Source organism: Stenotrophomonas sp. 704A1 (assembly GCF_030549525.1).
Lineage (GTDB): Bacteria > Pseudomonadota > Gammaproteobacteria > Xanthomonadales > Xanthomonadaceae > Stenotrophomonas > Stenotrophomonas tuberculopleuritidis.
This window is the reverse complement of record NZ_CP130831.1, coordinates 2,919,209-2,976,879: the sequence shown is the minus strand read 5'-3', so window position 1 is coordinate 2,976,879 and position 57,671 is coordinate 2,919,209. Positions and strand designations below refer to the sequence as shown.

Here is a 57,671-nt window from a genome sequence, read left to right as displayed (position 1 = left end):
GGCCAGGATTTCCTGGTAGGACATGCCCGACCAGTCGTAGCCGAAGCCGGCCGGCAGGTCGTCGTTGACGATGCTCTCCATGGTCTGCATCGCTTCGCCCGAGCTGGTGCCCGGCGCCTGCGAACCGACGATGTTGATCGCCGAGTAGCCGTTGTAGCGGCTCAGCGACGGCGGCGCCGACACCCACTCGGACTTGACCACCGTGTTGAGCGGGATCATCGCGTTGGTGCCGTCGGCATTCGTGGTCAGGCTGGACGGACTGTAGAAGCTCTTCAGCGATTCCTGGCCGGTGCGGTACGGACCATCGGCCTGCATGGTCACGCGCTTGATGCGGCCTTCGTAGAAGAAGTCGTTGACGTACACCGGGGCCAGCATCAGCTGGATGGTGCTGTACACGTCCGACACCGACATGCCCATCGACTGCGCCTGCACGCGGTCCACGTGCAGCTGCAGCTGCGGGGCATTCTCCAGGCCGTTCGGGCGCACGCCGACCAGGTGGTCCGGCTTCTGCGCGGCCTGGCCGAGCAGGATGTTGCGGGCCTGGGTCAGCTGTTCATAACCGGCGCCGCTACGGTCCTGCAGCCACATGTCGAAGCCACCGAACTGGCCAAGGCCCTGCACGGTGGGCAGGTTGACCACGAAGATCTGCGCTTCCTTGATGCCGTAGAACGCGCCGTTCATGTTCTGGATGAACTCCGGCGCGGTGAACTTGCGTTCCTCCCACGGCTTCAGGCGGATGAAGCCCATGCCCACGTTCTCGCCGGAACCGACGAAGCTGAAACCGGCCACCTGCAGCATGCCTTCATAGCCATCCTGCTTTTCCAGGATGCCCCGCATCTGCGCGAACACCTCGTTGGTCTGGCCCTTGGTCGAGCCCGGCGGCAGCTGCACGATCGCCAGCGCATAGCCCTGGTCTTCTTCCGGCAGGAAGCTGCCGGGCATGCGGGTGAACAGGAAGCCGCACAGCGCGGTCAGCACCACGAACAGGATCATCCAGCGCGGGGCATGGCGCACCGCCGAGGTGATATGGCCGACATAGGTGTGGCTGATCTTGTCGTAGTACTTGTTGAAGGTGCGGTAGACGATGTTCGGGTTGTCGTTGTGCGTCGGCTTCAGGAATGTCGCGCACAGCGCCGGGGTGAAGCCCAGTGCCAGGAACGCCGAGAACGCCATCGAGATGGCGATGGTCAGCGCGAACTGCTTGTAGATCTCACCGGCGGCGCCGCCCTGCAGGGCCGAGGGGATGAACACCGCGGCCAGCACCACGGTGATCGCCACCACCGCGCCGGTGATCTGGGTCATCGCCTTCTGCGTGGCCGGCTTCGGCGCCAGGCCTTCCTCGGTCATGATGCGTTCGACGTTCTCGATCACCACGATCGCGTCATCCACCACGATGCCGATTGCCAGCACCATGGCGAACAGGGTCAGCTGGTTGATCGTGAAGCCGATCATCCACATGCCCAGGAACGTACCGAGCAGGGCCACCGGAATGACCAGGGTCGGGATCAGGGTGGCGCGGAAGTTCTGCAGGAAGATCAGCATCACCAGGAACACCAGCAACACGGCTTCGAACAGGGTCTTGACCACTTCCTGGATCGAGATCTTGACGAAGGTGGTGCTGTCGTACGGCGAGAACCAGGTGACGCCGGACGGGAAGCTGGGCTGCAGCTCATCCATCTTGCCGCGCACCGCATCGGCCACGTTCAGCGCGTTGGCACCCGGCAGCAGCTGGATCGCGAAGGCACCGGTCGGCTTGCCGTTGTACTGGGTGTCGAAGCCGTAGTTGTTGGCACCGAAGGCAACGCGGGCGATGTCCTTCAGCAGCACGCGCGAGCCGTCGGCATTCGCCCGCAGGATGATGTTCTCGAACTCCTGCGGCGAGCTGAAGCGGCCTTCGGCCGACACCGTGGCGGTGAAGTGCTGGCCTTCCGGCGACGGGTCCGAACCCAGTGCACCGGCGGCGAACTGCACGTTCTGTGCGCGCACCGCAGCCAGCACCTGGCTGGCCGACAGGCCATAGCCCTGCATCTTTTCCGGGTTGAGCCAGATGTTCATGGCGTACTCGGAACCGAACTGCTGGGTGCTGCCGACGCCGGGAATACGCGAGACCTGGTCAAGCACGCGCGAGCCGACGATATCGTTCAGGGCGTCACGGTTGATGGTCGGCGTATCGGACTGCAGTGCCACCACCATCAGGAAGCCGGCGTTGGCCTTGGCCACCACCACGCCCTGCTGGGTCACTTCCGAAGGCAGTCGTGGCGTGGCCAGCGACACCTTGTTCTGCACCTGCACCTGGGCGATGTCCGGATCGGTACCGGTCTCGAAGGTCAGGGTGATCTGCGCACGGCCGTTGGACGAGGACGAGGAGCTGAAGTACAGCAGGTGATCGATGCCGGTCAGCTGCTGCTCGATCACCTGGGTGACCGACTTCTCCGTGGTGTCCGCGCTCGCGCCCGGGTAGGTGGCCGAGACGGTCACCTGTGGCGGGGCGATGTTGGGGTAGGACTCCACGCCGAGGTTGAGGATCGCGATCACGCCGCTGAGCGAGATCAGGATCGCCACCACCCAGGCGAAGACTGGATGTTCGATGAAAAATTTAGGCATGACGGAAGGTTCCCGTTACTGCTTGTTCGAATCGGTGGCGGCCGGCTTGGCCGGATCGGCCTGCCCGGTCTTGGCCGCATCGGCCGGTGCCTTGCCCTCGGCCGGTGCTGCACCGGCCGCTGCGGCGCCGCCTGCGGCGGGCTTGGCGGCGGCGTCCTGGCCCGGCGTCCACGGCTTGGCCGTTGCCGGCGCGCCTTCCTTGACCTTCTGCACGCCGGCCACGATCACCTTGTCACCGGCGGCCAGGCCATCGCTGACCAGCCAGTTGCCGCCCTGGGCGCCATCGGTCTTGACGTTCTTGCGCACCACCTTGCCATCGGCGCCGACCACCATGACGTAGCCGCCGGTGGTATCGCGCAGCAGCGCCTGCTGCGGCACCAGATAGGCGTTGTTGCGCTCGCCCAGGTTGGCCTGGAAGCTGACGAAGGCACCCGGCAGCAGGATCTGCTGCGGGTTCGGCAGCACCGCGCGCAGCGATACCGCGCCGGTGGCCGGGTCGACCGTGGTCGAGGAGAAGTCCAGCGTGCCCGGCTCGCTGTAGGTGGTGCCGTCGGCCAGCTTCACCGCCACCGTGGCCTTGCCGTCACCGGACAGGGCCAGCGCGCCCTTGGCCTGCTGCGCGCGCAGCTGGGTCAGTTCGTCCACGCTCAGCGAGAAGTTCACGTACAGCGGATCGAGCTGGTCCACCGTGGTCAGCAGGGTGACATCGCCCTGGCCGACCAGCGCGCCTTCGGTGACCTGCTGCTTGTTGGCCACGCCGCTGATCGGCGCGGTCACTTCGGTGTAGCCCAGGCTGATCCGCGAGGAGGTCACCGCCGCTTCGGCCTGCTTGACCGCGGCCAGCGCGGTGCGCTCGGCCGACTCGGCGTTGTCCAGGTCGGACTTGGAGACGAACTGCTGCGGGGCCAGCGAGCGCGCACGGTCGGCGGCCACCTTGGCATTGGCGTAGCTGGCGCGGGCCGAAGCCAGCTGGGCTTCGGAGGCACTGAGCGAGGCGCGAAGCGGGGCCGGATCGATCAGGAACAGGGTCTGGCCCTGCTTGACCTGGCTGCCTTCCTGGTAGACGCGCTTGAGCAGCACGCCGGGCACGCGGGCGCGCACGTCGGCACTGCGGAACGGCGACAGACGGCCGACCAGCTCGCGCTGCAGCGGCAGGGTCTGCGGCTTGGCGTCGATCACGCCCACCTCCGGCGGCGGGGGCGTCGGCTGTTCCGGCTTCTTGCAGGCAGCCACGGCGACAGCAACGGCGCACGTCAAGGCAAGGGTGCGGAGTGGGGCGGTCATCAGGAGGAACTCCGGGGTTGGTTTGTAGGCGGGGCCGCCGAGGGCTGCGGCGCGAACGCGCGCAGGAAGCCATCGACGGAGAACTCTGCCCAGCGCCGACGCAAGACCGCGTCATCACGATGGGGCGTATGGAAGCGCTGTTTGTCGAAATCCTGGCCGGCGATCATGCTCAACAGCAGTTCGGCCATGAAGTGCGGGTCGTCATGCCGGAGCAGCCCACGGCTGCAAACGGTTTCAATCCATTCAGCAAGATGAAGCGTCAGTGCGCCGGCGCCATGCCGGTACAGCGTACGCGCCTCGTCGGGAAACTGGGACGCATCGGCGGCGATCAGCCGGCAGGCCTGGCCGACGTGCGGTTGGTTGAAATGCTCCAGGAAGTCGGTGGCGAACTGGAGCAGGCTGGCACGCAGGTCGTCACTGCGGAGTGCACGGACCATGGCCCCGGTGGCGTGGCCGACATGGCGCTGCATCACCCGGCGCAGCAGTTCCTGCTTGCTGCCATAGCGCGAGTACAGGGTCTGCTTGGAGCACCCCGCATGCTGGGCGACGGCGTCCATGCTCATCTGCATGCCCTGGCGGGCCAGCAGTTCGCGCACGGCGTCGAACACACGCTCATCGCGCGCGTCGAGGGCAACGGGAAGGTAGGCCGGATTCACGCGGTGGACTATACCGTCCAGTTCAGGATTGTGGAATGACACCGACGTTGCCGGATGTGTCTTCCGGTAACACGTTTTGCCGATCCTGTCGGCAGCGATGCGCGGCTGCGATGCCCATACCGGTGCGAACTGAATAGGGCGTCTAAACCGCAGCAAACCCGAATCTGGTTATTCCGTCCTGCAGCAAGGCCTTTTCGTGCGGTAGGGCTACAATTTCATTTTCCCAACTGAGCAAGCGCCCCGCTCTGCCATGAAACCGCAAAAAACCGCAGCCAAGACCGTGAAAAACAAAAGCAAACCAGTTGAGTCGGAGGTCGCAGTGACCACTGGTTTCTCCCTGGAGCCGGTGTACACGGCCTTGCGCAAGCGTTACCCCGCGGCCGCTCAGGCCGAGGCAGTGGCTTTTGCCTCCAGCTTCTACAAGCGCATGGAGGCCGACGAGTTCCCCCATCACAGCGCTGAGGAATGGGCCGCGCTTGCCGCCGAGACCCTGGAGTTCGCCCGCGCGCGCAAGTCCGGCAAGGCCAATGTCCGGGTCTTCAACCCGACGGCGAAGGCAAATGGCTGGGAATCGCCGCACACCGTGCTGCAGATCATCAACGACGACATGCCGTTCCTGGTCGACACCGTGACCATGTCGCTGGCCGAGCAGGGCATCGGCGTGCACGTGCTGGGCCACCCGGTGCTGCGCTTCAGCCGCGACAAGGCCGGCAAGCTGGTCAAGGTCGGCGAGGGTGACGCCGAGTCGGTGATGCTGCTGGAAATCGACCGCCAGCCGGCCGAAGCCATGGCCGCGATCGAGCAGGCCATCGCCAAGGCGCTGGACGAAGTGCGCGCCATCGTGCGCGACTGGAAGCCGATGCAGGACAAGGCGCTGGCGCTGGCCGACGACCTGGGCAGCCGCCAGCTGCCGGTCGACGATGCGTCGCGCAAGGAAGCACAGGAATTCCTGCGCTGGGCTGCCGACAACCACTTCACCTTCTTCGGCTACCGCGAATACCGCGTCGAGAAGCAGGGCAAGGAAGAGGTGCTGGCGCCGCTGAACGATACCGGCCTGGGCCTGATGCGCGGCAAGGACAAGTCCGCCGCGCGTCCGGTCAAGACCCTGGCCGCGCAGGGCCTGAACACCACGTCCGGGCTGAAGGACGCGCTGATCCTGACCAAGACCAATGCCCGTTCGCGCGTGCACCGCGCCGGCTACATGGACTACATCGGCGTGCTGGAGTTCGACGCCAAGGGCAAGATCATCGGCGAGCAGCGCTTCCTCGGCCTGTTCACCTCCAGCGCCTACAACCGCCGCCCGTGGGAAATCCCGCTGGTGCGCCAGCGCCACGAATACGTGATGACGCAGTCCGGCCTGGCCGCATCCAGCCACAGCGGCAAGGCCCTGCGCCACATCCTGGAAACGCTGCCGCGCGAGGAACTGTTCCAGTCCAGCGAGGATGAACTGTTCCGCACCGCCATGGGCGTGCTGGGCCTGCAGGAGCGCGTGCGCAGCCGCCTGTTCCTGCGCCGCGACAAGTACAGCCGTTTCATTTCCGCGCTGGTCTACCTGCCGCGCGAGCGCTTCAACACCGATGTGCGCCTGCGCATCGAAGCCATGCTGAAGGAAGCGCTGCACGGCGAGTACGTGGACAGCTCGGTGGTGCTGGGCGAATCGCCGCTGGCCCAGGTGCACCTGATCGTGCGCCCGAAGCCGGGCGAAATGCTCGACGTCGACACCGCCGAACTGGAGAAGAAGCTGGCCCAGGTGCTGCGCAACTGGCAGGACGACCTGCGCGAAGCGCTGGTGTCCCGCCATGGCGAGACCGAAGGCCTGCGCATCGCCGCCCGCATCGGCAAGGCGTTGCCGGCCGGCTACATCGAAGACAACAGCACCGCCGTTGCCGCCAACGATGTCAGCCAGCTCGACGCACTGACCGGCCCGGACGATCTGCGCCTGAGCCTGCAGGCAGTGCCGCGCGAAAGCGGCGATGGCCTGCGCCTGAAGCTGTACCGCCAGCTGGATGACATTCCGCTGTCGGACGCGCTGCCGATGATGGAGAACATGGGCCTGCGCGTGATCGCCGAGCGTCCGTACCGCCTGTCGGTCGACAACGCGCCGGTGTACGTGCAGGACTTCGAGGTCGAATCGACCGCCGGCGCCATCGATGCGGCCAGCGTCGATGAAGCCTTCGGCGAGACCTTCGCCCGCGTCTGGCACGGCGATGCCGAGAACGACGGCTTCAACCGCCTGGTGCTGGCCGCCGGCCTGCACTGGCGCCAGGTCGCCATGCTGCGTGGCTACTGCAAGTACCTGCTGCAGACCGGCGTGCCGTTCTCGCAGGCCTATGTGGAAGGCACCTTTGCACGCTACCCGCTGCTGGCCCGTCTGCTGGTGGAACTGTTCGAAGCCCGCTTCGATCCGGCCACCGGCCATGAAAGCAAGGAAGACATCGCTGCCGGCCAGGCGCACCTGAAGGCGCACTTCGATGTCCTCGCCGCCGGTGACGAGGCGACCCTGAAGGTGCTCAAGACTGTGGTCGACGCCCGCAAGGGTGACCGCGATGCGCAGATGCAGGCCGCGCGCGAAGCGCTGCTGAAGCTGATGGACCGCGTGTCGAGCCTGGACGAGGATCGCATCCTGCGCTCGTTCATGGGCGTGATCGATGCGACCCTGCGTACCAGCTATTACCAGACCGACGGCAACGGCCAGCACGGCCATGTCATCAGCTTCAAGTTCGATTCGGCGCTGGTGCCGGACCTGCCCAAGCCGCGCCCGTACCGCGAAATCTTCGTCTACGGCCCGCGCGTGGAAGGTACCCACCTGCGCTTCGGCGCGGTGGCCCGTGGCGGCCTGCGCTGGTCGGACCGCCGCGAAGACTTCCGCACCGAGGTGCTGGGCCTGGTCAAGGCGCAGATGGTCAAGAACACCGTCATCGTGCCGGTCGGCGCGAAGGGCGGCTTCTTCGCCAAGACCCCGCCGGTGAACGGCGACCGCGACGCGATCTTCGCCAACGGCGTGGCGTGCTACAAGCTGTTCATCCAGGGCCTGCTGGACATCACCGACAACATCGTCAACAACAAGATCGTGCCGCCGGTGGATGTCGTGCGCCACGACATGGACGATCCGTACCTGGTGGTGGCCGCCGACAAGGGCACCGCGACCTTCTCCGACATCGCCAACGGCCTGGCCATCGCGCACGGCTTCTGGATGGGCGATGCGTTCGCCTCCGGTGGTTCGGTGGGTTACGACCACAAGGGCATGGGCATCACCGCACGCGGTGCATGGGAGTCGGTCAAGCGCCACTTCCGTGCGCTGGGCCGTGACAGCCAGAGCCAGGACTTCACCGCCGTCGGCGTCGGCGACATGTCCGGCGATGTGTTCGGCAATGGCATGCTGCTGTCGCGTCACATCCGCCTGGTGGCCGCGTTCGATCACCGTCACATCTTCCTGGACCCGAATCCGGATGCAGCAACCACGTTCGTCGAACGTGAGCGCCTGTTCACCGTGCCGCGTTCGAGCTGGGCGGACTACGACGCCAAGCTGATCAGCAAGGGCGGCGGCGTCTACCCGCGCAGCCTGAAGTCGATCGAGATCACCCCGCAGGTGCGCGAAGCGCTGGGCCTGGACGAGAGCGTCAAGGCGCTGTCGCCGAACGATCTGATGAGCGCGATCCTGAAGGCACCGGTGGATCTGCTGTGGAACGGCGGCATCGGTACCTACGTCAAGGCCGCCAGCGAGCAGCACAGCGATGTCGGCGACCGCGCCAACAACGCGCTGCGCGTGAACGGTGGCGAGCTGCGCTGCAAGGTGGTGGGCGAGGGCGGCAACCTGGGCATGACCCAGCTGGGCCGCATCGAGGCTGCCCAGGCCGGCGTGCTGCTCAACACCGACTTCATCGACAACTCGGCCGGTGTGGATACCTCCGACCACGAAGTCAACATCAAGATCCTGCTCAACGATGTGGTGCGGGCCAAGAAGCTGACCGTCGAACAGCGCAACAAGCTGCTGGCGTCGATGACCGACGAGGTCGCCGAGCTGGTGCTCAATGACAACTATCGCCAGAACCAGGCCCTGAGCCTGATGGAGCGGATGGCGGTCAAGCGCCTGGGCTCCAAGCAGCACTTCATCCGCACGCTGGAACAGCAGGGCCTGCTTGATCGCCAGATCGAGTTCCTGCCGTCCGATGCCGAGCTGTCGCAGCGCAAGGCGCGTGGCCAGGGCCTGACCCGTCCGGAACTGTCGGTGCTGCTGTCCTATTCCAAGCTGGTGGCGTTCGCCCAGCTGCTGGATTCGGACATCCCAGAAGATCCGTACCTGTCCAAGGAACTGCAGCGCTACTTCCCGACCCCGCTGCAGAAGAAGTACGCCGACGCGATGGAGCGTCACCGCCTGAAGCGCGAAATCATCGCCACGGCCGTGACCAACCAGACCATCAACCGCATGGGCGCCACCTTCCTGATGCGCATGCAGGAAGACACCGGCCGTTCCATCGCCGAGGTTGCCAAGGCGTACACGATCAGCCGTGAAACGCTGGATGCCCGTGCCCTGTGGGCCCAGATCGACGCCCTCGACGGCACCCTGCCGGAGTCGGTGCAGATCGACGCGCTGGAAGTGATCTGGAAGCTGCAGCGTTCGTTCGTGCGCTGGCTGCTGTCGCGCCCGGGCCCGATGCCGGGCATCACCGAGGCGGTCAACCGCTACCAGGGTCCGTTCAACGACATCCGGGTTGCTTCGGGCGTGCTGCCCGATTCGCAGCGTCCGACCTATGAAGCCCTGGTGGCCGAGTGGAAGGAAAAGGGCCTGCCGTCGGCACTGGCCCAGCAGCTGGCCGAACTGCACTTCCTGGAGCCGGCGTTCGACATCATCGAGCTGGCCCGTACCCGCAAGCTGAAGCCGGTGGATGTCTCCAAGATCCACTTCCGCCTGGGCGACGCGTTGCAGCTGCCGTGGCTGTTCGAGCAGATCGACGCGCTGGAGGTCAATGGCCGTTGGCACGCGGTGGCCCGTGGCGTGCTGCGCGACGAGCTGGCGGCGCACCACCGCAGCCTGGCCGGCCAGGTGCTGGCCACCAAGGGCAGCACCGCCGAGGCCAAGGTGGCCGCGTGGATCGGTCGTGACGACAGCAGCCTGCGCTTCACCCTGGCGATGCTGGCCGAACTGGCCGAACAGAAGACCCTGGACTACCCGACCGTCTCGGTCGCGGTGCAGCGCCTGGGCCAGCTGGCCGCACATGGTGCGTAAGTGAGGTAGTGCCGGGCCATGCCCGGCATGCGTGAAACAGAACGGCCCCGCGCAAGCGGGGCCGTTCTGCGTTGGGGGCGCTGCCGTTCGCCGGGCATGGCCCGGCGCTACCTGCCTGCACGCCGGTAGCGCCGGGCCATGCCCGGCGAGGCAGCGGCGCTCGCAGCTTCCCGGTAGCGCCACGCCATGCCCGGCGGGCGCAGCAGCGCTCGGTTATGCTCTTGACCAGCCTTTCCCCGGATCCACCGATGAGCGACACCCCCCGCATCGCTTTCCTGGCCAGCACCACCGAGCCCGCGCGGATGGCCCGCGCGGCGATGATCTCGCGCTATGGCGACTGCGCGCCCGAGCAGGCCGACGTGCTGTGCCCGCTGGGCGGTGATGGCTTCATGCTGCAGACCCTGCATCGGCACGGGCACCTGGGCAAACCGGTGTTCGGCATGAAGCTGGGCACGGTCGGCTTCCTGATGAACCAGTACCGTGGCGACGACGACGTGCTTGCCCGCATCGCCCGCGCCGAGCCGGCCCATCTGCGACCGCTGGAAATGCTGGCCCTGACCGAGTCGGGCACCAGCACCGGGTCGCTGGCCTACAACGATGTGTCGCTGCTGCGCCAGACCCGCCAGGCCGCGCATATCGGCATCGACCTCAACGGCCAGGAGCGGGTCGGCGAGCTGATCGGCGATGGCGTGCTGGTGGCCACCCCGGCCGGCAGTACCGCCTACAACTATTCCGCGCACGGGCCGGTGCTGCCGCTGGGCTCGCATACCATTGCGCTGACCCCGCTGGCACCGTATCGCCCGCGGCGCTGGCGTGGTGCCATCCTCAAGGCCGATACCGAGGTGCGCTTCCGCATCCTGGACCCCTACAAGCGCCCGGTCAGCGTGACCGCCGATTCGCACGAGACCCGGGACGTGGTGGAAGTGACCATCCGCGAATCGCGCGAGCACCGGGTCACCCTGCTGTTCGACCCGGAGCACAACCTCGAAGACCGGATCCTGAGCGAACAGTTCGTTTTTTGAGGACAATACGCTGCCGGCCCCGGCCGAACGCTTGAAGGATCCCACCGATGGGCGACAACTCCCCCCGTTTGCTGACCGTCGCGGTGACCTCGCGTGCGCTGTTCGATCTTGAAGAGAGCCACGCGCTGTTCGAGAGCGATGGCGTGGCGGCCTATGCCGAGTATCAGCGCCAGCACGAGGATGACATCCTGGGGCCCGGCGTGGCGTTCCCGGTGGTGCGCAAGCTGCTGGCCCTGAACCAGGGGGCCAGCCCGGAGGACCCGCGGGTCGAGGTGATCCTGCTGTCGCGCAACTCGGCCGATACCGGCCTGCGCATCTTCAATTCGATCCAGCATTACGGGCTGGGCATCATCCGCGCGACCTTCACTGCCGGCGAGCCGACCTGGCCCTACGTCAAGCCGTTCGGTACCGATCTGTTCCTGTCGGCCAATCCCGAATCGGTGCGCAGCGCGCTGCGCCACGGCATCGCCGCGGCGACGATCCTGCCCAAGCCGCCCGGCGAAACGGCTGCCGCGGCGGCCGACCAGATCGACATGGGGCGCCCGGCCGGGCAGCTGCGCATCGCCTTCGATGGTGACGCGGTGATCTTCGGTGATGAGAGCGAACGGATCTCGCGCGAGCAGGGGGTGGAAGCCTTCGGTCGGCATGAGCGCGAACGCGCGCGTGAACCGCTGAGCGGCGGCCCGTTCCGTGGCTTCCTGTCAGCGCTGCATACGCTGCAGGAGGTGTTCCCGGCCGGCGACAGCGCACCGATCCGTACCGCACTGGTCACCGCACGCTCGGCGCCGGCGCACGAGCGGGTCATCCGCACCCTGCGCGAGTGGGGCGTGCGCCTGGACGAAGCGCTGTTCCTCGGCGGCCGCCACAAGGGCCCGTTCCTGCAGGCCTTCGGCGCGGACATCTTCTTCGACGATTCGCAGCACAACATCGACAGCGCCCGCGAGCACGTGGCCGCAGGCCATGTGCCGCATGGGGTCGCCAACGAAGGGTAGGGCGGAATCGGCGGGTGGCGGTAGCGCCGGGCCATGCCCGGCGAGCGAAGCGGCGATACCTCACCGCGTATCGGACATTCCCAGCTGCAGATCCACCACTTTCCAGCGCAGACCCTGTGGCTCCAGCACCACCTTCAGCGGTGGCTGGCCGGGGCCACGATCAACATCGACCACGAAACGGTCCAGCGACTCGAAACGGTGCTGGGCGTCCTTCAGTGGACGTGCCGGTTCGGTCGGGCCGAACGCGTCGCCGCCCTGCAGCTCGTTGCGGCCGCGCTTCCACAGCACATGACCCTGCAGCAGGGCGCCGATACCGGTCGGGGTCACCATGGCGTCCACCGCCGCGCCGCCGATCCTGTCACCCAGGCCATACAGCAATGCGCCAAACGGGCTGGCAGCCACTTCAGGGCCGGCCTGGCGCACCATGTAATCGTTGAGCTGGGCACGCAGGCTGCTGCGCACGCGCGGGAAATCGACGTAGCGTTGCAGTCGCGCGGTGTCCCGCTGCTCGATGGCCTTGGACAGGCCATGCACCGTCAGGTACGGACCGCCGAACCACCAGCCGGCAACGGCCAGCAACAGGATGACGAGGAGGGCAAGGGTCTTCTTCATGGCGCCCAGACTGCCGCAACTGGAGCTGCAGCGGGTTAAGCGTCAGTGACTGGGCGAGCCGCTGCCGTCACCGAACACGGCTGCAAGCTGCGCCCGCCCGGCGCTGCCCAACGCGTCCAGGTCGGTGTCCAGCACCTCGTCCAGGTTGCCGGGGCGGGTGGTGCCCAGGATCCCGCTGGCCACGCCGGGATGCTGCAGGACGTAGGCAAACGCGCTCTGCGCCGGGGTCTGGCCCTGCAGGCTGGCCAGGGCCCGACGCATCGCGCTCGCGCTGCGCATCAGCTGCCGGCTGCTCGGCTTCAGCCACGCCCGGGCCAGGTACCAGGCATCGGCCAGGCGCGGCAGCCGCCGCCGCGCCGGCAACAGATGGCCCTGCGCCAGCACCGTGCCGGCGAGGACGCCGATGCCGGCCGCATGCAGCTGATCGATCAGTGGTGCGCGGTCCTGCTGCAGGGCGTTGTAATCCAGCAGCACCACGTCGAACGCATCCGGATGGGCGATCATCCAGCGCAGGGTCGAGGCCGAATGGGTATTGATGCCGGTATGCCGGATCAGGCCGCGATCGCGCAACCGCTGCAGTGCGTCCAGCAGATCGTCGTTGATGTCGTGTTCGCTGGCGCCGTGCAGCTGGTAGATGTCCAGGTACTCGAGGCCGAGATTGCGCAGCGAGGCTTCGCAGCTGGCGACGATCGCCGACGCCGAGAAGTCGCGCTGTTCGGCACCGCTGATCCCGGCCTGGCCGGTCAGGGTGCCGCCCTTGCTGGAAATCACCAGCGATTCGCGCGGGTAGCGCGCCAGCAGCGGGCGCAGGATCCGGCCGAGCCGTGGCTCGGCATGGAAGCCGGAGTAGTTGTGGCCGGTATCGAGCAGGTTCACCCCGCGCGCCAGCGCGTGCGCCACCACCGCAGCGGCGGCGTCCTCGGCGAAGCGCCGATGGCCCCAGAAGCCGGAACAGCCCAGGCCGATCGGCGACACCGCCAATCCGGTGCGACCCAGCACCCGGCGCTGGGTGGCCAGAGACGATGGCATCGGCATCAGAACTCCAGGTCCAGCGCAGCGCACAGGTAGTCCACGAAGGGACCGAGCGTGGCCAGGTCCTTGCCGAGCGTGGACAGCAGGCGCGGACCGGTCATGGTGGCGTCGTCCAGTGTTCGCCACATCACCCAGTTGCGGTGCTTGAGGTCGTCGATGAACTCGAAATCGGCCGGGAAGCCTCGTGGTGGGCGGACCAGTTTCTCGCTCTGTTCGAAGTCGAAGCGCCTGCGCAGCGCGGTCGCGTGTGCGGCGGCCTTCCAGCTGCCCGGATTGTCCAGGATGAAATGGCGGACGCGGCGCTGGGTCTCCGGCTCCGGATGCCACAGCCCGGCGCCGACAAAGCTTTCGCCCGGCTGCAGGTGTACATAGAACGACGGTGCGGCGACCTCGCGGCGGCGCTCATGGAACAGGCGCGCGCCCTGCCAGGTCTTGTACGGGGACTTGTCGTTGGAAAAACGCGCATCACGATGGATGCGGAACAACGAACCCCCGACGCTGCGGGTATCGGCGCGGAAGTGCCCGCTGACCTCGGCCAGCGCCGGCTGCAGGTCGCCCAGCAGGCGCAGGAACGGCTGCCGCACGTGGTCCTCGTACTGCTGCCGATGGTCGTTGAACCAGGCTTTCTCGTTGTGCAGTGCCAGGCTGCGCAGGAACCTGAAACTGGCGTCGGAAAAATAGGTGCTCACAGGTCCTCCTGCAGATGCTGGGCCCAGTCGCGCAGCGATTGCAGCAGGGCCTGGCGCCGCGCATCGTCGGGCGCTTCGGCGGCCAGTGCATCCAGCTGCTGCTGGTACTGGGGCAGGTTGAGTTCGCCCAGACGGTCCTCGCCGAGCAGGCGCTGGCGGCGGTATGCCTGCCAGCGCTGGCGTTCGGCCGGCGCGAGACTGTCGGGATGATTGCGCGCGCGGTAGCGGAACAGCAGCTCCGGCAGGCGTGGGTCGCGGAAGCGGCCTTCCAGTGCTGCCAGCTGGTCTGCCGGCGTGGTACGGGCCAGGGCAAGCAACGGCTTGTCGCCAGCGCCGAGGAAGCCGTCGTAGAGCGAGGCATCGACGTCGGCCACGGTGACCTCGCGCGGCTGGTTGTAGACCTGCCGCGCCTTCTCCGCCAGCTGCGGGGCGATCGCGCGCAGGCGTTCGGCCTTGGCTTCGATCGCGGCCACGTCCAGGCCCAGGCGCTGATGGTCGTCGGCGCGGAGGTGGTTCCAGGCCACCAGCGCCGGCACCTTGTTCAGATGCACTTCCTTCAACGGCACGCGCGCCACGCCTTCGGGCAGTTCGCTGGCACGCAGGTACAGGCGCTGGGCGATCACCTCGGCCGGCAGGGCTAGCAGTTCGTCCACGTCGCCCTCAAGGTCGAACACGATCACCCGGTTGTTGATGGTGGGGTGCACGGCCAACGGCAGCACCGGCGCCGCGCACAGGCGGCTGGCCGGGTAGCGCATGGAAATGTGCAGCACCGGCTTCATCGCCGCCACGTCCAGCAGGCTGCCGACGAAGCGCTTGTCACGCAGCTTCAGCGCGTACTCCCACAGGCGCGGCTGCGCGTGCTTGAACAGGCGCGCCATGCCGATCGTCGCGCGCACGTCGGACAGGGCCTCGTGCGCATCGCCGTCGCGCACGTTGTTCGCTTCGGCCAGGTGTTCGAGCTTGAACGAGGTGGCGCCATCCTCGCGCCGGGGCCAGTGGATGCCGTCCGGCCGCAGCGCATGCATCAGCCGCAGCATGTCCAGCAGGTCCCAGCGCGAATTGCCATTGCGCCACTCGCGTTCGTAGGGATCGTGGAAGTTGCGGAAAAGGCCGTAGCGGATGAACTCATCGTCGAAGCGCAGGGTGTTGTAGCCCAGCGCGCAGGTGCCGGCGCGCGACAGCTGCTCGTTGATCCGATCGAATGCCTCGGCCTCGCTGATGCCCTCGGCCAGCGCCTGCTGCGGGGTGATGCCGGTGACCAGGGTGGCCATCGGCGAGGGCAGCAGGTCATCGGCCGGGCGCACGAAGAAACTGACCGGGGCATCGATCTCGTTGAGGTCGGCGTCGGTGCGGATGGCGGCGTACTGCGATATGCGCGTGCGCCGCGGGTCCTGGCCGAAGGTTTCCAGGTCGTAGAACAGGAAGCTGTCGGCCATCAGTGCGCACCTTCCAGCACCGGCAGGCGCTGCTGGATCTGCGCTTCCAGGGCATCCCAGTCGATGTGGTCCAGCGACGCGTGGCCGGCGGTGGCCGCGACCAGTATGTCGCGCTGGATCTCAGTGCGGCGCAGCGCTTCGGCGTAGGGCGTGTGCAGGAAGGTGACCATCGTGTAATGCGGCACGAATCGGGTCGGCCAACGCCGCTGCAGTTCCTGCTCCAGCTCGCGCTGCAGCAGGAAGGCGGGATCGGCAACGCGGTCGCGCATTTCCAGGTAGTTTTCCAGCGCCATCTGCTGGATCGCGCGCGCATTGGGTTTGCGCTCGGCCTCGAACCCGGCGAAGGCTGCTTCCAGGCCGTCGGCCTCGTTCAGGTGCCGTGCCAGCGCCACGCAGTCTTCGAACGCGCAGTTCATGCCCTGGCCATGGAACGGCACCATCGCGTGCGCCGCGTCGCCGATCAGCACGGCGCGGCCCTGCTGGTGCCAGCGCTGCAGGGTCAGGGTGCCAAGCAGGCCGGGCGGGTGCTGCTCCCAATCGGCGCGCAGGTTGGGAATCAGCGGCAGGGTATCGGCGAACTCGCGCGCGAACAGCGCTTCGGCCTGGGCGCCACTGGTGACCGTGGCAAAGCTGGGGTCGCCGTGGTTGGGCAGGAACAGGGTGACGGTGAAGGTGCCTTCGTGGTTGGGCAGGGCGATGCACATGTAGTGGCCGCGTGGCCAGATGTGCAGCGCATTGCGTTCGATGCGGAAGCCGCCATCGGCGGCCGGCGGGATCTCCAGCTCCTTGTACGAATGATCGAGGAAGGCGATGTCCTCACCCAGCGGCGCGCGGCGGTTCATCGCCGCGCGCAGGGCCGAGCCGGCGCCGTCGGCACCGATCAGGGTATCGAAGCGGATGTCGTGCGGGCTGTCGTCGCGGTCATCGATGAAGCGGGCGTAGCCGGCATCGAAATCGACGGTGTGCAGGCGGCGATGGAAGTGCACGGTGGCGCCGGCCTGTTCGGCCAGCTCCAGCAGCGTGGTGTTCAGGTCGCTGCGGTGGATCGACCAGATCACTTCGCTGTCGTCACGGCCGTAGCGCTGCAGCTGCGGCGCGCCTTCGCGGGGATGCACCATGCGGCCGCGCATCATCACCGCGCGCGCCATCACTTCGTCCTCCACGCCGGCCTCGCGCAGTGCGTTGCGCCCGCGCTCGGCCAGCGCCAGGTTGATCGAACGCCCGCTCTCGTAGTCGGCCACACGCGGATCGCCACGACGTTCGTACAGGGTGATGCGCCAGCCCTGCCGTGACAGCAGGATGGCCAGCAGGGATCCGGCGAGGCCGGCGCCGATAATGCTCAGCGAGCGGGATGCGTGTGCGATCAACGAACTGTCCAGCAGCAAGGGGAGGGCGGCTTACAGGCCAGCCCAGGCTTCCACTTCCTCGACGAAATGGTGCACGTCCAGATAGCGGTTGTAGAGCGGGGTGGGCGAGATGCGGATCACGTCCGGTTCGCGCCAGTCTCCCAGCACGCCGATGGCGCGCAGGTGTTCGAACAGGGCGCGACCGCGCTCGCGTCCGCCGATCACGCGCAACGACAGCTGGCAGCCACGCCGTTCGGGTTCGGCGGGCGTAACGATGTCCAGCACATGCGCCAGGCGCGCACGCACCAGCGCATCGAGCATGCCGGTCAGCGCCAGCGATTTGCCGCGCAGCGAGTCCATGCCGGCGCGCTCGAACAGGTCCAGCGAAGCACGCAGCGGGGCCAGGCCGAGGATCGGCGGGTTGCTCAGCTGCCAGCCTTCGGCACCGACGGCCGGCGTGAACTGTGGCGCCATCTGGAAGCGGGTCGCCTCGTCGTGGCCCCACCAGCCGGCGAAGCGCGGCAGGGTGGTGTCGCGGTGGTGGCGTTCGTGCACGAATGCACCGGCGACCGCGCCGGGGCCGCTGTTGAGGTACTTGTAATGGCACCACACGGCGAAATCCGGGGCCACGTCATGCAGCCGCAACGGCAGGTTGCCGACCGAATGGGCCAGGTCGAAGCCGATGCGCGCGCCCTGCAGCCGGGCGGCGCGGGTGATCGCATCGAGGTCGAAGGCCTGGCCGGTGCGGTACTGCACGCCGGGCCACAGCACCAGCGCCAGGCGCGGGCCGTGTTCGCCGATGGCGCGCTCGATGGCTGCCAGCGAGATCGTGCCGTTGGCTTCGTCCGGCTGCACTTCCACCAGGCAGTCGGCCGGGTCGAAGCCGTGGAAGCGGATCTGTGCTTCCACGGCGTGGCGGTCGGTCGGGAATGCGCCGGCCTCCATCAGGATCACCGGGCGCTGCGTGGTTGGCCGGTAGAAGCTGACCATCATCAGGTGCAGGTTCACGCTCAGCGTGTTCATCGCCACCACTTCGCTGGGCAGCGCGCCGACCACGCGTGCCAGCTGCGCGCTGACCAGGCGGTGGTAGGACAGCCACTGGGTGGGGCCGGTGAAGTGGCCTTCCACGGCCAGCTCGCCCCACTGCTTCATCACCTCCTGCACGGCGGCCTGCGCGGCACGCGGCTGCAGGCCCAGCGAGTTGCCGACGAAGTAGGTCTGTTCGCCGCCGCCATGGCGCGGAATCAGGAATTCGTTACGCAGCGGGCGCAGCGGATCGGCGGCGTCCAGGGCGATGGCGTGGGTGCGGCTGAGCAGGTCGGACATGGTCGGGCAACAGGCTGCAACGGGGTTGCCAGTGTAGCGCCTGGGGCCTGCGTGATGCCGCGCGGCGCGCTCGCCGGGCATGGCCCGGCGCTACCTGGAGACCCCGCGCCCCGTCGGACGCATCCGCCACCGCAATGCCCGGCGAATGCCGGTAGCGCCGGGCCATGCCCGGCGAATCCATCAGCCACCAGAATGCCCGGCGCAGATTCAGCCCGCCGCGGGCGCCGGCAACGGATCCAGGTGCCCGCACTCGCTGCAGGTGCGCAGTTCCAGACTGGCGTGGTAACGCGCGAACACCTTCGGCAGGTCGGTTTCGATGTTCTGCAGCGGGAAATACTCTTCGTGCAGCTTGTGGTTGCAGCGCTCGCAATGCCAGATCACGCCATCCATCTCATGCGGCAGGCGCTTGCGCTCGACCACCAGGCCGATACCACCGGGCGGGCGCCGCGGCGAGTGCGGCACCTTGCCCGGCAGCAGGAAGATCTCGCCGGCGCGGATCGGAATGTCGCGCACCGCGCCGTTCTCCTGCACCTTCAGCACCATCTCGCCCTCGAGCTGGTAGAACCACTCCGGGCCTTCGTCGTAGTGGTAGTCGGTGCGCGAGTTGGGCCCACCCACCACCATCACGATGAAGTCGCCGTTGTCGATCATCTTGTTGCCCACCGGCGGCTTCAGCAGGTGGCGGTTTTCCTCGATCCAGGCGTGCAGGTTGATCGGCGAAGCAAGCATGGTGGTCATCCGTAAGGGATCAGTCGCGCTTGCCCTTGCGCGGGACGTAGGACAGGGCCTTTTCATACGCTGGCTGCAGTTCTTCCTGCGAACCGACGTCGATGCCCATCTCGCGCACGCGTCCGTCCTTCAGGCTGTAGACCCAGCCATGCACCATCAGCTTCTGCCCGCGGGCCCAGGCGTCCTGCACGATGGTCGAGCGGCACAGGTTGGCGACCTGCTCGATCACGTTCAGTTCGCACAGACGGGCGTGCTTGAGCTCGTCGGTCTCGATCGCATCGAGGATGCCGGTGTGCTTCTGCATCACGTCACCGACGTGGCGCAGCCAGTTGTCGGCCAGGCCGACGCGGGTGTTGTGCAGGCAGGCATGCACGCCGCCGCAGCCGTAATGGCCGACGATCAGGATGTGCTTCACCTTCAGCTGGTCCACGGCGTACTGCACCACGCTCAGGCAGTTCAGGTCGGTGTGGGCGACCACGTTGGCCACGTTGCGGTGCACGAACACTTCACCCGGGGCCATGCCGATGATCTGGTTGGCCGGCACGCGCGAGTCGGAGCAGCCGATCCACAGGTACTCCGGGTGCTGCTGCTTGGCCAGCTGATGGAAGAACTCGGGGTCTTCCTTCTCGATGCGGTCGGCCCAGTCGCGGTTGTTCTGCAGCAGCTTGTGGATGTCTTTCATGTTCGGTGGTCCCTGACGTCGGGTGGGGCGCAAGGCGCGGCCGTTCTGGACGCGTCGTCGCGGCAATCAAGGCGTCCAGTCGCCGGCGGCGGTCTGTTCGCGATGCCAGCGCATCCACTGCGCCAGCTCGGTGGAAGAGGCGGTGCCCAGCTGTTCCAGTTCGGCAATCACGGCCTGCTGGTTGGCGTCGGGATGGTTCTGGCTCAGCTTGAGCTTCAGCTGCACCTGCTCGACCTGGAAACGGAAGCCGACGATGGCGCGCAGCTCCGGACCGTGTTCGGCACGCGTGGCATCGAACTGCCAGGCCTGGCCGACACTGGCTTCGAAGCGGTCGCTGATCGCGCCGACGAGGCCGGCCAGTGCATCGGTATCGTTGAAGGTCTGCAGCGTGCCACGCAGCTCGGCGGCGGCGTAGTTCCAGGTAGGCACCCGCGCGGCGGGCTCCTTGTCCGGATACCAGCTGGCCGAGACGTAGCCGTGTGGGCCGTCGACCAGCACCTTGGCCGCGCCGTTGTGGCGCGACTGCGGGTTGGCGCGGGCCCAGTGGCCGCGTAGTTCGATCTGCTCGCCGTCACGCCGGTACAGCACCGGTATCCGGGTCAGCTCCGGCAGGCCGTCGCTGCCGGGGGTGAGCACCGTGACGAACGGATCGCGCGCCAGCAGGCGGTCCAGCCAGAGCAGGTCGGTCTCGGCGAAGGCGCGCGGGGTGAACATGCTGGGGTCAGGCGCGCCCGCCCAGCGACTGGATCATGCGGCCACGCAGGCCCTCGTCGCTGCCGGCCTGCGGCGGCTGCACTTCGTGCAGGCTGAAGCCGCGCACCAGTGCGTCTTCCTCGTCCAGGCCGTCGTACTCGACGAACTCGGCGTCGAACAGCTGCGAGCGGGCGGTGTCCTCGCTGTCATAGCTCAGCGTATTGCCGTCGCTGTCGAGCACTTCGGCGGTGCCGGCCGAGCGCACCCGCAGGCGGGCCCAGATCAGGGTGTTGCCGAGGCTGGCGAGCCACCAGCTGTCGCGGGCGGCGGTATCGTCGTTCATGCAGGTCCTACCAGAGCGAGGCCAGCCAGAGCAGGGCGGCCATGCCCAGTCCGGTCAGCAGGGTAAGCAGCGACACCCAGGCCGGTGTCGCCAGCCCCGACAGCGACCGGTCCGGCTGCTGCCGGTAATCACGGCGCAGCAGCCAGCCCAGCGCGTCGGGCTTGAGGAAGGCGCCGCTGCCGAAGCGCTGCGCAAGCGCCGGATGGCGATCGCGCACGTGCACCAGGGTCAGCGGCCAGAAGATCACGAAGGCACTGAACCCGGCCACTGCGACGCCGACGAAACAGAGGGCGAAGAACAGGGTCATGGGGGGCGTACCTCCGTGCTCGTGTGGGGCTTAGAAGTCCGCGCTGCCCGGGGCGCGCGGGTAGGGAATCGCATCGCGGATATTGGACAGCCCGCAGACGTAGACCACCAGGCGCTCGAAGCCCAGGCCGAAGCCGGCGTGCGGCACCGAACCGTAGCGGCGGAAATCGCGGTACCAGCTGTAGTGTTCGCGATCCAGGCCGAACTGGGCCATGCGCGCGTCCAGCACGTCCAGGCGCTCTTCGCGCTGGCTGCCACCGATGATCTCGCCGATGCCCGGGGCCAGCACGTCCATCGCGGCGACGGTCTTCCCGTCGTCGTTCAGGCGCATGTAGAAGGCCTTGATGTGTTCCGGATAGTTGGTCACCACCACCGGGCGGCCGACGTGTTCCTCGGTCAGCCAGCGCTCGTGTTCGGTCTGCAGGTCCAGGCCCCATTCCACCGGGAAGTCGAACTTCCTGCCGGACTTCTGCAGCAGGCTGACCGCATCGGTGTAGTCGATGCGCTCGAACGGTGCGTTGATGAAGTCTTCCAGCTTGGTGATCGCGTTCTTGTCCACGCGCTCGGCGATGAAGGCCAGGTCGTCACCGCGCTCGTTCAGCACCGCGCGGAACAGGTACTTCAGGAACTCCTCGGCCAGGCGTGCGTCTTCGGCCAGGTCGGCGAAGGCGATTTCCGGCTCGATCATCCAGAATTCCGCCAGGTGGCGGGTGGTGTGGCTGTTCTCGGCGCGGAAGGTCGGGCCGAAGGTGTAGACCTTGCTCAGCGCCAGGCAGTAGGCCTCGACGTTCAGCTGGCCGGACACGGTCAGGAAGGTTTCCTTGCCGAAGAAGTCGCGGCTGAAGTCGATCGCACCGCTGGCGTCGCGCGGCAGGTTCACCATGTCCAGGGTGGACACGCGGAACATCTGCCCGGCGCCCTCGGCATCGGAGGTGGTGATGATCGGGGTGCTGATCCAGTTGAAGCCGTTCTCGTGGAAGAAACGGTGCACGGCCTGGGCCAGGCAGTTGCGGATGCGGGTGACGGCGCCGAACAGGTTGGTGCGCGGGCGCAGGTGTGCCACTTCACGCAGGAACTCCGGGGTCATCGGCTTGGGCTGGATGGGGTAGGTGAGCGGGTCTTCGACCCAGCCGACCACCTCGACCGCGCTGGCCTGGATCTCGAACGACTGGCCCTTGCCCTGCGACTTGACCAGCGTGCCGGTGGCCACCAGCGAGCAGCCGGTGGTCAGGCGCTTGACCTCGTCGAAATTGGCCAGGCCATCGCTGGCCACCACCTGGATCGGGGCGAAGCAGGAGCCGTCGGTCACGTTCACGAAGGCCAGATTCGCTGAACCGCGCACCGTGCGCACCCATCCGCGTACCGTGACTTCGCCGCCTTCCGGGATCTTCCCGGCAAGCGCATGTTCAACGCTGACCACCGTCATGACTTGAATCCTCTGCTGATCGACTCGATCTGTGAACACGGGAGTTTACCGGTTGCAGCGTTCTGCTTGCGAGGCATTTTTCGCGGCATCGGCTCCTTATAATGTCCCCGTACCTCTGGAGTAGCCCCATGGCCGTCAGCCTGACCCCCATTGCCTTCGAGCGCGTACAGCGCTTCGTCGCCCAGACCCCCGGCGCGCTGGGCCTGCGTTTCGGCGTGACCAAGACCGGGTGCTCCGGCTGGGGGCACATCACCGACCTGGCCCGCGACGAGCGCGAGGGCGATACCGTGTTCGACCAGGACGGCGTGAAGATCTATGTCGATGCCAAGAGCCTGGCGCTGGTGGACGGCACCGTGATCGACTTCGGCAAGCACGGCCTGAGCGAGACGTTCACGTTCAGCAACCCGAATGCCACGGCCGAATGTGGCTGCGGCGAAAGCTTCACCACCGACGCCGACAAGGCCTGACGCCCGGCTCCGGCGTCCGCCGGGCGTGGCCCGGCGCTGGCTGGGCGAGGATCCACGGATGGAACGACCGGTTTTCACCTATCACCCCAACGCCTACGCACTGTCCTTCGAGGACGTCGACGGGGTCTGCGACTGCTGCGGCGAGCCGCGGACACTGCGCTACCGGGGGCCGTTCTACACCTGCCTGGCCCCGGATTACCTGTGCCCGTGGTGCATTGCCGATGGCAGGGCCGCAGCCAGTTACGGCGGCGAGTTCACCGGCTGGAGTGATATCGAGGGGGTATCGCCGGACCCGGCCGACCCGCCGCCGACCATTGCCCACCCGCTGCTGCTGGAGATCTGCGAGCGCACGCCCGGGTATGCCTCCTGGCAGCAGTCGGTCTGGCTCAGCCATTGTGAGCGGCCCTGCGCCTTCCTCGGCTACGCCGGCAGCGAGGACCTCCAGCCCATCCTGGCCGAGGTCCGGCCGGACGTGGCCGAGGTCAACCCGGGCGACGCCGACTGGGTGCTGGAACACCTGAGCCGGGACGGGGAGATGATTGGCTGCCTGTTCCAGTGCCTGGAATGCGGCCAGCACCGCCTTCATGTGGATCTGGGGTAGCCCGGTTCAGGTTGCCTGGACCCGCTGGTTGCCCGGCACCCCCATCTGCGCCATAATGCGCGGCTTCCTGCCTCCCTGGCAGGAGCCCTTGCCCCACCGCGGTATCAACGGCGGGGGGCTGTCCGGCCGCAAGGCCACATCCGAAAGGTAGAAAAACATGAGTCGTCATTACGAAATCGTGTTCATGGTCCACCCGGACCAGAGCGAGCAGGTCCCGGCCATGATCGAGCGCTACAAGTCGCTGGTCGAGAACGGCAACGGCACCATCCACCGTCTGGAAGACTGGGGCCGCCGCCAGCTGGCGTACCCGATCCAGAACCTGGTGAAGGCGCACTACGTGCTGCTGAACATCGAAGCCGACCAGGCCGTGCTGAACGAGCTGACCGAAAGCTTCCGCTTCAACGACGCCGTGCTGCGCAACCTGGTCATCAAGCGTGACGAGGCTGACACCGAGCAGTCGCTGATCATGAAGAGCAAGGACGAGAAGGGTGACAAGCCGGAGCGCGGTGAGCGCCGTCGTCGTGACGACGAAGAAGGCGAGTCCACCACCACCGCTGACAACGAAGCCGGCGACGACGCCGCTTCTGCCGCCTAAGGAGCCTTCCCATGTCCAAGTTCTTCCGTCGCCGCAAGTTCTGCAAGTTCACGGCTGAAGGTGTGAAGGAGATCGACTACAAGGATCTCAACACCCTGCGCCAGTACCTGACCGAGAACGGCAAGATCGTGCCGAGCCGCGTCACCGGTACCAAGTCGAAGTACCAGCGTCAGCTGGCGACCGCCGTCAAGCGCGCTCGCTTCCTGGCCCTGATTCCGTACACCGACAACCACGACGTCTGATGCCGGCGGGGCGGCCCGGTGCCGCCCCCGCTGTGCCAGCTATTCGGACAGCCTTTGTTGCGGGGCATCGCCTCGCTAACGAATATCTCATCTGGAGCAATACCATGCAGCTGATCCTCCTGCAGAAAGTCACCAACCTCGGCAACCTCGGCGACCTGGTCGACGTGAAGCCGGGCTACGGCCGCAACTTCCTCGTGCCGCAGGGCAAGGCCGTGCCGGCCACCGAGAGCAACAAGGCCGAGTTCGAAGCCAAGCGCGCCGAGTACGAAGCCAAGGCCCAGGCCATCCACGCCGACGCTGAAGGCCGCAAGGCCAAGCTGGAAGGCGCGAGCGTGACCATCGCCGCCAACGCTTCGACCGAAGGCAAGCTGTACGGCTCGGTCGGCGCCCGCGAAATCGCCGATGCCTTCACCGCTGCCGGCCTGGAGCTGAGCAAGAGCGAAGTCATCCTGGGCGAAGGCGCCTTCCGCAACATCGGTGAGTACGACGTCCTGGTGCACCTGCACGCCGACGTCGAGACCACCGTCAAGGTTGTGGTCGAAGCCGAAAAGGCCTGATCCCACGCCGCAAGGCCTGGTGTCACCAGAACGGGCGCCCGCAAGGGTGCCCGTTTTGTTTTGTGGGCTGCCCGGCCCGCAGCCTCCGGCCGCGCCTCGCGGCGCCCCGGCCGGGGAATGTTCCACGCGCGTTCGTAGAACACGGCCACATCGGTATACTCAGGGCGTCACACCCACCCCGATGTGGTTGATTCCAGTGGAATCAACAACTTGGCGGGTCAGCCGGCCCCGGTCGGCCCCAGTCCGGAACCCCTATGCGTCTTTCCACGATCAAGCTGTCCGGCTTCAAGTCCTTCGTCGATCCGACCACGCTGCACCTGCCGACCAACATGACCGGCGTGGTGGGGCCCAATGGCTGCGGCAAGTCGAACATCATCGACGCCGTGCGCTGGGTCATGGGCGAAAGTTCGGCCAGCCGCCTGCGCGGCGACTCGCTGACCGACGTGATCTTTTCCGGCTCCAATGCCCGCAAGCCGGTCTCGCAGGCCACCGTCGAACTGATCTTCGATAATTCGGACCACACGATTTCCGGCGAGTACGCCTCGTTCAACGAGATCTCGGTCAAGCGCACGGTCAGCCGCGACGGCTCCAGCAACTACTACCTCAACGGCACCAAGTGCCGCCGCCGCGACATCACCGACCTGTTCCTCGGCACCGGCCTGGGCCCGCGCAGCTACTCGATCATCGAGCAGGGCATGATCAGCCAGATCATCGAGGCGCGCCCGGAAGACCTGCGCGTGTACCTGGAGGAGGCCGCCGGCATCTCCAAGTACAAGGAACGCCGCAAGGAAACCGAAACCCGCATCCGCCACACCCGCGAGAACCTGGACCGGCTGGGCGACCTGCGCGAAGAGATCACCAAGCAGCTGGAACACCTGAAACGGCAGGCGCGCCAGGCCGAGCAGTACCAGGCGCTGCAGGAAGAGCGCCGGATCAAGGATGCCGAGTGGAAGGCGCTGGAGTACCGCGGCCTGGATGGGCGCCTGTCCAGGCTGCGCGAGGGCCTGTCGCAGGAAGAGACCCGGCTGCAGCAGCTGATCGCCGACCAGCGTGAGGCCGAGGCACGAATCGAAACCTCGCGCGTGCGCCGTGAAGAGGCCGCCGATGCGCTCAATGCCGCGCAGGCCGAGGTCTACCAGGTGGGCAGCACGCTGGCCCGCATCGAGCAGCAGATCCAGCACCAGCGCGAACTGTCGCAGCGCCTGCACAAGGCGCGTGACGAAACGCAGCAGGCGCTGTCCGAGCTGGGCCAGCACATCAGTGGCGACGAAGCCCGGCTGGCCGTCCTGCGCGAAGCCGTCGATGCGGCCACGCCGCAGCTGGAAGCGCTGCAGGAAGAGAACGAGATCAAGCAGGAAGGGCTGCGCGAGGCCGAAACCCGCCTGGCCGACTGGCAGCACCGCTGGGAACAGCACGCCTCGCAGAGCTCGGAGGCCTCGCGCGCCGGCGATGTCGAACGCACCCGCGTGGACTACCTGGACAAGCAGATCCTCGATGCCGACCGTCGCCGTGAAGCGCTGGCCGCCGAGCGTGCCGGGCTGGACCTGGATGCGCTGGACGAAGCATTCGAGCAGCTGTATCTGCAGCACGAAACGCAGAAGACCGCGCTGGACGAACTGACCGGTCAGGTCGAGCAGCGCAAGCACGGCGTATCGGCAGTGCAGGAACAACAACGCAGCGGCCAGAACGAACTGGCCGAGCTGCGCAGGCAGGTCAACGGCCTGCGCGGCCGCCTGGCTTCGCTGGAAACCCTGCAGCAGGCCGCTCTCGGCCAGGAGCAGGGCGCGGCCGTGGCCTGGCTGAAATCGCGCGGGCTGGACTCGGCAGCGCGGGTAGGCGAGCGCCTGGACGTCGATGCGGGCTGGGAAAACGCGGTGGAAAGCGCGCTCGGCCAGTTGATCGAGGGCGTGCTGGTCGATGATCCTGCCGGCCTGGTCGATGCACTGGGCGAGCTCGGCGACGGGCGCATCGCGCTGGTCGCCGACGATGCCGCCGAGCTGAAGGTCGCGCCGACCTCGCTGGCGGCCCATGTGCGGGGCCCGGCCGCGATCCGCCGCCTGCTGGCCCATCTGCACGGGGCCCGCGACCTGGCCGAGGCGAAGGTGCTGCAGGCCAGCCTGCCCGACGGCGATTCGGTGATCACCCAGTCCGGTGAGCGGCTGGGCCAGGGCTGGGTGCGGGTGTCCCGTACCGGCGCGGCCGAGCAGGGCGCCCTGCTGCGCGAACGGGAGATCAACGAACTGCGTGAGCAGATCGAACAGCTGCAGTCGCGCGAATCCGAACTGGAAGAGCAGCTCGCAGGCTTCCGTGAGCAGCTGCTGGCGGCCGAGCAGCAGCGCGAAGACGCGCAGCGCGCGTTGTACCAGGCACACCGGGCAGTGTCCGAGCTTGCCGGCCAGTTGCAGGGCCAGCAGGGCAAGGTGGAGGCCGCGCGGACGCGCATCGATCGCATCGAAAGCGAACTCGGCCAGCTGCAGGAAACCCTGGAGATCAATCGTGAGCAGGCGCGTGAAGCGCGCTCGCGGCTTGAGAACGCGGTCAACAGCATGGGCGACCTGGAGTCGCACCGGCAGGGCCTGGAGGGCGAGCGCCGGCAGTTGACCGACGCCCGCGACCTGGCCCGCGAAGCCGCACGCAGTGTGCGCGAACGCGCGCACGCGCTGGCGCTGACCCTGGAATCGCAGCGCGCGCAGGTGGCATCGCTGAGCCAGGCGCTGGAGCGCATGAGTACCCAGCGCGGGCAGCTGGATGCGCGGCTGGGCGAGCTGCATTCCCAGCTGGACGACGGTGATTCACCGGTCGAGTCGCTGCAGGCCAGCCACCAGGCCGCGCTGGAAGAGCGCGTGCGCGCCGACCGCGTGCTGACCGAAGCGCGCACCCTGCTGGATGGCATCGACGCCGAGCTGCGCAGTTTCGAGCAGACCCGCCACCAGCGCGACGAACAGGCGCTGACCCAGCGCGAGCGCATTTCGCAGCGCAAGCTGGACCAGCAGGCGCTGGTGCTCAGCGCCGAAACCCTGCAGGGCGCGGTGGAGAAGGCCGGTTTCGTGCTGCAGGAGGTGATGAATGCCCTGCCCGACGATGCGCGCCTGGGCGACTGGGAGCAGGCGGTGCACCAGATCGATGGCCGCATGCGCCGGCTGGAGCCGGTCAACCTGGCGGCGATCCACGAGTACGGCGAGGCATCGCAGCGCTCGGAGTACCTGGATGCCCAGCATGCGGACCTGACCACGGCGCTGGAGACGCTGGAAGACGCCATCCGCAAGATCGACCGCGAGACCCGTGGCCGCTTCAAGGACACCTTCGACCGGGTCAATGCCGGCGTTCAGGCTCTGTACCCGCGCCTGTTCGGGGGGGGGCACGCGTATCTGGAGCTGACCGGTGAAGATCTGCTGGACACCGGCGTGACCATCATGGCGCGCCCGCCCGGCAAGCGCGTATCCAGCATCTCGCTGCTGTCCGGTGGCGAGAAGGCGATGACCGCGGTGGCGCTGGTGTTTGCGATCTTCCAGCTCAACCCCGCGCCGTTCTGCCTGCTGGACGAGGTGGACGCGCCGCTGGACGAAGCCAACGTCGGCCGCCTGGCCAACATGGTCAAGGAAATGAGCGAGAAGGTGCAGTTCCTGTTCGTCAGCCATAACAAGGCCACGATGGAGGCCGCGCACCAGCTGTCGGGCGTGACCATGCGTGAGCCGGGCGTCAGCCGCCTGGTCAGCGTGGACCTGGAAGAAGCCGCGCGATTGGCGGGCGCGGCCTGACGTGCCATCCTAGTTACCTGAATGAACTAGCCGGAGAACCAATCGAATGTCCGACACGGCACTGTTGCGCATCGGCATCCTGGCCGCCGGCCTGCTGTTGATCGCTGCGATCTTCCTGTTTGGCCGTCCGAAGAAGAAGCCCCAAGGCCGTCGCGTCGACAGCCCCGAGCCGGGCAGCGGCGAACGCCGCGAACCGGTGCTGGGCGAGGACGGCGTTGCCCTGGCCGACAGCCGCACCGAACCCGGCATGGGGGATGAAGGCGAGCAGGCCGAACTGGGGCTGCCCGACGTGGACGGAACGGCCAGCGATCTCGGCAAGCGCGCCACCCAGGATTTCGACAAGATCGTCTCGCTGTTCGTGGCCGCGCGGGCCGGCGAACAGCTGCGCGGCGAAGACATCGTTGTGGCCGCCGAGAAGACCGGCCTGGTGTTCGGCCACATGAACGTCTTCCATCGCCTGGTCGAGGGGCATCCGGAGCGAGGGCCGATCTTCTCGATGGCCAGCATCATGAAGCCGGGCAGTTTCGACATGGCCAACATCCGCGCCATGGAAACCCCGGCCATCGCCTTCTTCCTGACGCTGCCGGCGCCGCTGACCGCGCTGGACGCCTGGGAAAAGATGCTGCCGACCGTGCAACGCATGGCCGAACTGCTCGATGGCGTGGTGCTGGACGACAGCCGCAACGCCCTGGGCCGCCAGCGCATCGCCCACATCCGCGATGAACTGCGCGCCTACGACCGCCAGCACCAGGCCCCGCCGCTGACCAAGACCCCGCGCTGGTAAACGCCTGAAGCTAGGGTCGAGCCATGCTCGACTGCTGTCTGTAGAGTCGAGCCATGCTCGACTTGTGGGTTCCCGGGCGCGCCCAAGTCGAGCATGGCTCGACTCTACACAGTCGTCTACGGCGCCCGGTCAAACCATCGGCACCACGCAAACGGATGTTCGCCGAGCTGTGCCGCCAGTCCGGCGCGGACAGGATTCGCCGCGATGTACAGCGCCTGGTTCCTCAAAGATTCATCACGCCGCACCGCATGATCATGATAACCGCGCTGCCACAGTGGCCCGCCAATGCCGCTGAGTCGGCTGCAGCGCGATTTCATCATCTGCACCGATGCGGCAAGGGTTCCTGAGCGCAGTTGCATCAACCAATGCACGTGATCTGGCATCACCGCCCACGCGAGGTTGAGGCATCGCCCCTCCTGCTGGATCCACTGCAGGCCCGCTACAACGACGGCGGCCTGCTGTGGATCATCAAAGTGCCGATGGCGCTGGTGAGTGACCGTGGTGATCGCGTAGACGTTCCGCAGTTGCGAACATCGGCCTTTCAGGAGACGTGGACTGGGCATGCCTCAGCATTGGCTGGCTGAAGTAGCTTGGGTATCGCTTGAATGCGGTCAGGCGTATAGGGAAGGCCCCAGTCGAGCGCCCCAGTCGAGCATGGCTCGACTCTACAAGGGGGCCAGGCCGCTCCCCAGTCGAGCATGGCTCGACGCTACAGAGGTCCGGGTCGCCACCCACCCGGGAGGGTTACGCCGGTACGCTGGCGACCTTCGCAAACGCCTGGCGGAATGCCGCCATTTCCGCTTCGGTACCGACGGTCACCCGCACGCGCTGCGGCCAGATCGGCCAGCTGCGGCCGATCACCACGCCATGGTCTGCCATGGCCCTGGCGAACGCCGCGCCGTCACGTTGCACGTCGACCATGAAGCAGTTGGCTTCCGACGGCACGCAGCTGAAGCCGCGCTTGCCCAGCCATGCGATGGTGGCCTGACGGGCCTGGGCATTCTGCAGGCGGCGCTGTGGAATCAACTGCGGGTCCTGCAGGCTGGCCAGTGCCGCGGCCAGCGCCGGCACCGGCAATGGATTCTCGCCCAGGCTGGCCAGTTCGCGCAGTCGCTGCGGATGGGCTGCAGCCAGGCCCAGGCGCAGCCCGGCCATGCCATACAGCTTGGAGAACGTGCGCAGCACGATGAGATCATCGCGAGCGGTCACTGCGGTGATCAGGCTGGGTTGTTCGCTGTACTGCAGGTAGGCCTCGTCCACCAGCACGCGGGTGGCGGCCGGCTTGTTGGCCAGCAGCCAGGCGAGCTCATCCGGCGGGCTGATCGAGCCGGTGGGATTGTTCGGATTGCACACGTACAGCAGTCCGGTGGGGCGCGCATGCGCGGCGGCGACCATCGCCCGCAGATCATGCGCACCGTCCTCGCGCAGCGGCACCCTCTCTACGTGCGCGCCGCGCGCCGCAGCCATCTCGCCCAGCGTCTCGAAGGTCGGGTCGGCGACCACCAGCCCGGCCTGCGGGCCGGTCCACAGGGTTGCAGCGCGGTTCAACGGTTCGCTCGAGCCCGGGTACAGATGGACGTGGTCGGCGGCAATGCCGGCCTGCGCGATGAAGGCGTCGCGGACGTTGCCGGCCAGGGCGAACCGGTAGCGACCGCAGCTGGCGATGCTGTCACGCGCTGCGTGCTGGGCGGCAGGCGAGGGGCCGTAAGGACATTCGTTGAAATTGAGCAGGACCGGGCCGGGCGCGGTGGGCTGGGCGCGGCCGGGGAGGGGCAGGCCCGTGCTGGCCACGGCCAGGCCGGCACCGGCCAGCTGCAGGAAATGGCGACGGGAGGTGGGCAGGGTCACGGGCGGAATCCGAAGGGTGGCTGCCGCACGCTAACGCTGGTGGGGGCGGGCAGCAAGCGGTCGGCATGTAGAGTCGAGCCATGCTCGACTGGCGCCCTCGACGGCGCCCTCGACGGCGCCCTCGACGGCGCCCTCGAATGGGCCGGTGGAGCAGTCGAGCATGGCTCGACGCTACAAAGGCGCGGGCATGACGAGGCCTGGCACCCCGGCGCGGTAGAATTCCCGGCCATCCCAGAACCACCGGATCCCGATGAGCCCCAGCCCCGCCGAACGCGCCGAAGATCTCCGACGGCAGATCGCCCAGGCCAATCGTGCCTATCACGAGCTGGATGCGCCCGAGATCCCCGACGCCGACTATGACCGCCTGGTGCGTGCGCTGGAGGCGCTGGAGCGCGAGCATCCCGAACTGGCCCGTGCCGACAGTCCGACCCAGCAGGTGGGGGCGCGTCCGTCCGGCCGCTTTGCCGAAGTCGTCCACGCGGTACCGATGCTGTCGCTGTCCAATGCCTTCAGCGACGAGGAAGTGGCCGACTTCGTGCGCCGCATCGATGAGCGCCTGCGACGCGGGACCCTGCGCTTTTCCGCTGAGCCGAAGATGGACGGCCTGGCGATCAGCCTGCGATACGAGGACGGTCATTTCGTGCTGGGTGCCACCCGTGGCGATGGCAGCACCGGCGAGGACGTGACCGCCAACCTGCGCGAGATCGGCGACATTCCCAAGCGCCTGACCGGCAGGAACTGGCCGGACGTGCTGGAAGTCCGCGGCGAGGTCTACATGGCCCGGGCCGACTTCGAGGCCTACAACGAGCGTGCGCGCCTGCACGGCGGCAAAGTACTGGCCAATCCGCGCAATGCCGCAGCCGGTTCGCTCCGGCAGCTGGACCCGAAGCTCAGTGCGCAGCGCCGGCTGAGCTTCTTCACCTATGGCACCGGCGAGGTGCAGGGCGGTGAACTGCCCGATACGCACTCGGCGACGCTGGCGCAGCTGCGCGAGTGGGGGTTCCCGGTCAGTGATCTGTGCCGGGTGGTGGAAGGCAGCGATGGGCTGCTGGCGTACTACCGCGAGATCGGCGAGCGTCGCGACAGCCTGCCGTTCGATATCGATGGGGTGGTCTACAAGCTGGATGACCGCGTGGGCCAGCAGACCATGGGCTTCGTCTCGCGCGCGCCGCGCTGGGCCATCGCACACAAGTTCCCCGCGCAGGAACAGAGCACGACGGTGGAAGCGATCGAGATCCAGATCGGCCGTACCGGTGCTGCGACGCCGGTCGCGCGCCTGGCGCCGGTGGCCGTGGCGGGGGTGATCGTCTCCAATGCCACCCTGCACAACGCCGACCAGATCGCGCGCCTGGACGTGCGGGTGGGCGACAGCGTGATCGTGCGCCGCGCCGGCGACGTGATCCCGGAAGTGGTCAGCGTGATCCTGGACCGACGCCCCGCCGGCACGACGCCCTGGCAGATGCCGACCAGCTGTCCGGTGTGCGGCTCGGAAATCGTCCGCGAGGAAGGCGCTGCGGCGTGGCGCTGCTCGGGCGAACTGTCCTGCCCGGCGCAGCGCAAGGAAGCCATCGCGCACTTCGCATCGCGTCGCGCCATGGATATCGACGGACTGGGCGACAAGTACATCGAAACGCTGGTCGACGCCGGTATCGTCCGCAGCGTGGCCGACCTGTACCGGTTGACCCGCGATCAGCTGCTGCACCTGAAGCTGGTGCTGGATGCCGAAGATCCCTCGGCCCTGGCCGCGGCACTGAAGCTGCACCTGCCCGCCGCGGGCAGTGGTGCGGTGCTCACGGCCGTGCTGAAGCTGGACGGGGCCGATGCGGGCTGGCGCGCGCAGGCGCTGGCACAGCCGGCCGGCTTCGAATGGAACACGAAGAAGATCGCCACCAAGTGGGCCGACAACCTGATCGCGGCCATCGACGCCAGCCGCGACACCACGCTGGAACGGCTGCTGTTTGCACTGGGCATCGAGCATGTGGGCGAAAGCACCGCCAAGGCGCTGGCCCAGTGGTTTGGCGATCTGGCGCTGATCCGTCGCCTGCCGTGGCCGCTGTTCAAGCGCGTGCCGGACATCGGTGGCGAAGTAGCGCGCTCGCTGGGCCACTTCTTCGAACAGGAGGGTAACCAGCAGGCCATCGATGACCTGCTGCAGGTGGGCCAGGTGCGCATCAGCGACGTGCATCCACCGAGCGCGAAGCTGCGCGAGGGGCTGGACCTGGCCCAGCTGCTGGTCGAGGCGGAGATTCCCGGCATCACCCGCCTGCGCGCGGAAAAGCTGGTGGCCGCATTGCCCGGCGCGCAGGCCGTGCTGGATGCCGAGCACGGCCAGTTCGTCAACGCCGGTCTGCCGGAAGACACCGCGCGCGGTCTTGCCGCCTGGCTGGACGCCGACGGCCACGGCGCGATGCTGCTGGAGGCCGAGAAGGCGATGCAGCAGATCCTGGCCGCCGCACCCGCACTGGCCGAGGTGGTGGCCGGGCCGCTGGACGGGCAGACCGTCGTGTTGACCGGTACCCTGGCCCAGCTCACCCGTGACGTGGCCAAGGAACGCCTGGAAGCGCTGGGCGCCAAGGTGTCCGGCAGCGTTTCGAAGAAGACCAGTTTCGTGGTGGCCGGTACCGAGGCCGGCTCCAAGCTGGACAAGGCGCAGTCGCTGGGGGTCCCGGTGTGGGACGAAGAGCGCCTGCTGGCCTACCTGGCCGAACATGCGTGATGACCCGACCGGGTGCTGCATGCACCCGGCCTGATGTACGAGAGGACGACCGATGCAGACCGCACCGCTGGATTTCCGCCTGGCCACCCGCGCCGACGAGGAACGGCTGATTGCATTGATGGCGGATTTCTACGCCGAAGACAGGATCGAGTTCGACGATGCGCGCGTGCGCCGCGGGGTGGATGCGCTGCTGGCCGACCCGCGCAACGGCGAAGTGCTGCTGTGGCTGGACGAGGCCGGTGAGGTGGTGGGCTATGCGGTGATCGCAATGGGTTTCAGTCTGGAACAGGGCGGTCACTTCATGCTGCTCGACGAGCTTTATCTGAGCCATCGCGCACGTGGCCGTGGCCGCGGCAAACAGGCGCTGGCGATCTGCGAGCAGCGCGCGCGCGGCCGGGGCGTCAGCCGCCTGCGGCTGGAAGTGAACCACCACAACGAACTGGCGCGGCGCCTGTACCTGGCCAGCGGCTACATCGATGACACCCGCGACCTGTTGACCCTGCCGCTGGACCACCCGCGTCCGGAGGGCATCCTGTGAGCGGCGCGCTGCTGCGTGGCCTGCAGCAACGGGCCGCCCTCAATGCACTGCTGCGCAACTTCTTCGCCGAGCGCGGCGTGCTGGAAGTGGAAACGCCGATCCTCTCGGTCGGCGGCAACACCGAACCGAACATCGACAGCTTCCATACCGATTTCAGTGGCCACGTCGATGCCGGTGGCCGTCGCCGCTGGCTGCGTACTTCGCCGGAGTATCCGCTGAAGCGGCTGCTTGCGGCCGGTGTCGGCGACTGCTACGAGCTGGGTCGGGTGTTCCGCAATGGCGAAGCCGGCGGCCGCCACAATCCCGAGTTCACCATGCTGGAGTGGTACCGGGTGGGCTGGGACCACCACCGCCTGCTGGAGGAAACCGCTGAACTGGTGCGGCAGGCGCTGGCCATGGTCGGCCGCAGTGCAACGCTGCGCGTACTGAGCTACCGCGCGCTGTTCCAGCAGCATGCCGGTGTGGACCCGTTCGATGCCGATGAGGCCGAACTGCGTGCCGCACTCGGCGAGGTGCATATCGATCCGGTCGGCCTGACCCGCGATGACTGGCTCGACCTGTTGATGACCCATCGCATCCAACCGCACTTCGATGACGCGGTCATGACCGTGGTCCATGATTGGCCGGCCAGCCAGGCCGCACTGGCCCGCATCCGCCCCGGCACGCCTCCGCTGGCCGAGCGCTTCGAGCTGTATCTGGGTGCGGTGGAGCTGGCCAACGGCTATCACGAGTTGAACGATGCGCAGGAACAGCGCGCGCGTTTCCAGCATGACCTGCAGCGCCGGCATGCGCGGGGCCAGGTGTTGCCCGCGCTGGATGAAGCGTTGCTGGCGGCATTGCCGGCGATGCCGGCGTGCGCCGGCGTAGCGGTCGGCATCGACCGCCTGCTGATGGCGATGAATCGCACGCCGCGCATTGCCGACGTGCTTGCGTTCGATTTCGCCCACGCCTGACCCCGGCGTTTTCCTGAACGCTACAGACTGAATGAAACAGTGCGGTTTCGCGCTTGATTCAGCAAGCGCGATGATGCTCTTATCACAGCTGTTGCCGCACACTGGCATCGCGGTTCATCCATTCCCTGGGGAAAGCTTTGGTCAAGTGGTTCGCGGTCGTGGCGGCACCGATGTACTCCGTGGCGATATGGGGTGGGCTGCTGCCGTCGTCGGCGTCGGCGCAGACGGCCGGCTACGACGGGGAAGTGGTGACCTGCGAATCGCGCGACATGGCGTGGGTGCACTGTGATATCGATGTCAGCAACGGTGTCGACCTGATCCGGCAGCTGTCCAGCAACAGCTGCATCCGCGGCAGCGAATGGGGCACCGACCGCAGTGGCGTGTGGGTGACCCTGGGCTGTCGTGCCGAATTCCGCGCACGTGGCACCGATGCCGGGGTGGCGCCTGCCGCGGACGGCCGCAAGCGGCTGGTGCGGCGGGTGGTGCGTTGTGAATCCAGTGGCCGCCCGCAGAGTTGCCCGGTGCGCCTGGACGGTGCGCCGGTCCGGCTGCTGCGGCAGCTGTCGGTGATGCCGTGCCGGGAAGGCCAGGGCTGGGGCTACAAGCGCAACGAGGTTTGGACCAGCCGCGGCTGCCAGGGCGACTTCGAGGTGGCCGATGAGCAGGGACGATTCGTCGACATGCCGCGCCGGCTGACCTGCGAATCCAAATCCAAGAAGCGCCGCTTCTGCGGGGCCAGCATTTCCAGCAGCGCCACGGTGTCCAACCAGCTGTCGAGCACGCCCTGCGAGGAAGGCCGGACCTGGGGTTGGAACCGCAGCGGCATCTGGGTCGATGGTGGCTGCCGCGCCGAATTCTCGGTGAATTGAGCCCGCGCAGGCTCCAACCCTGCCGGGCGTGGCCCTACAATGGGCGCATGAACACTGCCACCGACCTCGACTACGCCCGTTACGACCACATCCGCCCGATCCTGTGGACCGGTGACACCCTGCAGCTGCTGGACCAGCGCAAGCTGCCGTTCGTGGTCGAACACGTGGCCTGTCATGACAGTGATGCGGTTGCCGCGGCCATCCATGCGCTGACCGTGCGCGGCGCGCCGGCCATCGGCATCGCCGCGGCCTGGGGCGTGGTGCTGGCAGCACGCGATGTGCAGGCGGCCGACGGTGCGCATGCACTGCAGCAGCTGGAGCCGGCCCTGCAGCGCTTGAACGCGTCGCGCCCGACCGCGGTCAATCTGGCCTGGGCGCTGGCACGGATGCGCCGTTGCCTGGCCACCGCCGGCGCCGACTGGAAGGCCGTGCTGGAGGCCGAGGCGCAGGCGATCGCCGAGGAAGATCTGGCCGCCAACCGCCACATGGGTGCACTGGGGGCCGGTCTGATCGACGCCGGCAGCGGTGTGCTGACCCACTGCAACACCGGCTCGCTGGCCACCGCCGGCTTCGGTACCGCGCTGGGCGTGATCCGCGCCGGCATGGCGCAGAACCGCATCGCCCGCGTGTTTGCCGGCGAGACCCGGCCGTGGCTGCAGGGCGCGCGCCTGACCGTGTGGGAACTGCAGCAGGATGGCATCGACGCCACGCTGATCGCCGACTCGGCTGCCTCGCACCTGATGAAGACCGGTGCCGTGCAGTGGGTGATCGTCGGCGCCGACCGCATCTGCGCCAATGGCGATACCGCCAACAAGATCGGCACCTACCAGCTGGCCATCGCCGCGCGCCACCACGGCGTCCGGTTCATGGTGGTGGCGCCGTCCTCGACGGTGGACATGGACACCGTGGACGGCAGCCAGATCGAGATCGAGCAGCGTGACCCGGGCGAGCTGTATGGCGTGGGAGGCACGCGCACGGTCGCCGAGGGCATCGCGGCCTGGAATCCGGTATTCGACGTGACACCGGGCGAGCTGATCGACGCCATCGTGACCGAGCGCGGGGTGATCCTGAACCCGACCGTCGAGAACATGCGCGCAGCCTTCGGGACCTGAAGAGGGCGGGGGCGGATCCTTTCCGCTGGAAAGGCCCCCGGCCCCGTCCCGATCGTGCCTTCCGGTGCCCTGCAGCCCCTAAGTTCCTGATTTGTGCCGGTAAAATCCCGGTAAAGGGAGGCGGAAAACGGGCCGTTGTGGTAGTATCCACAGGTTGAATCGAGGTTCCGGCACGACCCCCTCCCGCAGAGGGCTGCGCCGGACTGGACCGCTACCAGACAACGGAACCCGAATGGCAGAAACCGCCAAGGAAATCATCCAGGTCAACCTGGAAGACGAGATGCGCAAGAGCTACCTCGATTACGCCATGAGCGTGATCGTGGGCCGCGCGCTCCCGGATGCGCGCGACGGCCTCAAGCCGGTGCATCGCCGCGTGCTGTTCGCGATGAATGAACTCAACGCGCACAGCAACAAGCCTTACTTCAAGTCGGCGCGTATCGTCGGTGACGTCATCGGTAAGTACCACCCGCATGGCGACCAGTCGGTGTACGACACGCTGGTGCGCCTGGCGCAGCCGTTCTCGCTGCGTTACATGCTGGTCGATGGCCAGGGTAACTTCGGCTCGATCGATGGCGACTCCGCCGCGGCCATGCGATACACCGAAGCGCGCATGTCGCGCCTCGCGCACGAGCTGATGGCCGACATCGACAAGGAAACCGTCGATTTCCAGCCCAACTATGACGAAAAGGAACTGGAGCCGACGGTCATGCCGACCCGGTTCCCGAACCTGCTGGTCAACGGTTCGGCCGGTATCGCGGTGGGCATGGCGACCAACATCCCGCCGCACAACCTGAGTGAATCGATCAACGCCTGCATCGCGCTGATCGACAACCCGGAGATCGATGTCGACGGCCTGATGGAGTACATCCCCGGCCCCGACTTCCCGACCGCGGGCATCATCAACGGCACCGCCGGCATCGTCGCCGGCTACCGCACCGGCCGTGGCCGCGTGCGCATCCGTGCCAAGGCGGACGTCGAAGTGGCCGACAACGGCCGCGAATCGATCATCGTCACTGAAATTCCCTACCAGGTGAACAAGGCGCGTCTGATCGAAAAGATCGCCGAGCTGGTCAAGGAAAAGAAGATCGAAGGCATCAGCGAGCTGCGCGACGAGTCCGACAAGGACGGCATGCGCATCTACATCGAGATCAAGCGCGGTGAATCTGCCGAGGTTGTGCTGAACAACCTGTACCAGCAGACGCAGATGGAGTCGGTGTTCGGCATCAACATGGTGGCGCTGGTCGATGGCCGCCCGCAGTTGATGAACCTCAAGCAGATGCTCGAGGCCTTCGTCCGCCACCGCCGCGAAGTGGTCACCCGCCGCACCGTGTTCGAGCTGCGCAAGGCGCGCGCCCGGGCCCACGTGCTGGAAGGCCTGACCGTCGCGCTGGCCAACATCGACGAGATGATCGAACTGATCAAGACCTCGCCCAATCCCAACGAAGCGCGCGAACGCATGCTCGCCCGCCTGTGGGAGCCGGGTCTGGTCGGTTCGATGCTGGGCGCCGCCGGTGCCGAAGCGTCGCGTCCGGAAGACCTGCCCAAGGGCGTGGGCCTGATCGAGGGCGGCTACCAGCTGACCGAGATCCAGGCCACGCAGATCCTGGAAATGCGCCTGCACCGCCTGACCGGGCTGGAGCAGGATCGCCTGACCGAGGAATACAAGCAGCTGCTGGAAGTGATCGCCGGGCTGATCCACATCCTGCAGGATCCCGATCGCCTGCTGCAGGTGATCCGCGAAGAGCTGATCAACGTCAAGGCCGAGTTCGGCGACGAGCGTCGCACCGAAATCCGCCACAGCGAAGAAGATCTGGACATCCTCGACCTGATCGCGCCGGAAGACGTGGTGGTCACCCTGTCGCACGCCGGTTACGTGAAGCGCCAGCCGGTCAGTGCCTACCGCGCACAGCGCCGCGGTGGTCGTGGCCGCAGCGCGGCGTCGACCAAGGAAGAGGATTTCATCGAACAGCTGTGGCTGGTCAACACGCACGATACGCTGCTGACCTTCACCAGTTCGGGCAAGGTGTTCTGGCTGCCGGTGTACCAGCTGCCTGAAGCCGGTTCCAACGCCCGCGGTCGTCCGATCATCAACTGGATCCCGCTGGAACCCGGCGAACGCGTACAGGCCGTGCTGCCGGTGCGCGAGTATGCCGATGGCCAGTTCGTGTTCTTCGCCACCCGCAACGGTACGGTGAAGAAGACCCCGCTGGGCGAATTCGCCTTCCGCCTGGCCCGCGGCAAGATCGCGATCAACCTGGACGAAGGCGATGCCCTGGTCGGCGTCGGGTTGACCGATGGCGAGCGTGACATCCTGCTGTTCGCCTCCAACGGCAAGACCGTGCGCTTCGGTGAAGACAAGGTCCGCTCGATGGGCCGTACCGCCACCGGCGTGCGCGGCATCAGGATGCCGGCCGGCGAGGAAGTGGTCAGCCTGATCGTCGCCGAGAGTGCCGGCGGCAGCGAGGACGAGAACGAGGACGACAACGGTGTCGAGGAAACCGCCGCCAACGGCGATGCGGTGATCGACGGTGCCGACGACGCCAGCGTGCAGTACATCCTGACCGCCACCGAAAACGGCTACGGCAAGCGCACTCCGCTGCCGGATTACCCACGCAAGGGCCGTGGCACGCAGGGCGTGATCGGTATCCAGACCACCGAGCGCAACGGCAAGCTGGTCGCCGCGGTGCTGATGGGCTCGGGTGACGAGGTCCTGCTGATCTCCGACGGCGGCACCCTGGTGCGTACGCGTGGCTCGGAAATCAGCCGCGTCGGCCGCAACACCCAGGGCGTGACCCTGATCCGCCTGTCCAAGGACGAGAAGCTGCAGGCGGTGGAGCGCATGGATGCCTCGATCGACGAGGACGAGGACGAGGTGGCTGCTGCCGCCCCGGCCACGACCGACGGCGCCCCGGCGGCTGCCAGCAGCGAGGACGCCGCGCAGGAGTGATCCTGCCGCGAGCCCGAGGTACCCGACGACGCCGGCCCTGTGCCGGCGTCGTCGTTTCCGCGGCGTGCATGCCGGTTGCAGGGGGCGCAAACAGATTACGCGCGCGCTTCACGTCGGCGGTGGGATAACAGGGCATGCTGCCCCCGGAGATCGTCGATGTCCGCCACGCCGCAGTCCCCGTCCCCGTCCCCGAATGCCGGAACGCGCCGGCATCCGCTCGTCATCGTCCTGTCGCTGCTGCTGCTGGTGCTGGGCCCGGTCATCGGCGGGCTGGGCGCGTGGCTGGGCAACCTGGGCGGCTCCTGGTACTACGCCATCGCCGGCCTCGGCATGCTGCTCAGTGGCGGCCTGCTGTGGGCCAACCGCCGCAGTGGTGCGGGGGTGTACGCGCTGGTGTTCGTCGGCACGCTGCTGTGGACCTGGTGGGAGTCCGGCAGCGACTACTGGCGCTGGGTGCCCCGCCTGGGCCTGGTCACGGCGCTGGGCATCGTGCTGGCGCTGCTGGCCCCCACGCTGCAGGCGCCGGTCTCCAGGCGCCTGTCGCGCAGCGTGGCCGCGGTATTGATGCTGGTGTTCGTGGCTGCCTTTGGCCTCGCCTTCGCGCCGCATGGCTGGGTCGACGGACAGCAGCCGTTCCCCGAAGCAGCGGTCAGCGCAGGGCTCGACCCGACCCGGGATACCACTGGCCTGCAGCCGGCCGACCAGCCGGCCGACGGCGACTGGCCGGCATGGGGCCGCAACAACGCGGCCACGCGGTTCTCGCCGCTGCAGCAGATCACCCCGGCCAATGTGGGCACGCTGCAGCTGGCCTGGCAGTTCCGCACCGGCGATGTGCCGAAGAAGCGTTGGGGCGCGGAGACCACGCCACTGAAGATCGGCGATCGCCTGTACCTGTGCTCGGCGCGCAATCAGCTGATTGCTCTCGACGCGAGCAGCGGCAAGGAGCTGTGGCGATTCGACCCGAAGGTGAAGGACGCTTCGATTCCGTATACCGCCGCCTGCCGCGGTGTGTCGTACTACGAACAGCCGCCTGCGCCGACGGTGGCCGACGCCGCCTTGGCCGATGCTGCGGCGGACCTGGCATTGCCGGCACCGCCGCCGACCCCGGTGAGCCGTCGTGCAGCGCCCGGCAGCCGTCCGGCCTGCACGGCGCGCATCATCGAAGGCACGCTGGATGGCCGGATCATCGCCGTGGATGCCGACAGCGGGCGTCCGTGCATCAACTTCGGCAACAACGGCCAGGTCGACATCACTCTGGGCATGGGCGAGGTGCCGCCGGGCTATGTATCGATCACCTCGCCGCCGGCCATCGTGCGCGGCGTCATCGTCACCGGCCACCAGGTGCTGGATGGCCAGCGCCGGGATGCGCCGTCGGGGGTGATCCAGGCGTACGACGCCGTCACCGGCAAGCTGCGCTGGGCCTGGGACATGGACCGGCCCGAGCGCAGCGGGCTGCCGCCGCGCGAGCAGACCTACACCCGCGGTACTCCGAACATGTGGACCACGGCGACCGGTGACGAGCAGCTGGGGCTGGTGTATCTGCCGATGGGCAATGCCGCCGGTGACTACTGGAGTGGTTCGCGCACGGACAACCAGAACCGCTATGCGACCTCGCTGGTCGCCATCGATGTGACCAGCGGCAAGCCGGTCTGGCACTTCCAGGCGGTCCGTAAGGATGTGTGGGACTACGACCTGGGTTCGCAGGCCAGCCTGATCGACTTCCCGACGGCAGCGGGCAAGGTGCCAGCGATCCTGCTGCCGACCAAGCAGGGCGACCTGTACATCCTGGACCGCCGCAACGGCCAGCTGCTCACCCCCGCAGAGGAGCGCAGCGTGCCTGGCGGCGGTGTCGAGCCGGAGCAGCGCGCGCCAACGCAGCTGTTCTCGCTGTACCACACGCTGCGGCGCGCCAACGCGCTGACCGAGCGTGACATGTGGGGCATCACCCCCATCGACCAGCTGGTGTGCCGCATCCAGTTCCGCAAGGCGCATTACGAAGGCTTCTACACGCCGCCGACCAGCGACCGCCATTCCATCGAATATCCCGGCTACAACGGCGGCTCGGACTGGGGCAGCGTGGCCATCGACACGCGTCGTGGCGTGATCGTGGCCAACTACAACGACATGCCCAACTACAACCGGCTGGTGCCGCGCGCCGAAGCGGACCGCAAGGGCTGGCTGCCGCGCGAACAGATCCGCGCCGACAAGGGGGGCGCCGAAGGGGCAGGGGACCCGCAGGTCGGCACGCCCTATGGCATCGACGTCAATGCCGGATGGCGGCTGCCGTTCACCGGACTGCTGTGCAAGCAGCCGCCCTATGGCGGCATCCGCGCCATCGACCTGCGCAGCGGCAAGTTGCTGTGGGACCGCCCGTTCGGCAGTGCGCGTGGCAACGGCCCGTTCGGGATACGCTCCGGCCTGCCGATCGAGATCGGTACGCCGAACAACGGCGGTTCGGTGGTCACCGCCAGTGGCCTGGTCTTCATCGCCGCCGCTACCGATGACCTGCTGCGTGCCATCGATCTGAAGACCGGCAAGGAGCTGTGGCACACCCGGCTGCCGGCCGGCGGCCAGGCCAATCCCATGGTGTACGAGCAGGGCGGGCGGCAGTACGTGGTGATCATGGCCGGCGGCCACCATTTCATGGAAACCCCGAAGGGCGATTACGTGATGGCGTATGCGTTGCCCAGATAGCGGCGTCCGGGCACCGTCCGATGCCTGGAACGGCGCCGAGGCGGGGTACTGAATGGCAGCTGTGACCGGAGTCGCTGAAGTTGCACGCGCCATCGTGCAGCCTCCATCATCGGACAAGGACGGGGCCAGCCAGTGCCCCCAGGGAAGGAAATGCATGTTGAAGTCTGATCGTGTGCGCGGGCAGCGCATCCGGGTGACGGCCGCCCTGCTGCTTCTGGCCACATGCCTCGGTGCGTCCGCGCAGGCAGCGCCCCAGGCGGCGCGCAAGGTGCCCAGCGGTGCCGAGCTGCTGGCCGGCGATGCGCGCTACCTGGGTCCGGCGTACGCGCCGTGCATGGCCGCCGCCACTACGGTCGATGCCCGCCGGCGCTGTGTCGACAGCGAATTGAAGATCCATGACGATGCCCTCAACGCCGCCTACTCAGCGGCATTGTCGGCACTGCCAGTGGGTGACCAGCGCGTGCTGCGTGTCCTGCAGCGGCAATGGATCGGCCAGCGGGACAGCCGCTGCCCGCTGGCGGGCGACGCCGCTGCCCAGCTGGATGCACAGCAGTGCCGCACCCACATGACGCTGCTGCGCGCGCGCCAGTTGCAGGGTGGGGGAGCGGCTGCACTGGTTGCCGAAGCCAACGCGGCCCGGGCCCCGGCGCAGGCCGCGAGCCATACTGCCGATGGCGCGCCGGACGCCCAGGGCAGGATCACCCTGCAGCCCGGCCCGGGCGACATCTCGCCTGCCCTGCAGGTCGTGTTCAAGGTGGCCGACTGCAGTGGCACCGACAACGTGACCACCTGCCAGGTGCAGGCCATGGAGGTGACCCGCGGCGGCCGCAAGGTGATGGTCACCGGCGTACAACCGCGCCTGACCCGGGCCGGCGCGGATGCGCGGGGGTCCGCTTCCGTGCTGCTGACCGTTGCGGACTTCAACGGTGATGGCATGCCCGACCTGCAGGTATGGCAGGACAACACCGGTGTCTACAACGTACCCGTCCATGCGTTCTACCTGTTCGACGCCAAGCGCAACCGCTATGTGCGGGCCACGGCGCTGGAAGCGGCGATTGGCGGGCGCGATATCGACCACATCGACCACGGCCGGTTCGTCCTGCGCGCACGGGTCAGCCCGTGCGAGCGCGAGGACAAGGTGATCCAGCTGCGCGGAACCCAGCCACGCACCGTGCTGGCACGTCGCTACGACACCTGCAGGGGTGAGCGCCCGACCGAGTCGGACCTGCTGGAATAGTTGCCGCGCGGAAGGGAATCGACATGCACAGGGAGTACTGAGAGATGAGTGATGGCTATGGAAAGAGCGGGGTGGGCTTCGGCCTGACCCGCGACCAGTCGGTCGAGATGATCGTCCGTACCTGCATCGACAATGGCATCACCGATCATCGGCAGATTGCCTATGTGCTGGCCACGGCGCAGCACGAGTCGCGCAATTTCGCCGCGCCCGAGGAAGACTGGGGCAGGAAGCAGGCGGTGGACCTGCGTTACTTCGGCGGCGAAGAGTACTACGGCCGGGGCTTTGCCCACCTGACCCACGTCAACAACTATGAGCGGCTGGGTGAAGCGCTGGGCATGGGGCGCGAGCTGGTCGAGCATCCAGAGCGTGCGGCGGAAGCGGAGATCGCCACCCGGGTGCTGGTGGTGGGCATGCGCGATGGCATGTTCGGCGCGCGGCTCTCCGACAACGTCAATGCCGACCATGTCGACTACCGCCAGGCGCGGGCGTCGGTCAACGGCGGTGAGTTGAACAACGGCAGCCCGTACCCCGACAGCATCGCCGCGCTGGCGACCGGATGGGAATCGCAGGTGGCTGGCCTGGTCCAGCGCGTGCAGCAGCCGGACTTCCAGATGCCGGTGCCGGCCGCGCAGGGCACCGCTGCGGCCATGGACCTGCAGCGCGGCGATGCCAGCCAGCAGGTGCTGGAAGCGCAGCAGTACCTGCAGCGGCTGGACATCCGCAACAACGCCAACGTCGCGATCAATCCCGACGGTGATTTCGGTCCGTCCACCGAACAGGCCGTGCGCCGCTTCCAGACCGAGCGGGGCATCACCCCGGCCAATGGCCACATTGACGACGCGCTGCTGCAGCGCATGCGCAGCGAGACACTGGCGGTTGATCCCGATTTCAAGCGGAAGACGGTGACCGACCTGAGCGGGCCGCTGGCCGACGGCAACCTGGGCCCGGGTGAGAGGGGCGAACCCGTGTTCGAGATGCGCCGCCAGCTGGAAGCGCTGGGTTACCTGGCCGAACCCAACCCGCGCGCCGAACGCGAAGCGCGCACCTTCGATGCAGGCATGCAGGCGGCGATGCGCGAGTTCCAGCAGGACCAGGGCCTGCCGCTGCGCCCGGGCAACATCATCGATGAGGACGCACGCCGGCAGTTGAACGATGCGGCGGTGGCAAGGGAGTACGCGCCCACCACCGAATTCGACCGCGCCGAGAACTGGCCGCCGCAGCGCCCGCCTTATACCCGAAGTGAGTTCCAGCCGGAGCAGGTGCAGGCACGGCAGCAGGCTGCGGCCAATCCGGCCGCAGCTGCCCCCGACGCGATGGAGATGCCGCCCGTGTCGTCGCAGCCGCGCAGTGCCGTCGAGTCGCTGTCGCCCAATGATGCCGCCCTGTTCGAGCGCATCCGCCAGGGCACGCCGGGCGATATCGGCGATGGGCACGTGATGCAGGCCGTGCTGGAATCCAAGCGCAATGGCATCCACGAAGCCGAGCGCGTCGATCGGGTGATGGTGGCCGGTGATCGCCTGTGGGTGGCCGGCCTGATTCCCGGCGAGCGTGCCAGTGTGGATACGGCGCAGCCTGCGCGCTCGATGGACGAGACGGCACGCGAGCTCGCCGGCGACAACCAGCAGCGCGAGCAGCAGCTGGCGATCGACACCCGCCAGCATGAGAACCGCGGGCCGTCCCTGGCCTGAGTCGACGGCAGTGACGTAGCGGTTCACCAATCGGGGAGCGTCGTGTTGCCGCGTCGCGCTGCCGACGGCGGCGCGTGCGGCATGTTGGCAATGGGTCCACTGTGTGTGCAGTCACGGCTGCGAAGGAGTCGCCATGGGAAGTGCCGGTCGCCTCATCCTCTTCACTGCGTTGGCGTGTGCCTTCGGCTGGGCGGTGCCGCATTCCGCAGCCGCCGGCGCACCGCGCTCAGACCCGGCGCCGTCAGTCGCGCGGCACGCTGCCGATGATTGGCTGGCGGCCTTCAATGCCGGCAGCCTGGAGGAATTGCATGCCTTCGCCGAGCGTTACGCCAAGCAGGAAGGCAGCACTCCGCAGGACTATCTGGAATTCCGCGAGTCGACCGGCCCGCTGAAGCTGCTGGAAGTGCATGAGAGCACGCCGCTACGGGCGAAGCTGCTCGTGCTGGCGCAGCACACCGAGCGCGCGATGCTGGTGACTGCGGAGATGGATCCGGCCCATCCGGAACACCTGAAGCTGTTCCAGCTTGAGGGCACGCCCACGCCGGAAAAGTACCGGCCCGCACGCATGGCCTTGCCGGAGCTGATGGCCGACGCCCGCGCGAAGCTGGACGCCCTGGCAGCTGAGGATGCGCTGTCGGGTGCCGTGCTGGTGGCGCACAACGGGCGCGTGCTGCTGGATTGGAAGGGTGGCCTGGCCGACCGGACCGCCGACACGCCCGTCGGGGCAGAGACGCAGTTCCGCCTGGCCTCGTCCAACAAGATGTTCACCTCGGTGGCCATCCTGAAGCTTGTGCAGGCCGGCAACGTAGGCCTGGACGATACGATCGGCAAGCACCTGCCGGACTATCCGAACAAGGTCGTCGCCGATACCGTGACCGTGCGCCAGCTGTTGACCCACACCAGCGGGCTGGGTGACTTCTTCAGCGATGATTTCGACCAGTACTCGGCTTCGTTGAAGACGCTGGATGACTACGTGCAGCGCTTCGCCAAGGACGCGCCGCAGTTCACGCCCGGCAGCCAGGACAGCTATTCGAACTACGGCTTCATCGTCCTCGGGCGCATCATCGAGGCCGTATCAGGGCAGTCGTACTACGATCATGTGGACGAACACATCCTGCGCCCGGCAGGAATGATGGCCACGGGCTTCGAGCCGGAATCGGTGGACGTTGCGCAGCGTGCTGTCGCCTACACCAGGAAGGACGGGCATTGGGGGCGCGAGACGAAGACGCTGCCCTGGCGCGGCATGTCGGCCGGTGGCGGCTACAGCACCGCCGCTGACATGCTGAGATTCTGCGAGGCCCTGCGCAACGGCACGCTGCTGTCACCGGCGCTGCTGCAACAGGCCACCACCGCGCAGAACCACAAGGGCTGGTACGGCTACGGCTTCGTCGTACAGGGGCAGGGCAGCCAGCGCCAGTACGGACATGAGGGTGGCGCGCCGGGCTCGAACAGCGCCATCGTGGTACTGCCTGGGCAGGGCTACGTTGTCATCGGCCTGGCGAACGTTGATCCGGATGCGGTCGGTAATGTGGTCAACTATATCGCGCGGCGGTTGCCGTTGTAGTGCGGCAGGTGCCGCCTCAGCGCGGCACCCGCACCATCCTGGTCATCAGGTGTTCCACCACGCCGGCCGGGTCGGCCGTGCGCCCCACATGTGTGCTGGACATCTGCACGATCGAACTGCGCTTGGCGGTGAGGAAGTGGAAGCGCGCCCGTGCCGGCAGCTGTGCGATCGGGCCGGCATCGGCATCCCCGCGGCAGATCGCCACGATCGCATCCAGCCAGGGCTGCAGTGCTTCCAGGTCGAGCGAGGGCGCGAACGCCTGCAGGCGCGCCGCATCGATCTCGATCGCCGCTTCCAGATGGCGCGCACCCGGACAGGACACGATCACCCCGACGTTGATGAATTCTTCGCGCTCCACCCGCGGTACCACGCGGATGATGGCGTAGTCATACGTGTGCAGCGTGGGCACGGAGGGCCTCCTGCACGAATACCGAACGAACCTTCAGGCGGTGCTTGAGGTAGTCGATGTAACCCTGGCGGTAGGCGTCGGGACTGTCGAAGGCGGGTTCATCGATCAGCCAGCTGTCCGGCACCAGGCCGACGATGCGCTCGATCTCGCCATCAGGCAGGCGCGCGGCGAGCTCGGCATCCACCTCGGCGATGCGGCTGGCGAACGACAGCAGCACGTGGTCGCGGATCAGCACGAAGGGTTTTTCGCAGGCATCGCCGGCGTTGGCCCAGTCGTGGTGGAAGTACATCGCTGCGCCGTGGTCGATCAGGTACAGCTTGCGGTGCCACACCATCAGGTTCGGATTGCGTGTGGTGCGGTCCACGTTGCTGGTGAATGCATCGAACCAGACGATGCGCGAGGCCAGCTCGGCGTCGACCGGCATCGCCGCCGGATCGTAGTTGATCGCGCCGGGCAGGTAGTCCAGTCCCAGGTTCAGGCCTTCGCTGGCGCGGATCAGGTCCTGGATCTCGGGGTCCGGTTCGGTGCGGGCGAACTCGCTGTCCAACTCGACGAACAGGATTTCCGGAATCGGCAGGCCAACGGCGCGGGCCATTTCGCCGGCAACCAGTTCGGCGATCAGCGCTTTCGGGCCCTGTCCCGCACCCCGGAACTTGAGTACGGCCATGCCGTCGTCGTCGGTCTCGACCACGGCGGGCAGGGAGCCCCCTTCGCGCAGCGGGGTGATGTAGCGGAGGGCATGGACGGTACGCATGGCGCATTCTAGCGTGGCCGGTGCACTGGGAGCGCTGGGGCCACGCGCGGCGGTCCGCCGCGTTTGCGGCACGTGCTCCACACCCCGGTGCATCGCACCCACCAGGCTTGAAACCGGGGCCTGGTGCCGTTGGAAGGGCCCATCACAGACGATGCTCTCCTTCACCTGGCCATTTCGTGGCCGGTGGCAGCATCGTGACGTGCGCAGCTTCAGTGCAGGGTGCGGCCCTCAGCAGGAGGTATCCATGCGACGTCTCCACGGTATCCCGCGTCAGGCCCTTCCTGTTTCCATTGAGTGTGCGCAGCGCTGACCGCCGTCCACGATGGCTGCTTCATGGCAGGGATGCACCATGATGCAGAACGACATCCCCCGATACCCTTTCCACACCTGCATCCGGCTGCTACCCGCCGACGCCCGCAAACCGCACGTCATGCAGGGAAGGACAGGCTGCGGTTCATGCAGTGTCAGGGAAACTGCTCTGGTCGACCGAACACGGATGGCTGCATCGTTTTCCGCTCGGTTCGCAATGCCGATACAGGTACACCTTTGAAGGGCTTCGCCGACGGTGCGGTGCCGCAGCGCCGGGCCGGAAGAGCCTCCTCCACGATATCCATGCAGGCTTCCGAGGTGCACGATGAACAACGACTTCGATGGAACACTGCCGCCCCTGGATGACGCCAAGGCCGAGCAGATGATCGGCAAAGTAGTGCTGGTGGGCCTCACCCGTTTCGGTGGGGATGGCCAGGTGCAGGCCCTGGAGCAGTTCGCAGGGACGGTGCTGCGGGTGAGCGCCGAGGAAGGACTGGTGCTGGCCGACGACGACGATGGCCACGAGCATTACCTGCCGCCAATGCTGGACCAGTACCTGCCTGCCCAGCCCGGCGAGTACCGCCTGTTGTCCAGCGGAGTGACGGTGATCGATCCGGATTACCTGTCCACCTGGGAGCTGCACGCCCGGCAATAGCGCGGCGGGCGCCGGGGTGCCTGGCGCCGGCCCGGCCGGGCATCGCTTTGCACGGTCGGGCGACTGGCACTTCCGGCCCATTCCCCGGGGCGCCGGCGGTGCTAGATTCGGGTGATGCCCACGTGCGGGCACTCAACTCACACTCAGGGGATCAGGATGCTCATCCGTCATACCTCTCTGGCGGCGGCGGTTGCCGTTGCCACCGTCGGCCTGCTGGCCGCTGGCCCGGCGCTTGCCGATTACGCGAAGCCGCCGGAGCACCTGCTCAAGGTGCTGAAGGCACCACCGCCGCCGGCACCGAACGTGGCACCGGGGGGCCAGCGCCTGCTGCTGACCACTGCACAGACCTACCCGTCGATCAGCCGCGTCGCCCAGCCGTACCTGAAGCTGGCCGGCGTGCGCCTGGAGCCGAAGAACCGCAGCCGCCATGACACGCCTGGCGGCTACGGCATTCCGGCCTGCGTGGCCGACTTCACCCTGGTCGACATCGGCAGTGGCAAGGAAACCAAGGTGAACCTGCCGCAGGGCTGCGCCGGCGGCGCGCTGTGGTCGGCCGACGGCAGCCATTTCGCCTTCCAGAACGCGGTCGATACCAGCGTGCAGCTGTGGGTCGGCGATGCGGCCACCGGCCAGGTGAAGCAGGTGCCGGATGTGCAGCTGAACCCAATCTTCGGCTACACCGTGCAGTGGCTTGGTGGCAGCCGGAACCTGCTGGTGAAGCTGGTGCCGGCCAACCAGGGGCCGGCGCCGTCCAATGGCGGCGTGCCGACCGGCCCGGATGCGCAGGAATCGCTGGGCAGCAGCGGCGAAAGCAGCACCTACGAGGCCCGCGACACGCTCACCAGCGCGCATGACGAGGCGCTGTTCGCCTACTACGGTGCCGCGCAGCTGGCCGTGGTCGACACCGCTGCCGGCAGCGTGCGCCCGGTCGGGCAGCCGGCGCTGTTCAACGAAGTCAGCGCCGCGCCCGACGGCGTGCATGTGCTGACCGAGTCGATCAAGGCGCCATACTCGCACGCGGTGACCTACCAGCGCTTTGCCAATGACGTGGCCGTGCTGGATGTGAGCAGCGGCCGCAGCACGCCCATCGCCAGCCTGCCGCTGGCCGACCGCGTGCCGGTGCACGGCGTACCGGAAGGCCCACGCGGCTTCGACTGGCGTGCCACCGATCCGGCTACGCTGGTCTATGCCGAAGCGCTGGACAAGGGCGACTGGAAGGTCAGCGTGCCGCATCGCGATCGCGTGCTGATGCTGAAGGCACCGTTCAATGGCAAGCCGGTGGAAATCGCCCGCACCGCGCAGCGCTTTGAAGGCTTCGCATGGACGGCGGACCCGGCGGTGGCCTTCCAGTACGAGAACGACGAGAACCGCCACTGGGTGCAGACCCGCATCGTCGATGTGGACCAGCCGAAGAAGGAGGGCCGCCTGCTGTGGGACATGTCCAGCGACGAGCTGTACGGCAACCCCGGCAACCTGGTCTACACCCGCCTGCCGAATGGCGCACAGGTCGTGCGCCAGGACGGCAACCATGTATTCCTCAGCGGCCGTGGCGCCTCGCCGCAGGGCGACCGTCCGTTCCTGGACCGCCTGGACCTGGGCACGCTGAAGAGCGAGCGCCTGTTCCGCAGCAGCGCCGATGCCTACGAGCAGTTCCTCGGCTTCAGCACTACGCCGGGCCGCTATCTGACCTGGCACCAGTCGGTGATCGACCCGCCGAACGCCTTCATCCGCCAGCAGGGCGAGGCGGTGGACGACGCCAGGACCGGCGAGGCGCAGTTCGCTTCCACCGCGACCGCGTTGACCAGGCTGGTCGACCCGACTCCGGAAGTGCGCCAGATCAAGAAGCAGCTGGTGACCTACAAGCGTGCCGACGGCGTGGACCTGTCGTTCACTCTGTACACGCCGCCGGGCTACAAGGAAGGCCAGCGCGTGCCGGCGATCCTGTACGCCTATCCGGCCGACTTCGCCAACGCCGCGCAGGCCGGCCAGGTGTCCGGTTCGCAGCAGACATTCACCCGTCTGCAGCCGTACCGCCTGATGCTGCTGGCCGGCTACGCGATCATCGACAACGCCTCGTTCCCGATTGTGGGCGACCCGAAGACTGCCTACGACACCTACCTGGAACAGCTGGAAGCCGACGCCAAGGCCGCGGTGGACAAGGCGGTGGACATGGGCGTGGTCGACCGCAACCGCATCGGCGTGACCGGCCACAGCCACGGCGGCCTGATGACCGCCAACCTGATCGCGCACACCAAGCTGTTCAAGGCTGGCGTGGCGACCAGTGGTTCGTACAACAAGACCTTCACCCCGTTCGGCTTCCAGAACGAACGCCGCTCGGTCTGGCAGGCGCAGGACGTGTACCTGAAGGCCTCGCCGTTCTTCTACGCCGACAGGATCAAGCTGCCGCTGCTGCTGGTCCACGGCGAGGATGACGCCAACCCGGGCACCGAGCCGTTCCAGTCGCGCAAGCTGTACCAGGCGATCCGTGGCAACGGCGGTACCACCCGCCTGGTGATGCTGCCCAACGAGCCGCACTGGTACACCGCGCTGGAGTCCAACCAGCAGCTGGTGGCGGAAATGCTGAACTGGTTCGACACCTACGTGAAGAACGCGAAGTGAGGGAACAGGAAGGCCGCCTCCGGGCGGCCTTCCTGCATCCTGTAGAGTCGAGCCAGGTTCGGCTGCTGCACGACAACGTCAGGGAGGTCCCATGAAGGCATGGATGTTGGCACTGGTCCCGCTGATGGTTCCTCCTGTGGCAATGGCGGTCCAGCCACGAATGAGCGTGCACGTTGCCTACGACTGGTCTGGCTGGGGTTCGGTATCCGAGCGCTGGGTCATCCAGCGCGATGCCTATGGCTTGACCACCCGTGTCCAGGTGGTTGACGCGCCTGAGGTGCCGCCGCGCGTGCCGGAGCTGCTGCCATCGGGCGCGCTGTCGGCGTTGGAGGCCGCGCTGCAGGCAGCACCGTTGACCAGCAAGGCCACGGTGGATCTGATCACTTCCCGGCTCGACCGGCCTGAGCTGCTGAAGCTGGACCCGGAGCTGCGCAGCATGCCGCCGGCCAGATGCTCGTTCGCCCGGCAGCAGGCCTGGGCACGGCAGGCGCTGGCCGGGCAGGGCCTGCAGGAACGCGTTGCAGAGCATTTCCACGGCCTCTGGACGGATGACCATCCCGTCATGACCGTGGTCGTGACCCGGCCGGGCCGCCCGGATACCGTGCTGGTGTCCACCTCGCAGTACGCGATGATGCTGCCATGGAAGCGCCTGTCATCGGCGGACTTCGATCAGCAGGTTCTGGCAGGTGCTCAGGAGGAGTGGCGTCCGGCGTTGAGCGATGCAGTGAGGGGGTTGCTGCCCGCGGGAGAACCCAGCCGCGAACGCTTCACCATCGCCTGGTTGCAGGACAGATTACGGGGCAGCCTCGCCTTGGAGGCCCTGCGTTGTGGAACCCTGCGCAGGGAAGCGGCACATTGATCCTCCAGGGAGGCTCTGCAATGAACGGCGGAGACTCGGTAGCGACGTGCCACTGGCACATTTGCATGCCGCGAAAATGGTCTAGGCTGAACCTGATCACCCGTTCCGGGTCGGTGCAATGAAAGCCATTCTCCTTGCTGCAACGTTGTCGTCGGCCCTGATTTCAACAGCCTTTGCTCAGTCGTTTCCTGCTGAGCTGACGCAATTGGGCATCGTCGCCGGCATGCCCTACGCCAAGGCCAAGCGCCTGCTGGATGCGGCCGGTTGGCAGGTGAAGCCCGTGCAGGGCGCACTGGAATCGCTGGCCGGCTTTCCGGAAATCGGATGCCAGAAGGGCGGAACGCACTGCGCTGCGACCTTTGAGAAGGGCGGTCAGCAGGTCGCGGTGCGGCTGGGCACTACCCTGGCAGGACAGCCGTTCGTACAGAGCGCGGACTGAGCGTCTGCTGCCCTCACGCCAGCGGTAGCCGATCCAGCGCGTGCGACAGCCGGTCGTGCAGCTCGCGCACGTGCTCGGCCTTGGCGTGGATGCATCCGGTATCACCAAAACTGCGCAGATAGGCGCACGCGGCAAAGCCACCACTCCTCTTTTCGTACTCGGCAATCCAGGCGAGTCGATCCGGATTGGTGGCCTGTTCGGCTGACCATGCGGCCACCGGTGGGCGGATGCGGTACTTCAGCCCGACGCGCCACGGCTTCGGTGTCAGTCGCGCACGGAAGCAGTGCTGCAGCCGGCACATGCGCGCGTACAGGTCGTCGGTGCCCAGTGCCGTGAACAATGCCTGCAACGGCTCGTCCTCGGGCGAGAACGTGGCATGCATGGCCAGCACGCGCAGTCCGGCCGGCGTGCGGTAGGCGCGAAGATGCCAGTCCGGATGCTGTTCGCTGAAGGCCGCGACCCGTTGCAGGGCGATGCCTTCGGCGCCACCGGCCGCAGCCAGCCGTCGCTTGCGCCCCCGGACCAGCACTTCGTTGACCACCACCATCGAGAGACCGCCGACCGCCAGGCCCACATTGAAATTTCCCAGCGCGCCACCGATCAGCGCGCCGGCAGCCAGCAGGGCCAGCGCACCCAGAAGGGGCAGCGCGCAACCGCTGCGCACCGGCACATGGTCGATATCGGCGAACAGCACGTCCGGGCTGTTGAGGCACAGCGCGCCATAACTGTTGCGGGTGATGACGACGTCGCCGTCGCGCTGCACGATCTGCTCGCGGATCGGCACGCCCTCCACGCCGTAGTTGCTGCGCGCTTCGCGGCGCGGCAGCACCTGCCCGGCAAGGATGGCGTTGAGGGCTTCGTTGGCGCGCCGCTCGGCGTGCGCCTGCGCCTCGGCAGGGCTTTCGTCGGACCAGCCGAAGCGACGCACCACCACCGGTCGGCCACGGAAGCGGGCCTGCAGGCGCGCTTCAGCCCAGTAGGCGGGAACGATCATCATCCGGGCTTCTCCTGTGGTTCCCTTGGCAGCGTGCCGTGGCGAGTCTGGCACAGCGGTACCCGGGGCTGCACGATACCGCTGCGCATGGTGGGCCGCAGTGGTAGATTGCGCGCTTCGCGTACACCCCACCAAGGACGGAGCCATGTTCGTGTCGTTGCGTTGCCTGCTTGCCCTGGCCATCGGCGGGGTGCTTGGCTCCGCCCACGCCGCAGCGCCGGGGCCGGAGATCCTGACCACCGACGCCACCCGCTTCTACGCACTGTACGAAGCAACCGCCGGCAAACCCAGTGTGTCCCAGCTGGAGCAGTACCTGGCCGAGGGCACGCCGAGCCTGCTTGAATTCGCCAAGCTGCGCAGGGTGACCGCGCAGCGCATCGCCGATGCGATGGCGCGCGACCCGATGATGTACGCCACCGGCCGCGCCTGCCTGGCCGAGCTGCCGGCCGTGCGCCAGCGGCTGGTCCAGGTGTTTGCCAAGCTGCAGGCGATCTACCCGCAGGCGACGTTCCCGCCGGTGGCGATCGTGGTCGGCCGCAGCAAGCCGGTGGGCATGACCCACCGCACGGGCGTGGTCATCGGCCTGGAAGCGCTGTGCGCGGCCGATTTCATGAATCCCAACGCGCAGGACCGCTTCGTGCATGTGATCGCGCATGAGTACGTGCACATCCAGCAGACCGGGGTCGGCGAGTATCAGCCGGGAGATCCGCGGGCGACGGTACTGCGCGAGTCGCTGGGCGAGGGCATTGCCGAGTTCATCGCGGAACTGATTTCCGGCAACGTCGGCAATGGACGCCATGCGGCGTGGACACGCGGCCGGGAAGTGCATATCGAAAGCGCCTTTGCGCTGGACCTGGACAGCACCGATCTGAAGCCCTGGATCTACAACTACACCCCGGGCTCGCAGGAGCCGTACGACCTGGGGTACTGGGTGGGCTATCGCATCGCCAAGGCGTACTACCTGCAGGCCAGCAACAAGCACGATGCCGTCCGCGCGCTGATCGAGCAGGACGACCCGAAGGCGATCCTGGCCGCCAGCGGCTGGACGCCGGGCATGTGGATGCCGGCGAAGGTGACCGGCGTGGCGGCGCGCGCGCCGGCGCGCTGAGCGCGGGCGCAGGACGCTAGACTGATCCGATGAATCGGGAGGTTCTCCATGCGTAGTCCTGTTGTGCTTGCCGCAATGGCCGCAATGGCCGCCATCGCCTGGGCCATGGCCTTGACCGTACCGGCGATTGGCGCTGAATCGAGCGCAGTCAATCCGCTGCTGTTGAAGCCTGTCGAACAGCTGCGCCCCGACGAGGTGCGCTTCATGCAGCAGCGCTTGGCCGATTGGCCGCAGCTGCAGCGCTACCGCGATGCCAATGCGCGACTGCCTGCAGCGGTGCCGGGCCAGCCGCGCGTGGTGTTCTTCGGCGACTCGATCACCGAAGGCTGGGGCGCCGAAGGCAGCGATGCGTTCTTTCCCGGCAAGGGTTACCTGAACCGCGGTATTGGTGGCCAGACCACGGCACAGATGCTGGTGCGCTTCCCGCAGGACGTGCTGGCGCTGAAGCCACAGGTGGTGGTGATCCTGGCCGGCACCAACGACATCGCCGGCAACACCGGCCCGTCCACGCAGGCGATGATCGAGGACAACCTGCATGCCATGGTCGACCTGGCCAGGGCACGCGGCATCGGCGTGGTGCTGGCGTCAGTGCTCCCGGTCAGCGAGTACCCGTGGCTGCCGGGCACAGCACCTGCGCCCAAGGTGCGTGCATTGAACACGGCATTGAAGCGCTATGCCGATGCGCAGCAGCTGGTCTATCTGGACTACTACACGCCGATGGCCAACAGCGCCGGTGGGCTGGATGCACCGCTGGCGACGGACGGTGTGCACCCGACGGCAACGGGCTACGCACTGATGGCGCCGCTGGCCGAGGCGGCGGTCAAGCGCGCGCTGGAGCAGCACATGCAGCGCCAGCGGGCAGGCTCGCCAGCAGCCACTCACAGAAACTGATCACCAGCGGATCGGCCGCGCTGTCCTCATGCACCAGCCAGCTCCAGCGTGGGCCGCGCACGCGTGCCTCATCCAGCGGCTGCAGCAGGCCTTGTTCGCAGGCGCGTGCCGCCAGCAGCTCGCTGACCAGGGCGATGCCCAGCCCGTGGCAGGCGGCATCCAGTAGTTGCCCGGGCTCGGAGAAGTTCATGCCTTCGCGGCGCTGGCCGACGTCGGCTCCCCCTTGCACCTGCCATTGGCTCCAATCCATTTCGCGTTCGCCATGCAGCGTCAGGCGCTCGTGCACGGGCGTGGACAGCAGGTCGGGATGGCAGGCCGGGTAGAGGCGGTCCTGCAGCAGCACGCGGTGTTGGCACTGCGCCTGTGAGTCGAGATCATCGCGTACGGCCACATCGAGCGTCTGTGTGGTCATGTCCGGCGCTTCTTCGCTGGTCAGCAGCCACAGATCGGCATCGGGATGCAGGCGGTGGAATCCGGCCAGGCGCGGCACCAGCCAATGGCGCGCGAATGCCGGGCTGGTGTTGACGATCAGTTGATTCGGCTTGCGGTACTGATCGAGCCGGCGGATGCCGCTGGCCAGCTGCCGCAGCAGCGATTGGGTCGTCTCCAGCAGGTCGATGCCAGCATCGGTGAGGGTGACGCTGCGGCCCTGCCGGAAGAACAACGGCTGCTGCAGCGACGCTTCCAGGCCCCGGATCTGCTGGCTGATGGCCGACTGGGTCAGGTGCAGTTCCTCGGCCGCACGATGGAAGCTGCCGAGCCGGGCGGCGGCTTCGAAACCCCTCAGGGCGTTCAGCGGTGGCCAGTGCTTGAGCATTTCAGATAAGTAGAACTGTTCAATTGATCGCTGAATCTATCGTTTGTTCTTATGTGTCGGCAAGCGCAGCATAGCGCCCATCCCACACCCGCCCTGGAGCCTGACATGAGCAACCGTCGTCACTTCCTCACCCAACTGGCGGGCGCCGCCGGTCTTGGCGGCCTGGCTGCTCTGGGCCTGGCCGGCCTACCGGGGCGCGTGGCTGCGGCGGAACCGGGTGCAGGCCTGTGGCGCATGCCCGA

The 57,671-nt window shown here is 67.4% G+C and carries 48 protein-coding genes (2 of these 48 running past the window's edge); 27 read left to right on the top strand and 21 right to left on the bottom strand.

The genetic code is table 11. The features are described 5' to 3' along the window. The 3 genes in view from Q5Z10_RS13905 to Q5Z10_RS13895 are tightly spaced (at most 15 nt apart) and all read right to left on the bottom strand, a layout consistent with a single transcriptional unit that may run on beyond the window. Positions 1–2,604: the 5' portion of a multidrug efflux RND transporter permease subunit gene (locus Q5Z10_RS13905; protein ID WP_303636004.1), read on the bottom strand. Its footprint begins 570 nt before the window's first position; 2,604 of the gene's 3,174 nt are visible here — the first part of the coding sequence; its start codon is at positions 2,602–2,604; its stop codon lies beyond the left edge, outside the window. Positions 2,605–2,619: 15 nt separating this feature from the next. Further along, positions 2,620–3,888, bottom strand: a complete 1,269-nt coding sequence (locus Q5Z10_RS13900) for an efflux RND transporter periplasmic adaptor subunit (RefSeq protein WP_303636003.1) — start codon at positions 3,886–3,888, stop codon at positions 2,620–2,622. Continuing rightward, entirely contained in the window at positions 3,888–4,544 is a 657-nt protein-coding gene (locus Q5Z10_RS13895) for a TetR/AcrR family transcriptional regulator (RefSeq protein ID WP_303639192.1), read from the bottom strand. The genes Q5Z10_RS13900 and Q5Z10_RS13895 overlap by 1 nt, the downstream gene beginning before the upstream one ends. 250 nt (positions 4,545–4,794) lie before the next feature. On the opposite strand from Q5Z10_RS13895, the gene Q5Z10_RS13890 reads away from it, so the two are divergent. The 3 genes from Q5Z10_RS13890 to Q5Z10_RS13880 all read left to right on the top strand — a co-directional run bounded on the left by Q5Z10_RS13890 (position 4,795) and on the right by Q5Z10_RS13880 (position 11,785). Continuing rightward, positions 4,795–9,771: an NAD-glutamate dehydrogenase gene (locus tag Q5Z10_RS13890; protein WP_303636002.1), complete on the top strand. Its 4,977-nt coding sequence runs from the start codon at positions 4,795–4,797 to the stop codon at positions 9,769–9,771. A gap of 248 nt (positions 9,772–10,019) precedes the next feature. Further along, positions 10,020–10,793, top strand: coding sequence for an NAD kinase (locus Q5Z10_RS13885; protein WP_303636001.1), 774 nt, complete (start codon positions 10,020–10,022; stop codon positions 10,791–10,793). A 47-nt stretch (positions 10,794–10,840) separates the two neighbouring features. Further along, a complete protein-coding gene (locus tag Q5Z10_RS13880) occupies positions 10,841–11,785 on the top strand; it encodes a 5'-nucleotidase (protein ID WP_303636000.1) in 945 nt (314 codons plus the stop codon). 60 nt (positions 11,786–11,845) lie between these two features. On the opposite strand, the gene Q5Z10_RS13875 is transcribed toward Q5Z10_RS13880, so the two are convergent. From Q5Z10_RS13875 to asnS, 12 genes are all read right to left on the bottom strand, one after another. After that, positions 11,846–12,397, bottom strand: coding sequence for a DUF2939 domain-containing protein (locus tag Q5Z10_RS13875; RefSeq protein WP_303635999.1), 552 nt, complete (start codon positions 12,395–12,397; stop codon positions 11,846–11,848). Positions 12,398–12,439: 42 nt separating this feature from the next. Continuing rightward, positions 12,440–13,432, bottom strand: a complete 993-nt coding sequence (locus tag Q5Z10_RS13870; protein WP_442758918.1) for an aldo/keto reductase — start codon at positions 13,430–13,432, stop codon at positions 12,440–12,442. Next, positions 13,432–14,118, bottom strand: coding sequence for a DUF2461 domain-containing protein (locus Q5Z10_RS13865; RefSeq protein WP_303635998.1), 687 nt, complete (start codon positions 14,116–14,118; stop codon positions 13,432–13,434). Before Q5Z10_RS13865 ends, Q5Z10_RS13870 begins: the two co-directional genes overlap by 1 nt. Continuing rightward, positions 14,115–15,554, bottom strand: coding sequence for an exodeoxyribonuclease I (sbcB, locus tag Q5Z10_RS13860; protein WP_303635997.1), 1,440 nt, complete (start codon positions 15,552–15,554; stop codon positions 14,115–14,117). The genes Q5Z10_RS13865 and sbcB overlap by 4 nt, the downstream gene beginning before the upstream one ends. Continuing rightward, positions 15,554–16,921, bottom strand: a complete 1,368-nt coding sequence (locus Q5Z10_RS13855; protein ID WP_303635996.1) for an FAD-dependent oxidoreductase — start codon at positions 16,919–16,921, stop codon at positions 15,554–15,556. The genes sbcB and Q5Z10_RS13855 overlap by 1 nt, the downstream gene beginning before the upstream one ends. A gap of 30 nt (positions 16,922–16,951) precedes the next feature. Then, positions 16,952–18,226, bottom strand: a complete 1,275-nt coding sequence (kynU, locus tag Q5Z10_RS13850) for a kynureninase (RefSeq protein ID WP_303635995.1) — start codon at positions 18,224–18,226, stop codon at positions 16,952–16,954. A 207-nt stretch (positions 18,227–18,433) separates the two neighbouring features. Further along, positions 18,434–18,955, bottom strand: a complete 522-nt coding sequence (locus Q5Z10_RS13845) for a 3-hydroxyanthranilate 3,4-dioxygenase (RefSeq protein WP_303635994.1) — start codon at positions 18,953–18,955, stop codon at positions 18,434–18,436. Between the two features lie 19 nt (positions 18,956–18,974). Continuing rightward, positions 18,975–19,637, bottom strand: coding sequence for a carbonate dehydratase (gene can, locus Q5Z10_RS13840; RefSeq protein WP_014037740.1), 663 nt, complete (start codon positions 19,635–19,637; stop codon positions 18,975–18,977). 66 nt (positions 19,638–19,703) lie between these two features. Further along, positions 19,704–20,351, bottom strand: coding sequence for an FMN-binding negative transcriptional regulator (locus tag Q5Z10_RS13835; protein ID WP_303635993.1), 648 nt, complete (start codon positions 20,349–20,351; stop codon positions 19,704–19,706). A gap of 7 nt (positions 20,352–20,358) precedes the next feature. After that, complete coding sequence (locus Q5Z10_RS13830; protein ID WP_303635992.1) at positions 20,359–20,673, bottom strand: hypothetical protein; 315 nt, start codon at positions 20,671–20,673, stop codon at positions 20,359–20,361. Positions 20,674–20,680: 7 nt separating this feature from the next. Beyond that, positions 20,681–20,980 (bottom strand): hypothetical protein, encoded by a 300-nt coding sequence (locus Q5Z10_RS13825; RefSeq protein ID WP_303635991.1) that lies wholly within the window; start codon positions 20,978–20,980, stop codon positions 20,681–20,683. A gap of 30 nt (positions 20,981–21,010) precedes the next feature. Continuing rightward, a complete protein-coding gene (gene asnS, locus Q5Z10_RS13820; protein WP_303635990.1) occupies positions 21,011–22,405 on the bottom strand; it encodes an asparagine--tRNA ligase in 1,395 nt (464 codons plus the stop codon). Positions 22,406–22,533: 128 nt separating this feature from the next. Between asnS and Q5Z10_RS13815 the strand changes: the two genes are divergently transcribed. From Q5Z10_RS13815 to zipA, 7 genes are all read left to right on the top strand, one after another. Then, a complete protein-coding gene (locus Q5Z10_RS13815; protein ID WP_006376495.1) occupies positions 22,534–22,872 on the top strand; it encodes a HesB/IscA family protein in 339 nt (112 codons plus the stop codon). A 58-nt stretch (positions 22,873–22,930) separates the two neighbouring features. Beyond that, the gene (locus tag Q5Z10_RS13810; protein ID WP_303635989.1) at positions 22,931–23,473 is read left to right on the top strand and encodes a CbrC family protein; all 543 of its coding nucleotides are present in this window, start codon (positions 22,931–22,933) and stop codon (positions 23,471–23,473) included. A gap of 157 nt (positions 23,474–23,630) precedes the next feature. Further along, positions 23,631–24,068, top strand: a complete 438-nt coding sequence (rpsF, locus tag Q5Z10_RS13805; protein WP_049445625.1) for a 30S ribosomal protein S6 — start codon at positions 23,631–23,633, stop codon at positions 24,066–24,068. An 11-nt stretch (positions 24,069–24,079) separates the two neighbouring features. After that, positions 24,080–24,310 carry a 30S ribosomal protein S18 gene (gene rpsR / locus Q5Z10_RS13800; protein ID WP_002804494.1) on the top strand — a complete coding sequence of 77 codons (231 nt, stop codon included), beginning with the start codon at positions 24,080–24,082 and terminating at the stop codon, positions 24,308–24,310. Positions 24,311–24,414: 104 nt separating this feature from the next. Beyond that, positions 24,415–24,867 (top strand): 50S ribosomal protein L9, encoded by a 453-nt coding sequence (rplI, locus tag Q5Z10_RS13795; protein WP_303635988.1) that lies wholly within the window; start codon positions 24,415–24,417, stop codon positions 24,865–24,867. Between the two features lie 254 nt (positions 24,868–25,121). Further along, positions 25,122–28,625 (top strand): chromosome segregation protein SMC, encoded by a 3,504-nt coding sequence (gene smc, locus Q5Z10_RS13790; RefSeq protein WP_303635987.1) that lies wholly within the window; start codon positions 25,122–25,124, stop codon positions 28,623–28,625. Positions 28,626–28,671: 46 nt separating this feature from the next. After that, entirely contained in the window at positions 28,672–29,409 is a 738-nt protein-coding gene (gene zipA, locus Q5Z10_RS13785) for a cell division protein ZipA (protein WP_303635986.1), read from the top strand. 116 nt (positions 29,410–29,525) lie between these two features. Here the strand turns inward: zipA and Q5Z10_RS13780 are convergent, their stop codons facing one another. Together Q5Z10_RS13780 and Q5Z10_RS13775 are read right to left on the bottom strand one after the other, a co-directional pair. Continuing rightward, complete coding sequence (locus tag Q5Z10_RS13780; RefSeq protein ID WP_303635985.1) at positions 29,526–29,972, bottom strand: REP-associated tyrosine transposase; 447 nt, start codon at positions 29,970–29,972, stop codon at positions 29,526–29,528. A gap of 181 nt (positions 29,973–30,153) precedes the next feature. Then, positions 30,154–31,257, bottom strand: a complete 1,104-nt coding sequence (locus tag Q5Z10_RS13775; protein ID WP_303635984.1) for a pyridoxal phosphate-dependent aminotransferase — start codon at positions 31,255–31,257, stop codon at positions 30,154–30,156. A 250-nt stretch (positions 31,258–31,507) separates the two neighbouring features. Here Q5Z10_RS13775 and ligA point away from each other — a divergent pair, with 250 nt between their 5' ends. The 10 genes from ligA (at position 31,508) to Q5Z10_RS13725 (ending at position 47,575) form a co-directional block, all read left to right on the top strand. Next, entirely contained in the window at positions 31,508–33,973 is a 2,466-nt protein-coding gene (gene ligA / locus Q5Z10_RS13770; protein ID WP_442758917.1) for an NAD-dependent DNA ligase LigA, read from the top strand. 52 nt (positions 33,974–34,025) lie between these two features. After that, on the top strand, positions 34,026–34,511 hold the full coding sequence (locus Q5Z10_RS13765; RefSeq protein WP_303635983.1) for a GNAT family N-acetyltransferase: 486 nt from the start codon (positions 34,026–34,028) through the stop codon (positions 34,509–34,511). After that, the gene (epmA, locus tag Q5Z10_RS13760) at positions 34,508–35,464 is read left to right on the top strand and encodes an EF-P lysine aminoacylase EpmA (protein WP_303635982.1); all 957 of its coding nucleotides are present in this window, start codon (positions 34,508–34,510) and stop codon (positions 35,462–35,464) included. Before Q5Z10_RS13765 ends, epmA begins: the two co-directional genes overlap by 4 nt. Positions 35,465–35,601: 137 nt before the next feature. Next, positions 35,602–36,333: a DUF3011 domain-containing protein gene (locus tag Q5Z10_RS13755; protein ID WP_303635981.1), complete on the top strand. Its 732-nt coding sequence runs from the start codon at positions 35,602–35,604 to the stop codon at positions 36,331–36,333. A 47-nt stretch (positions 36,334–36,380) separates the two neighbouring features. Beyond that, positions 36,381–37,445 carry an S-methyl-5-thioribose-1-phosphate isomerase gene (gene mtnA / locus Q5Z10_RS13750; RefSeq protein WP_303635980.1) on the top strand — a complete coding sequence of 355 codons (1,065 nt, stop codon included), beginning with the start codon at positions 36,381–36,383 and terminating at the stop codon, positions 37,443–37,445. 232 nt (positions 37,446–37,677) lie between these two features. After that, positions 37,678–40,392: a DNA gyrase subunit A gene (gene gyrA, locus Q5Z10_RS13745; protein ID WP_303635979.1), complete on the top strand. Its 2,715-nt coding sequence runs from the start codon at positions 37,678–37,680 to the stop codon at positions 40,390–40,392. A gap of 156 nt (positions 40,393–40,548) precedes the next feature. Next, on the top strand, positions 40,549–43,086 hold the full coding sequence (locus tag Q5Z10_RS13740) for a membrane-bound PQQ-dependent dehydrogenase, glucose/quinate/shikimate family (protein WP_303635978.1): 2,538 nt from the start codon (positions 40,549–40,551) through the stop codon (positions 43,084–43,086). 154 nt (positions 43,087–43,240) lie between these two features. Beyond that, positions 43,241–44,323, top strand: coding sequence for a lysozyme inhibitor LprI family protein (locus tag Q5Z10_RS13735; protein ID WP_303635977.1), 1,083 nt, complete (start codon positions 43,241–43,243; stop codon positions 44,321–44,323). 44 nt (positions 44,324–44,367) lie between these two features. Continuing rightward, positions 44,368–46,011 carry a peptidoglycan-binding domain-containing protein gene (locus Q5Z10_RS13730; RefSeq protein WP_303635976.1) on the top strand — a complete coding sequence of 548 codons (1,644 nt, stop codon included), beginning with the start codon at positions 44,368–44,370 and terminating at the stop codon, positions 46,009–46,011. Positions 46,012–46,144: 133 nt separating this feature from the next. Then, a complete protein-coding gene (locus Q5Z10_RS13725; RefSeq protein WP_303635975.1) occupies positions 46,145–47,575 on the top strand; it encodes a serine hydrolase domain-containing protein in 1,431 nt (476 codons plus the stop codon). Between the two features lie 16 nt (positions 47,576–47,591). Here the strand turns inward: Q5Z10_RS13725 and Q5Z10_RS13720 are convergent, their stop codons facing one another. Next, positions 47,592–47,984 carry a DUF3037 domain-containing protein gene (locus tag Q5Z10_RS13720; protein ID WP_303635974.1) on the bottom strand — a complete coding sequence of 131 codons (393 nt, stop codon included), beginning with the start codon at positions 47,982–47,984 and terminating at the stop codon, positions 47,592–47,594. Continuing rightward, on the bottom strand, positions 47,962–48,738 hold the full coding sequence (locus tag Q5Z10_RS13715) for a HipA family kinase (protein WP_303635973.1): 777 nt from the start codon (positions 48,736–48,738) through the stop codon (positions 47,962–47,964). The genes Q5Z10_RS13720 and Q5Z10_RS13715 overlap by 23 nt, the downstream gene beginning before the upstream one ends. 634 nt (positions 48,739–49,372) lie before the next feature. Here Q5Z10_RS13715 and Q5Z10_RS13710 point away from each other — a divergent pair. The 4 genes from Q5Z10_RS13710 to Q5Z10_RS13695 all read left to right on the top strand — a co-directional run bounded on the left by Q5Z10_RS13710 (position 49,373) and on the right by Q5Z10_RS13695 (position 53,619). Beyond that, positions 49,373–49,702 (top strand): hypothetical protein, encoded by a 330-nt coding sequence (locus Q5Z10_RS13710; protein ID WP_303635972.1) that lies wholly within the window; start codon positions 49,373–49,375, stop codon positions 49,700–49,702. 156 nt (positions 49,703–49,858) lie between these two features. Then, complete coding sequence (locus Q5Z10_RS13705; protein ID WP_303635971.1) at positions 49,859–52,321, top strand: S9 family peptidase; 2,463 nt, start codon at positions 49,859–49,861, stop codon at positions 52,319–52,321. A 160-nt stretch (positions 52,322–52,481) separates the two neighbouring features. Continuing rightward, entirely contained in the window at positions 52,482–53,180 is a 699-nt protein-coding gene (locus Q5Z10_RS13700; protein ID WP_303635970.1) for a hypothetical protein, read from the top strand. A gap of 118 nt (positions 53,181–53,298) precedes the next feature. Further along, positions 53,299–53,619: a hypothetical protein gene (locus tag Q5Z10_RS13695; RefSeq protein WP_303635969.1), complete on the top strand. Its 321-nt coding sequence runs from the start codon at positions 53,299–53,301 to the stop codon at positions 53,617–53,619. A gap of 13 nt (positions 53,620–53,632) precedes the next feature. Here Q5Z10_RS13695 and Q5Z10_RS13690 read toward each other — a convergent pair whose 3' ends face one another. Then, complete coding sequence (locus Q5Z10_RS13690) at positions 53,633–54,616, bottom strand: hypothetical protein (RefSeq protein ID WP_303635968.1); 984 nt, start codon at positions 54,614–54,616, stop codon at positions 53,633–53,635. A 142-nt stretch (positions 54,617–54,758) separates the two neighbouring features. Between Q5Z10_RS13690 and Q5Z10_RS13685 the strand changes: the two genes are divergently transcribed. Together Q5Z10_RS13685 and Q5Z10_RS13680 are read left to right on the top strand one after the other, a co-directional pair. Beyond that, positions 54,759–55,721: a DUF2268 domain-containing putative Zn-dependent protease gene (locus tag Q5Z10_RS13685; protein WP_303635967.1), complete on the top strand. Its 963-nt coding sequence runs from the start codon at positions 54,759–54,761 to the stop codon at positions 55,719–55,721. A 48-nt stretch (positions 55,722–55,769) separates the two neighbouring features. Continuing rightward, the gene (locus Q5Z10_RS13680; RefSeq protein WP_442758916.1) at positions 55,770–56,612 is read left to right on the top strand and encodes an SGNH/GDSL hydrolase family protein; all 843 of its coding nucleotides are present in this window, start codon (positions 55,770–55,772) and stop codon (positions 56,610–56,612) included. Here Q5Z10_RS13680 and Q5Z10_RS13675 read toward each other — a convergent pair. After that, positions 56,542–57,429, bottom strand: a complete 888-nt coding sequence (locus Q5Z10_RS13675; RefSeq protein ID WP_303635966.1) for a LysR substrate-binding domain-containing protein — start codon at positions 57,427–57,429, stop codon at positions 56,542–56,544. The two genes, Q5Z10_RS13680 and Q5Z10_RS13675, sit on opposite strands and share 71 nt — an antisense overlap. Before the next feature lie 105 nt (positions 57,430–57,534). Between Q5Z10_RS13675 and Q5Z10_RS13670 the strand changes: the two genes are divergently transcribed. Continuing rightward, positions 57,535–57,671: the start of an agmatine deiminase family protein gene (locus Q5Z10_RS13670; protein WP_303635965.1), read on the top strand. The gene runs 997 nt beyond the window's last position; only the first 137 of its 1,134 coding nucleotides appear in the window; it begins with the start codon at positions 57,535–57,537; its stop codon lies beyond the right edge, outside the window.

What these genes read in the sequence shown, in the direction of transcription:
- Q5Z10_RS13675 (WP_303635966.1), bottom strand. Translation starts at nt 57,429, where the DNA reads ATGCTCAAGCACTGGCCACCGCTGAACGCCCTGAGGGGTTTCGAAGCC.
- Q5Z10_RS13765 (WP_303635983.1), top strand. Translation starts at nt 34,026, where the DNA reads ATGCAGACCGCACCGCTGGATTTCCGCCTGGCCACCCGCGCCGACGAG.
- Q5Z10_RS13715 (WP_303635973.1), bottom strand. Translation starts at nt 48,738, where the DNA reads ATGCGTACCGTCCATGCCCTCCGCTACATCACCCCGCTGCGCGAAGGG.
- kynU (WP_303635995.1), bottom strand. Translation starts at nt 18,226, where the DNA reads ATGTCCGACCTGCTCAGCCGCACCCACGCCATCGCCCTGGACGCCGCC.
- Q5Z10_RS13695 (WP_303635969.1), top strand. Translation starts at nt 53,299, where the DNA reads ATGAAAGCCATTCTCCTTGCTGCAACGTTGTCGTCGGCCCTGATTTCA.
- Q5Z10_RS13845 (WP_303635994.1), bottom strand. Translation starts at nt 18,955, where the DNA reads ATGCTTGCTTCGCCGATCAACCTGCACGCCTGGATCGAGGAAAACCGC.
- Q5Z10_RS13900 (WP_303636003.1), bottom strand. Translation starts at nt 3,888, where the DNA reads ATGACCGCCCCACTCCGCACCCTTGCCTTGACGTGCGCCGTTGCTGTC.
- Q5Z10_RS13725 (WP_303635975.1), top strand. Translation starts at nt 46,145, where the DNA reads ATGGGAAGTGCCGGTCGCCTCATCCTCTTCACTGCGTTGGCGTGTGCC.
- Q5Z10_RS13885 (WP_303636001.1), top strand. Translation starts at nt 10,020, where the DNA reads ATGAGCGACACCCCCCGCATCGCTTTCCTGGCCAGCACCACCGAGCCC.
- can (WP_014037740.1), bottom strand. Translation starts at nt 19,637, where the DNA reads ATGAAAGACATCCACAAGCTGCTGCAGAACAACCGCGACTGGGCCGAC.
- sbcB (WP_303635997.1), bottom strand. Translation starts at nt 15,554, where the DNA reads ATGGCCGACAGCTTCCTGTTCTACGACCTGGAAACCTTCGGCCAGGAC.
- Q5Z10_RS13875 (WP_303635999.1), bottom strand. Translation starts at nt 12,397, where the DNA reads ATGAAGAAGACCCTTGCCCTCCTCGTCATCCTGTTGCTGGCCGTTGCC.
- Q5Z10_RS13890 (WP_303636002.1), top strand. Translation starts at nt 4,795, where the DNA reads ATGAAACCGCAAAAAACCGCAGCCAAGACCGTGAAAAACAAAAGCAAA.
- gyrA (WP_303635979.1), top strand. Translation starts at nt 37,678, where the DNA reads ATGGCAGAAACCGCCAAGGAAATCATCCAGGTCAACCTGGAAGACGAG.
- Q5Z10_RS13880 (WP_303636000.1), top strand. Translation starts at nt 10,841, where the DNA reads ATGGGCGACAACTCCCCCCGTTTGCTGACCGTCGCGGTGACCTCGCGT.
- rpsR (WP_002804494.1), top strand. Translation starts at nt 24,080, where the DNA reads ATGTCCAAGTTCTTCCGTCGCCGCAAGTTCTGCAAGTTCACGGCTGAA.
- ligA (WP_442758917.1), top strand. Translation starts at nt 31,508, where the DNA reads ATGAGCCCCAGCCCCGCCGAACGCGCCGAAGATCTCCGACGGCAGATC.
- Q5Z10_RS13705 (WP_303635971.1), top strand. Translation starts at nt 49,859, where the DNA reads ATGCTCATCCGTCATACCTCTCTGGCGGCGGCGGTTGCCGTTGCCACC.
- zipA (WP_303635986.1), top strand. Translation starts at nt 28,672, where the DNA reads ATGTCCGACACGGCACTGTTGCGCATCGGCATCCTGGCCGCCGGCCTG.
- Q5Z10_RS13815 (WP_006376495.1), top strand. Translation starts at nt 22,534, where the DNA reads ATGGCCGTCAGCCTGACCCCCATTGCCTTCGAGCGCGTACAGCGCTTC.
- Q5Z10_RS13830 (WP_303635992.1), bottom strand. Translation starts at nt 20,673, where the DNA reads ATGAACGACGATACCGCCGCCCGCGACAGCTGGTGGCTCGCCAGCCTC.
- Q5Z10_RS13740 (WP_303635978.1), top strand. Translation starts at nt 40,549, where the DNA reads ATGTCCGCCACGCCGCAGTCCCCGTCCCCGTCCCCGAATGCCGGAACG.
- asnS (WP_303635990.1), bottom strand. Translation starts at nt 22,405, where the DNA reads ATGACGGTGGTCAGCGTTGAACATGCGCTTGCCGGGAAGATCCCGGAA.
- Q5Z10_RS13835 (WP_303635993.1), bottom strand. Translation starts at nt 20,351, where the DNA reads ATGTTCACCCCGCGCGCCTTCGCCGAGACCGACCTGCTCTGGCTGGAC.
- Q5Z10_RS13730 (WP_303635976.1), top strand. Translation starts at nt 44,368, where the DNA reads ATGAGTGATGGCTATGGAAAGAGCGGGGTGGGCTTCGGCCTGACCCGC.
- Q5Z10_RS13680 (WP_442758916.1), top strand. Translation starts at nt 55,770, where the DNA reads ATGCGTAGTCCTGTTGTGCTTGCCGCAATGGCCGCAATGGCCGCCATC.
- smc (WP_303635987.1), top strand. Translation starts at nt 25,122, where the DNA reads ATGCGTCTTTCCACGATCAAGCTGTCCGGCTTCAAGTCCTTCGTCGAT.
- Q5Z10_RS13780 (WP_303635985.1), bottom strand. Translation starts at nt 29,972, where the DNA reads ATGCCCAGTCCACGTCTCCTGAAAGGCCGATGTTCGCAACTGCGGAAC.
- Q5Z10_RS13690 (WP_303635968.1), bottom strand. Translation starts at nt 54,616, where the DNA reads ATGATGATCGTTCCCGCCTACTGGGCTGAAGCGCGCCTGCAGGCCCGC.
- rpsF (WP_049445625.1), top strand. Translation starts at nt 23,631, where the DNA reads ATGAGTCGTCATTACGAAATCGTGTTCATGGTCCACCCGGACCAGAGC.
- Q5Z10_RS13825 (WP_303635991.1), bottom strand. Translation starts at nt 20,980, where the DNA reads ATGACCCTGTTCTTCGCCCTCTGTTTCGTCGGCGTCGCAGTGGCCGGG.
- Q5Z10_RS13700 (WP_303635970.1), top strand. Translation starts at nt 52,482, where the DNA reads ATGAGCGTGCACGTTGCCTACGACTGGTCTGGCTGGGGTTCGGTATCC.
- Q5Z10_RS13685 (WP_303635967.1), top strand. Translation starts at nt 54,759, where the DNA reads ATGTTCGTGTCGTTGCGTTGCCTGCTTGCCCTGGCCATCGGCGGGGTG.
- Q5Z10_RS13735 (WP_303635977.1), top strand. Translation starts at nt 43,241, where the DNA reads ATGTTGAAGTCTGATCGTGTGCGCGGGCAGCGCATCCGGGTGACGGCC.
- Q5Z10_RS13810 (WP_303635989.1), top strand. Translation starts at nt 22,931, where the DNA reads ATGGAACGACCGGTTTTCACCTATCACCCCAACGCCTACGCACTGTCC.
- rplI (WP_303635988.1), top strand. Translation starts at nt 24,415, where the DNA reads ATGCAGCTGATCCTCCTGCAGAAAGTCACCAACCTCGGCAACCTCGGC.
- Q5Z10_RS13710 (WP_303635972.1), top strand. Translation starts at nt 49,373, where the DNA reads ATGAACAACGACTTCGATGGAACACTGCCGCCCCTGGATGACGCCAAG.
- mtnA (WP_303635980.1), top strand. Translation starts at nt 36,381, where the DNA reads ATGAACACTGCCACCGACCTCGACTACGCCCGTTACGACCACATCCGC.
- Q5Z10_RS13870 (WP_442758918.1), bottom strand. Translation starts at nt 13,432, where the DNA reads ATGCCGATGCCATCGTCTCTGGCCACCCAGCGCCGGGTGCTGGGTCGC.